Source organism: Paenibacillus sp. SAF-068 (assembly GCF_051967555.1).
Classification (GTDB): domain Bacteria; phylum Bacillota; class Bacilli; order Paenibacillales; family Paenibacillaceae; genus Paenibacillus.
The window spans coordinates 1,123,919-1,181,257 of record NZ_JBQCJX010000001.1; the positions used below are offsets into that span (position 1 = coordinate 1,123,919).

A 57,339-nucleotide genomic window follows, 5' to 3' on the forward strand; every position below is an offset into this window, starting at 1 on the left:
TCAATATCCGTGTAGAAACAAATGGTTCCGAAGGAGCACAGAATGTTCTGACGGCTGACGAGATCGCTCGTGCCAAAGGGGTTATCGTTGCCGCAGACAAAAATGTGGAGATGGCGCGTTTTGATGGCAAACCGGTACTGCAAAGACCGGTGAGCGATGGAATTCGTAAATCCGAAGAGCTGATTCGCAAGGCGGTTAACGGCGATGCACCGATTTATCGCAGTCAAGGCGGTAATACCAAGGAAGAGGGCGCAAGCGCGGGCAAGATCAGTGTAGGTAGCAAAATCTATAAAGATCTGATGAACGGTATCTCACATATGCTGCCATTTGTTGTAGGTGGCGGTATCCTGCTTGCGATCTCCTTCCTGTTCGAACAGATTGCTAGTCCGGATAATCCGATTGTACAATTGCTTCAAACCATCGGTGGCGGAACAGGTGCATTCCACTTCCTGATTCCGGTATTGGCCGGATTCATCGCGATGAGTATTGGTGATCGTCCAGCCCTGATGCCTGGTATGGTCGGTGGATTAATGGCGGTTAACTCAAACGCCGGTTTCCTTGGTGGTTTGGCAGCCGGTTTCCTGGCTGGTTATGTCGTTATTGGTCTTCGTAAAGCGTTCAAAGGATTGCCTAAAGCTATTGATGGTTTGAAGCCGATTCTGTTATATCCGGTATTCGGACTGCTGATCGTAGGCGCAATCAGTTACTATATCTTTGATCCAGTCTTCGGTTCCCTGAATACATGGCTTGTAGATGCGCTTGGTAATCTGGGAACAGGCAATAAAGTATTGCTCGGTTTGTTGCTTGGCGGTATGATGGCCATCGATATGGGTGGTCCGTTCAACAAAGCGGCGTATACGTTCGCGATTGGTGTATTCACATCCAGTGGTAACACGGACGGTGCATATATGGCAGCGGTTATGGCAGGCGGTATGGCGCCTCCTCTGGCGATTGCACTTGCAACAACGTTCTTCAAATCCAAATTTACAGAGCAAGAACGCAAATCAGGCCTGACGAACTATGTACTTGGATTCTCGTTCATTACGGAAGGTGCGATTCCGTTTGCAGCAGCTGATCCATTGCGTGTATTGACATCCTGTATCATCGGTTCTGCTGTAGCTGGCGGATTGACACAACTGTGGAGCATTAATGTACCAGCTCCGCACGGCGGGATTTTTGTTGCTGCACTGGCGAACCACGCATTATTGTTCCTGCTGGCCGTTGCCATTGGTGCTGTGATCTCTGGTCTGATCCTGGGATTGTGGAAGAAGGCACCAACGCTTGTGAAGTAATCAATATAAGAAACATCTCCTGGGTGAAATTTACTTGGGGGATGTTTTTTTATTTCATCTTTTCGTTAGGTCGTGGAAAGATGTTTCAGGATTGATGTAAAATGCTTATTTAGCATTCATATGAATATGTGGTAAAATAAAATATATTATGAAACATAGTTTTGTCTGATGAAACTTATGCAGGAGGAATTCGAATGTCTGATGTAATCAAAAGTCAGGTACAGAAGCAGTTTGCGAAAAATGCTGGGAAATACGTAACGAGTGCGGGGCATGCACAAGGTGAGGATCTTGCGTTGCTCGTGGCTTCATCTCAAGCCACTTTGGATATGAACGTGCTGGATATTGCTACTGGAGGAGGGCATGTCGCCAATGCTTTGGCTCCACTTGTTCAGCGGGTTATATCCCTGGATTTAACGGAAGAAATGCTTCAGGTCGCTGAACAATTTATCCAGAGGAATGGACACCGTAATGTGGAGTTTGTTGCAGGAGATGCAGAGAATCTGCCATTCGACGACGATTCCTTTGACCTTGTGACTTGTCGAATCGCTGCTCATCATTTTCCTAACGTTTCTTCGTTTGTTCATGAGGCACTACGAGTGCTGAAGATCGGTGGCAGGTTGTTATTGATTGACAACGTGGCACCTGAACGCGATGAGAATGACCAGTTTTACAATGAAGTAGAGAAGTGCCGAGATGCAAGCCATGTTCGAGCATGGCGAAAAACGGAATGGATTCAAATGCTGGAGTATGCAGGCTTCCGAATGGAAACGATGGTATCCTTCCAGAAGTGCTTTAACTTTGATGAATGGTGTAACCGTGCAGCGTTGCCTGAGCGGGAGAGAGAGGAGCTTGAAGCGAGTATGCTAAGTGCCCCTTCCGTCATCCGGAAATTTTTTAATTTTGAGGTATCGGAGCACGGGAAACTCGTCAGCTTCCAAGGAGAAAGTATGTATTTTCAAGCGATTAAACCGGCTCATGTCTGAATAGATAAACCAATTCATCTAGATAAAATCAAAACAAGCAGAGTACCTTGAACAGGTAGTTCTGCTTGTTTTATTTTGCACATTTTAGATCGACAAGATCGATCAGGGCTTGAGTATGACTTTGGTACATTCGTCTTCATGATCATTGAAAATGCGATACGCTTCGCTTGCATTCTCCAATGGAATACGGTGAGAGATGATCTCGGTTGGATCAAATTCACCAGCAGTGATTTTGCGGAATAATTCAGGCATATAATGTATAACAGGAGCTTGTCCCATTTTGAGGTTGATATTGCGTTCAAACAGATTGCCTAGTGGGAACATGTTGTAGGAAGAGCCATATACACCCGTAAGCTGGAGTGTACCGAATTTGCGGATCGCTTTCATGCCGATTTCGATCGCACTCAGTGAACCGCCATGAAGTTTCAGCTTCTGTCCGATTTCTTCCAACATGTTCTTTTTGCCATCCATCCCTACACAGTCGATAACAACGTCGGTCCCGCCTTGTGTAATCTCACGAATGTGCTCACCCATATCATCGTAATCTTCAAAGTTAAAGATTTCTGCATCGTTTAGGCGTTTGGCTTTTTCCAGTCGATAAGGCAGGCGATCCACAGCAATAACGCGTTTGGCACCTTTCATCCAGGCGAACTTCTGTGTCATCAGCCCAATGGGGCCGCTGCCGAGTACCGTGACTGTATCTCCCGGTTTAACTCCGGCATTCTCAACGCTCCAGTAAGCGGTTGGAAGAACATCGGACAGGAACAATAAAGCTTCATCTTCCAGTTCGCAGGATTCCGGAATTACAAATGGAGTGAAGTTCCCGTAGGGAACGCGCAATAATTCTGCCTGACCTCCAGGGTGATTTCCGTAGCGTTCGGTGAACCCAAAATAACCACCTGTATGAATATCCGGATTGCCATTGGAATTATCACACTGGCTCTCCATGTCATGATTACAATAGAAGCATTCACCACAAGCGATGTTAAAAGGCAGGACCACGCGGTCCCCCTTCTTCACACGTGTCACTTCCGGACCTACTTCTTCTACAATGCCCATCGGTTCATGACCGATAACGTAATCTTTGGCAGCAGGCAGAGCACCCTGATAGATATGCAAATCGGAACCACATATGGCTGTGGAAGTAATACGAACGATAATATCATCCTTCTGTTGCAGTACGGGATCTTCAACCTCTTTGACTTGAATATCCTTCATTCCCTGAAACGTAACGGCTCTCATCTTCATATTCCTCCTTATATAGTGGGATTCTCTTACAATTACCCCTTTTCAGCGCAAATGATAGAGATACATACTAAATTAGACCACAGGCCATTTTACTTTACGCAAGGCATCGAGCAACTCAGGCGGTGCATTCAGGTTGTCACGGACCAGATTCTGAGGGGTTAACGCCATCCACTGATTCAGCGATACATCCTCGAATCGATCACTTCGGAATATTTCCAAAAACCATAACGTATCTGTGCCGGTATTCTGTATATAATGACCCATTGCTACAGGAACATACCCGACATCTCCAGCCCGATAATCAAATGTACGAGCAATGCCATTACCGCCAAAGACGGTCATTCTTCCTTGTCCTGTCAGATAGTATTGCCATTCATCTGCATTGGGATGCCAGTGCAGTTCACGCATGGCGCCGGGTCGAATCTCAACGAGTGCGGCTGCAACGGTAGTTGAGATGGGGAAGTTGGTGGAATCGACAATCCGCACGCTTCCTCCAGGTGTAATGAGTGGTTCTTGGGCCAGTAATCGGTGTTTGAATGTGAGAGGAACGGTACCATATGGAGATTGAACTTCCTGGCTCTCGATGGAACCCGGTACAGTATCTTGAAAAATGTATACCTGTTCCTTCGGCATGGATTGAAAAGCGGATTCGGGCACGCCGAAATTGACAGACAATACCTCGGGTGGCGTATGGGCAAACCAATCGGATATGGATAACGTATTCAGATCGGAGAAGGACCCGTCATCAAACACAAGCAGAAATTCACAACCGTCCTCCAGTCCTTGAATGGAATGGGGCAGACCTTTTGGGAAAAACCAGAGATCGCCAGGCCCGACATCCGCAATAAAATTACGTCCGTTCTGATCTACCGAAGTGATTCTTGCCGTTCCCCAGATCATGTAGGCCCACTCGGATTGTTGATGCCAGTGCAATTCCCGTACACCTCCGGGTGTCAGGCTCATGTTCACACCAGCCAGTGTGGTGGCAACAGGGAGATCCCGTACGGTGATTTCACGTGACCAACCCCCATGGTTCAATTGCATATGGGTATCGGAAAAAGACATTCTCAGATTGGGCAATAACCCGTTATCGGTTGCTGGGGGTACCAGCATATCAGGGTTCTGTAGATCTCTCATTACATCTCGGGGCCCCAGATCAGGTCCGCCGGCGCCATCACTGCGAATGGGTTGCGGGATGATAACTGGCTTTTCGTTTGGCTGCTGTCCTTTGGTCATGATGTAATCCCTCCAGATTCAGTAACATGTCATACGCGATATTGTATCGTTATGTTTACACCTATGAATCAGGGCCTGGATAATATGTCTCTCATGATTAGACTGGGTGAGGTGCGGGCTTTCCAGACTATGTTGTACGAAAATGCTGCTCATAAATCTCGTTTACTCGATGGAGAACGGCGTGGCCTTGTTCTGTGAAACGAAGCACTGCCGGTTTATTTTTCACCAGAAATGTACCGGATTCATGTTTGGTGGATGATAAGGCCGCACTGTAGAGCAATGAAGCGCCATGGCTTGGATGGGGAAAGAACCACTTCATAATGGGTTTGATATAGAAGGGCAGACCGGATGTTTTGTTGCCCCGTAGCGTATTATTTCCACCGGGATCTACGCTTAGCAGTTGTATGCCATCCGCATTGGCAGATTTGGCAACCTCGCGTGTCCACAGAGATAAGCCGAGCTTTGAAATGGCATAGGGACCAAACAGTTTTTTGAATTCAGCTGGACGTTCCAAGATGTTCAGATCAAATTGCTTGACCATTTTGAACGCGGTGGTGGAAGTATTGACGACTGTCTTCATCTGTCCTTTGAGCAATAGCTCAACCAATTCCATGTAGATGATATAAGGGACTACCGTCTGAAGTTCGAAGTGCAGTTCATGCCCCTGATCAGAGAAACGAAGGTCGGAAGCGCTGCCCCCGGCATTATTAAACAAGACATCAATCGAATCGGTATCGGATCTGATCTGATCCAGTGCAGTTTTCAGACTGTCGTAATTGGTCAGATTAGCCTGAACCCAACGGAGTCGGCCAGAACGTAAGGCATGCTGAATTTCGGTATCCTCGGATGGGAAAGCCGAACGGTTGAGGCCGATTACCTGCCATCCTTCAACCAGTAACTTGCGTGTCAGTTCAAGACCAATTCCGGACGTTGAGCCTGTGATGAGAGCGGTGCGAAGCTGATTTTGATTATTCATATATACCTCCAGAAGAATGGGATTACAGACGAATCTGTATGCTGCGCCCATTCTACAACTTGGAGCTGACTCCAAGTCAAGGGGGAAGCTGTAACCGATCATGCTTGACTTGGAGTCAACTCCAAGTTGTAATATGGAGAGATATGAATACGGAGGAGGGCTATAGGATGAGCCAGAATGAAGTGTTCTCCATTAAAGAAACGTCAGAACAGGCGGGATTATCGGAAGATACGATTCGTTATTATGAGAAGATTGGACTGCTTCCCCGAGCTGAACGCAGAGCCAATCGCCATCGGGTATACCGTCCGGAGGATATTCATACGATGAAGTTGATCACATGCCTCAAAAAAACGGGAATGTCTCTGGAAGAAATGAAGCCGTACTTGCACATGTCCCTGGATTCGGATCTCGCAGATTTTCCGGAGGAGCGGGAAATGCTGGTTAATTATCGAAAGAAAGTTGAAGCACAGGTCGTTTCGTTGCAGCAGGTGATAGATTTCATCGACGAGAAGTTGCATAAACGAAGTATGTTTCCTGATGAATGTCCTGTTACCGGGGAGAACCAGATGTCTGTTTTTGAAAAAAAGAATGTATTCTCTTGATGGACCATTGATATTGAAAAGAGGAAATCTACAGTGACTCTACAACAATTAAAATATGTAATTGAAGTTGCCACACGTGGCTCCATGAATGAAGCGGCCAAACGCCTGTTTATCTCGCAACCCAGCCTGTCGAATGCCATCCGGGATCTGGAGCAGGAGTTGCGTATTACTATCTTTGAACGTACCAATAAGGGCATATCGCTGTCCAAAGAAGGCGTTGAGTTCCTAAGCTATGCACGTCAGGTGGTAGAACAAGCTGAACTGCTGGAGAATCGTTATCTGAACGCCAAGCCGTCCCCGCAGCATTTCTCCGTATCGACACAACATTATGCGTTTGCGGTGAATGCCTTTGTTCGTCTGGTACAGCAGTATGGTCAGGATGAATATGAGTTGGCCCTTCGAGAGACAAAGACCTACGAGATTATCCAGGATGTGAAAAGTCTGCGTAGTGAAATTGGCATCCTGTATTTGAATGAATTCAATGCCAAGGTAATTAACAAATTGTTAAAAGATGCGGGCCTGGTCTTCACAAGTTTATTCACAGCCAAGCCTCATATCTTCATCAGTGTGAAGAACCCGTTAGCCAAGCAAGAGTCGGTTGCGATTGAGCAACTGCAGGATTATCCGTACCTGTCATTTGACCAGGGAGAGTATAATTCCTTTCATTTTTCCGAAGAGATCCTGAGTACGTTATCTCACCCCAAAAGCATACAGGTCAACGACCGTGCAACATTGTTTAACCTGTTGATTGGTCTGAATGGTTATACGATCTCTACAGGCGTACTCAGCGCTGATCTGAACGGAAACGAGATTATTCCTGTACCTCTGGAATGTGAGGAAACGATCAATGTGGGCTGGATAAGTCACAAGAGTACTTCTCTCTCCAATCTGGGCGTTGCATATGTCCAGGCTCTGCATGAGGCCATAGGGTCTTAATCGTGTTGAAAGGTTCATCAGAAAACCGTTTCCGGTATGATCGGAAACGGTTTTTTCTTGTTCTGCCCCCATCACTCAAGTACAGGGTGGTATGTTGTCATCGCGTGTAATAGAATGAAGGTATATGTCGAATAGGTGTGTAAGCACGAAGGGAGAACGGTTAGTGAGAGTTCTGTATCGGAATAAAAGTGAACAGCATGAGCTGACGGTATATGATACCCAAAAGCTTTATGGAGAGAAGGGGCGATTTCGTGTATTAGAGTTCTCCAACGCAGCTGTGCAGGGTGCAATGGACCTGGATGACCCTACTCGTATGGTGTTGGAGTACCCAAGAGCTATGGTTCATCTAATGGAACAGAATGATCCTGAATTCGATAAGGTATTTGTGGTAGGACATGGGATTGGCACATTGCCAACCCACTTGTCTGATCGTCAGGTAAAGGTGGCTGAACTGGACGAAGAGGTTGCCAAGTTGAGCCGAACCCTATTTGGGTATAAGGGAAGCCCTGTACTTATTGGAGATGGTCGTGAATTATTGGGACAGGAACCTGCAGGGACATACGATTATATTATTGTGGATGCGTTTACGGCAACGGGTACACCTGAACAATTCATAACCAGTGATTTTTTTGTCATGGTCAAGGACAAGCTGGACTCGGGTGGAGCTGTGCTCCTTAATGTGTTTGGGCGTGCGGGCAACGATCGTCTTGTAAATGCCATCTACACAACCCTTCAGGAGCAGTTTGCTTATACACGTGCGTTCGCATTGCCAACAGATACAACGGATGAAGTTCAGAATCGTATTTTAATGGGCAGTCATCATCCGATCGAATTTCAGATTCGCGACATGGCGGGGTTTGTTGAACAGGAGCCGGAAGAAGGATATATCATCGTTGATCCAGATTGCCCTGAACAGTGATTTTTCCAGGGAAAGTAAAATGTCATTAAATCGTCAATCTTACGATGTTATTGTTAAGATTTGTGAAACTCTTTATTTGATCTTAACAACTTTCGTATAAGATAGGGAGAATATGCTTTTCATGAAAATCCGGGGGAAGTAAATAATGATTGGACAGATCAAAAGATCCACATTACGAAGAAAAATAAAAAACATCAAGAAAATCAGCCTTACTGCTTTGCTTGGCGGTCTGGTAACCATATCCGTCTTAATGACATTGACCATCATGGTCATCTCATCTTATACATCTCAGAAACAGTCACTCATTGATAACACTCTATCGCTGAACTATGCAAGCGCTGTGCAAATGAGCCAAGCCCTGGATTCGCTTTTTAATTCCATGCAGGAGAGCTTAAAATATGCAGCCAACTATTTCCCCGATATGGATTACTCCAACACCAATGAATTGAATTCCACAATGGATTTGGTTCGCAATAGCAGTAATTTCTTTAATTCTGTTGCTTTGGTGGATAAAGAGGGAGTAGTTCGGTCTACCTCACCTTACTCACAGGCTAGCGTAGGTCACCATGTTAGTTCCAATGCAGCAAAAGAAGCGGTTAAATTGAGGGCTTCATATATATCGGAAGCGTACCAGACACCCCGAACCAAACGCAGAATTGTATTTGTCAGTGAACCGATCTTTGATTCGGCAGGGACGTACCAAGGAACGCTCGGTGGAAATATCTTTTTGCAGGAAAATAATATATTGAGTCTTTCTTTTGGCAGTCAGCTCAAGACAAGCAACGGTTCCTACTTTTTTATTGTGGATAAAAAGGGCACTTTATTATTTCACCCAAACACCAACCGAATTGGTGAAAATGTCAGTAAAAATGAAGTAGTGCAGAAGCTGCTAGTAAACAAGAACGGTAAAGAACAATACAAAAACCTGGCAGGTGTGGATTCACTTGCAGGTTATTACAAAGTTCCATCAACAGACTGGGGCGTCGTAATTGTGTCTCCAACCCAAACGGTGTACGATCAGTTGAATCATCATATCCGTATGTTGTTGCTGTACACTTCAGTGCCTTTCCTGATCCTGACCCTTATTGTGGTTCGGGTTGCACGCAAGCTGGCCAGTCCTTTTGCCATGTTGGCTGATTTAGTGAATCAGGTTGATAAGGGACAAGTGGATCTGCCGGTCATGAAGCCTCACTGGAATAGAGAGGCAGACCTTCTCACAAGAGCCGTTGTTGGCGCACTTGCGAACTTTAGGAAACAGACAAACCAGCTTGTCTACGATGCCAGAACAGATGTTTTAACAGGTATGAACAATCGCAGAACTTTCGAAGAAGTCATTCAGGAGTGGATTCAGAATGAGGTACCATTCTCCATCATTGTTCTGGATATTGACCGCTTCAAATCCATTAATGATACATTCGGACATCATGCAGGGGATGAAGTACTGAAACACATTGCCAATATCATTCAATTGTCTGTTCGACCAGAAGATGTCTGCGCCCGGTTTGGTGGAGAGGAGTTTGTAGTGTTGTTAAGGAACTCCGAATCCATCGTGGCTTTTGAGACTGCTGAACGTATCCGAATAACGGTCGAAGAAAGCATATTGCCTATAGATCGTTCCGTTACCATCTCGGCTGGGATTGCTGAATATCCGAAGCACTCCACAACATCCACAGAACTGTTTCACTTGGCGGATAATGCATTGTATCAAGCGAAGGAAGAGGGACGTAATCGTACGGTTACGATCCAGACGGTTATCAAATAACAAAATAAGCTGATCCCTAGAAACAAGGGATCAGCTTATTTTGTTCTCTATACCTCTTGTGAGGATCTGGCCAGAACCTCATTGGTATACGTTTCTCCCCAATCTCTCATGCTGAAGATGATTGGCCGTAACGTTTCCCCAAATGGTGTGAGCGAATACTCCACTTTGGGTGGGATCTGGGGGTATATTTCACGATGAACAATTCCGCTGCCTTCCAACTCTCGAAGTTGCAGTGTGAGCATACGCTGGGTGATTTCAGGAAACAGTTTGCGAAGCTCATTGAATCTCAAAGGACCGGAGAATAAATGATATAGAATGGCGCCTTTCCATTTACCTCCGATCACACTAAGGGTAACTTCCACGGAACAACCGTATGGCGCGGGACATGGCTTGATTGCGTCTTTTTTCATGATAAGTACACCTCCACTTTACGGTGATTTTCTATAGTATCTATTTAGGTGGTTGCATTAGATAAAGTACGTATAGTTCATAAAAGAGCATATCACTTATCAAGCAGATTATAAACCCTAATCCCAGGCGCAGGCAGATGTAATGATATCTCATAAGAAAAAAGAGCCCAGCTTCGTCTTGCGAAACATGGAGGCTCCATAGGATGCGTGTATAAATGTTGAAATAGTGAGCGTATATACGCTACTTCAGTGACGATAGAATCGAGTCACACAAAGCCATCGTCGCAATATTATCCTTGGCGCTGGAAGATGGGGCTGTCTGATTCTGGCAACACGCAATGAAGTGCGCCATTTCACCAACGAACCCACGTAGATAAAGGTCGCGATAAGCTCCTGACATGGGAGAACCGGAAGGTGTGTATACGGTATCTTGCTCTTCGAGAGATTTCCAAGGAAGGCTGGTCGAGATTCGGGATTGATGAACAGTAAGTGTGTTGATCTCTTCAGCTGACGCAAATCCATTGTCGAAGGTGACGAGTACACTTTCACTCTCCCGTGACCACGCACTCATGCTGGTAAAATAAGCACTGCCAACGACGTTATTCTCAAATACGAGGGAAATGCTTTGATTAATGTGTTCCCCATCCGTTACGGTAGTGCCTGTGACTCGTATCGCTTCTCCAAATAGGAAACGCATCAGATCGACCATATGAATGGCAGCGAGCTTCATGAACTGTTCCCCATCCTTGCAAAATGGGGTACTGTCTACAGCGAATTTCACATGGAATGAATGCACTTTGCCTAGCGAACCACTCTCAATGAGTTCCTTCAGTTTCATGTACACCGGGGCATAACGTTTCATAAAACCGACCATCACAACGACGCCAGCCTGCTCGGCAGCTTCTGCTATAGTGGAGGCTTCCGCTGCGTTCCATCCGAGCGGTTTATCCACATATACGTTTTTGCCAGCACGAATGCATTCAAGAACAAGAGCGGTCTGATCTATAGGCTGGGCCACCACAACGACTCCATGACAAGGTTCCTGCTGTAACATGAGCTGAGCGTTGTCGTACGCTTTTCCGTTGCTGCCAAATCGCAGCAGAGCTGCTTCAGAGCGTTCCATACTGCGAGTGGCAATGGCCTGGATCTGCGCTCCGGCTTCAATAACAGAAGGATATATATTCGTAGTGGCATGAAACCCTGCACCGATAAAGCATAAATGGGTTGTTTTCAAAGTGGTTCTCTCCTTCGTTGTATCATTTGTATAATTGGTTCATTGGTTTAGGTATACGATAGGGTGTTTGGATTTAATAAAAAAGGACATATGTCCTGTTTCTGAATGTATGAAAAAAGAAGTTGCATTTTTATTTTGGAGCATGTATACTCTGAATTACGGTAAAACAAGGAATTGCTTCACCGGAACGCTTTTCATCGATGGATGAGGAGATACATATTATGCGGTCGTGGCGGAATTGGCAGACGCGCACGGTTCAGGTCCGTGTGGGCTAACCCCCCGTGGAGGTTCGAGTCCTCTCGACCGCATCTACCAAAGAAAGGTTCGTGAATTGCTCTAGGGCAATTCACGAACCTTTCTTTATTTTGTGCATGTTTATTGTAAATCCGTCCATTTGCTGCTGGCCTTCTAATGCTGCCGCTGGCGCAGGATGAATGCCATGATGATCCCGGCAATCGCGCCTGCTATTCCGAACAGTGTAACGCTGGCAATAACTTCAATTGACTGGAGACAAAACAAAAAAGCGATACCGCTGCCAAAGGTGGTCCCAGCGAGAAATCCGAGGGAAATTCCTAATTCTTTGGTTAATTTCATTGCTTCACCTACTTGGGAATGTGAGAATTGGATTTGCAAATATGGGGTACAGGAAGTAAAGTGTGATCAGGAAAATCTTCACATTTTATTTCCTTTTTTTATCTTGTGGTTTTACCCCGTTAATTATGCATCATATCTCATATGGGAGGGTAAGAGCGAATGAATATGAACGAACGAATTGCAGCATGGAATGAGGAAGCACAGCGGTGCGCTTGCGGTCATCAACACCGAGTGGTCGATATGCTTATTCATCTGGAAGCTGGAGCCATTCAGAGGTTGCCTGGTTACTTGTCTGAACAAGGTTACCATCAGGTGACGGTTGTTTATGATCGTCATACGTTTCGGGCGGCCGGATCTGATGTTCTGAACAGTATTCGAGATGCAGGGATGCATGTGGATGAGATCTCTCTACCGGAAAATCGCACGGGTGACATTATTGCGGATGAAGCAGCTATTGTGCAGGTCATGTTGGGTGTGAAACTGGAAAGTCAGGCTGTAATTGCGGTGGGCTCAGGTACCATTCATGATCTGGTGCGATTTGTATGTTCCAAAATGAACAAGCCCTTTCTGTCGATACCAACTGCGGCTTCAGTGGACGGGTTCACCTCTGCAGGTGCACCTTTAATTGTAAGCGGCGTCAAACAGACATTTCAGGCTGTTCCGCCTGAGGCCATCTTTGCGGATATGAATGTCCTGGAGCAAGCTCCCCAAGAGATGACAGCTGCTGGATTCGGAGATATGCTTGGCAAATATACTTCCCTTGCAGACTGGGTTGTTTCCCGTGAGCTGGGAGGAGAACCGTTCTGCCCAGTTGCTTATCGGATGACAGAGGAAGCGCTGTATTCCTGCATAGATCATGTACAAGCTATTGCGGAGGGGCGAGCAGAGGGAGTAGCTGTATTAATGGACGCCTTAATTGTTTCTGGCATCTCCATGTTGATCATTGACCATTCCCGTCCGGCATCCGGAGGTGAGCATCATCTGTCCCACATCTTGGAGATGGATCTGATGCAAGCGGGAGAAAGACCGGTTCTGCATGGCGCCAAAGTTGGTGTAGCTTGTGCATTGCTTACAGTGAAATATAAAGAACTTGCACAGACATCGGATGAAGCGGTGTTTACGATATATAATCATTTGCCGGAGGCTTCTCAGCTCATCGCATGGTTGGAGCAAGTAGGTGGACCTGTAACTACCGAACAACTTGGGGTAACCCCGGAGATGGTGGAGCATGCGTTCAAGACGGCGCATACGCTTCGTCCTCGGTATACCGGGCTGAAATACATTAATGAAGTGTTAAACACGAGGTAAGGGAGAATTTTATAAAATGTTTGTCTTCAAGATTGCGTAAACATAGCTTCTAGAGCGCTATAATGGCTTCCGTTGGGATTGGATTGCAGAGAACGGGGAATGGCCTGACGTTGTCGACAAAAGAGCCAGGAGGCTGCTTCAAGCTCGAGAGGGAAGAGGAACAGGTTTCATTTTAAAAAGGCTCTGGCCTCCTTTGAGGAGATCAGAGCCTTTTGGCTGTTCGCTTATTTAGTTGTTGCGACGATCTTTCAAGATGACATCTGCGAACAAAATAGTTTTCGGGATGCGGAAAAATTGCTCCGCTTGTTCCTGAAACGCAGCGGAAGGCAGTGTTCCCTGATGCAGCCATTTGCGGAAAGTGCCGGGATGAACCCCGATCCAGTGGCTGACATCTGTCACCGACAAATCATGGACCATACACAAGCCTGTCAAAATACGGTTACTAACCGGAGAGCGGGTCACCGTACGCTTCATGAAGCGAGACGACTCGGGTTGACATATGACAGGGCTATTACGCACAACTTCCTCATTAAAGAGGATGTGGCGGGGATAGCCAAGTAATTGGCATGTCTTGTCCAAATTGGTACTGCCGGGTATCCGTCCTTCATATACCCACGCACTGACACTGCGTGAAGAGATGGAGAGGTCTTCTGCAAGCTGGGACAATTTAATGTCATTGGCCATCAGCACGGCAAGAAGAACACGATTGCGGATTTGACAGCGTGTCGGTTTTCGGAATCGTTTAACACGGACGCCTTTTCCCAAGTATTTACGGTTGATCAGAGACCACGCCTGGATGGAATGTTGTTCTGGTTGATTAGGCATATTTCCTCCGATTTTTTTAACCAAATACTACAATAAACAACGGGGTACTTTCAAGTGCCGAGTTTACCTGTTTCAAATGCGTCAATGTGTCAATTCCTGATAAAGAGGGAACTACGAACTAGACCATACGCAATTCACATCCTAGTATATTCCTAGATTACAATGTTTCACTAAAAATGAGGGGGCAAAATGAGCAGTAATAAAGATAATATGGTTCTAATTACTCATTATTAGGTCTAAAGAACTTTTATGTGTTTTTTGTTGATATGATGCGGGTTATTTACCTGAATTCCCCAAAAAACATGGAATGTACTTCACCATATCCAGTAGAAGGTGTGCACAAATCTGAAAGATAAATCCGCAAGTTCAGCATGACATGTGACCTGTCAAATCTCTTACTTTTACATATATTGTAGGGTACTCAAGTGAAGGGAGAGGTGAGGGACGTGAATCTGTCTGTGAATACCTTTGCTGCCATCTCGGGAGCGATTGTTACGTTTGCTTTTGGTGGATGGGATCAATTGCTGAGCCTGCTTGCGGTCGCGATGGCTGTGGATTATATAACAGGTTTGGCAGCGGCGGTTAGAACAGGTACCGGGTTGAATAGCAACATTGGCTTCTGGGGGCTTGCTCGCAAAGGGCTCATGCTGACCGTTGTCTTGCTTGCTCACCGAATTGACCTGATCATGGGAACCGATATTATCAAGGGAGGGGCTATTTACTTCTACCTGGTCAATGAACTGATCTCGATCACTGAAAACTATGCAAGAATTGGTCTTCCATTGCCCGGCAAACTCAGACAGGCCATCGCAGTGTTGAAGAAACAGGAAGATCAGGAGGTTTTGCCTGATCGGAATTGGTCAATTCCGCAAACTCGGGATAGCCTTCAACAGCAGGCTGAAAGAGGACAAACTTCGCAGGATGAATCCGCGAAACAGGTGGATGATGGTTCCCGAGAGAAATCCGAATCGAAAAAAGCTGGTTCGGATTAGTTTTTCTTTTCAAGAGAACGTTTCCAAGTATCCTTTCGCAATAGAGAACGTTATGATATATTTTGGATACATGATAAATTATTCATTTCTACTATTATATTAAACGAGGTGCTTGCCCAAATGATAAAACATATTGTCCTGTTCAAAATGAAAGATCGCTCAGCAGAAAGTATTGAAGCTGCCGCCCAGGTGCTTCGCAATCTGGAAGGAAAAATTGATGTTCTGATTTCGCTTGAAATCGGGATTGATGTTCTTCGCTCGGAGAGATCATTCGATATTTCACTCACGGCGGAGTTTGCTTCACTGGAGGATCTTCAGGCGTATCAGGTGCACCCGCTTCATCAGGAAGTTATCAAGTACATGAATGAAGTCAGAGAACAGTCGATTGCAGTGGACTACGAAATCTGATCTGTATTCAAACTACGTTGAGATAAAGGGGACTCTGCATGAGCGATTTAAGAGACGTTATGGAATTTCTATATATTTTTGTTGTGTTTCTAATCGCTTGTCCTGTGATGATATTCTGGCTTAAGCGAAGAGGGAAACGGAACCGATAACTCACTGGACGGGAAGTGAACCGAATGTATTATGTGAACAGAGAACAGATCGCGCGCCGGCTTGCAGCTGTACCGGAAGTAGCTGAAGGGCTTCGACGGGCATCACAGGCTTGGGATGGCAGTCTCATGCTGGGGATGGTACAGGAGCGATGTCTTCATCTGGCAATTGAGATTGTTACCGATGTGGGAAGTTATCTGATTGACGGCTTCATTATGAGAGATGCGAGCAGCTATGATGATATTATTCAGATTAATTATGAAGAAAAGGTTTTTGACCATTCGACCTATGAGATCTTGCGTCAGCTTGTCACGTTACGCAAACCATTGGTGCAGGATTATTACAGTTGGGAACGGTCTGAGCTCCATCCGCTTAGCGTAGAATTGCCGAGCATACTTGAACATTTTACTACACAGGTTAGCGCCTATGTGGAAACCGAACTTGGTCCTTTCAATGCGGAACAGGCTGAGGGACAGCGTAAGGAATGAGGGAAATCGCATGACAAATGAATCAAATGAATTCAATGAAGTAAATACTGAAAGTAAAGAACCGAATGAAACACCTTCCGGATTCCATCCGGTATATATGGTTGAACTCTTGTTCAGGGAACGTCCCGAGATTGATCGCTTGCGTGTGAAGGAAGCGATGATTCGTCATACCGGACAAGTCCGACTGGATGTGAAACAAGAGAGCGGAGAGCAAGCACATGAGATGCTGGTGTTCTATCATCTGGACCATAAGGTATCCTTTCAGGAAGGGGATATCCCTGCACAGACCTGCATGCTTCCTGTGAATGAAGTTGCAGATCGTGCTCGGTTTGGCGGGGCTGTGCAACAAGCATGGCATTGGCCTGAAGTGGGACAAGTTGTAGAAGCTTCGCGGTACTCCATTCGGATACATGATATGTTTACGGCTGCCATGCCTCGTAAACAGCGCCTGGGCCTGTTTCAGAAGACTGTACTGGCAATCATGGAGAGTGTGACCTGTGATGCACTGTATTGGTATGGCAGTGATAAGCTGGTTGAACCGGAAGCATATACGCAAGCTCAGGAACGTGAGGAACATCTGTATGCAGCTATGAACGTTCGCATGTACCAGGCTGGAGGTACGGAAGAACAGCGTGGATTGGTCATGGATACCGTTGGTTTGTCTGCGTTGGGGGTACCCGATGTACAGTGTCACTTTGTTGGTCTTGATCCCGATACGGTAGCTCAGACCTTACTGGGTGCAGCGTATTACATATTTGATCAGGGGGATGTTCTGCAAGATGGACAGACACTAGGTTCGTCAGGTGGACGTCGCTGGCGTTGTGAACATCAGGCGGCATTGATTGCACCTGGACGATATGTCATTGATTTGGACCCGGGGGATGAGCATGCAGCGGCTGATCTTGAGCCGGCTCGTCAGAATTGAGTTTAAGCCAAGACACTTGGCATCCTTTCAAGAGAGCGCTCAGATTATTTTTAACATTTGGAGTGTCAAGTCAAGCCTGTGCTGCTTATAATGCATCAACAGAGTAGGCATTCGCCCGGATGGCTGAGCGACAGAACGTTGCTTCTGATCCGGTACTTAAACCATAGTTAAGGGAGAGATGTAACGTGAAGGATTCTAACAAAAGCTTGTTGTGGGGAGCTCTTATTGGCTCCGTTGTAGGTTCTGTAACGGCATTGTTGCTGGCGCCGAAATCAGGACGTGAACTTCGTCAGGATATTACAGAAGGTGCTCGTCAGGTATCGGAGAAAGGTCAGGAACTGGCCGGTATCGTGGGAGAACAAAGTTCACAGATTGTATCCAAAGTTAAAGAAACGGCGGATGTCGTGATTCAGGACATTCAATCCTGGCGCAACTGTGCTGAAGGCAAAGAAATTCGCATTTCGGCAGCTATTGTTGATAACGATAGTGATAAAGCAGTTGATAAATCAGGAATTGACATCGTAGCAAAGCTTCCTGCGGATGAGTCCAAGGACGACAACTAAGCAAAGCTTGAGATGAGCAGGCTTTCCTCTTTTGGAGGAGAGCCTGCTTTGTTGCGTGTCCAGTCAAAGATGACGTAGCGCGGATTTAATTTGAACCCCGGGATGAAATCGGGTAAGATGTAGGTACCTTTTTGCCGGAATGTTCATACGGTAGGAAGAAAGCTCTGGGAAATAAACGTGTTGAGAACCAATTCAATGAAGAAGGAAGCGGTGTGTTCGTGCAGCAAGCAATCGCTATATTAGACTCCGGTGTGGGGGGATTGACCGTCGCCAAGGAAGTGATGCGTCAGCTCCCGCGGGAAAAGATCATTTATTTTGGGGATACTGCCCGGACACCGTACGGACCCCGTTCGTCCGAACAAGTAAAACAATTTACGGAACAAATCGTTGATTTCTTGATCCAATTCGATCCGAAGGTTATCGTTATCGCCTGTAACACAGCAACAGCAGCAGCGTTGGAGTATATCCGATCCAAGGTAAATATGCCTGTCATTGGTGTTATACATCCGGGTGCGCGGGCAGCAATCACAGCGACACGTACAGGACGTATTGGTGTGATTGGTACCACGGGAACCATAAGTAGTGGGGCTTATACATCGGCACTCAAGCAGTTGTCCCCCTATATTGATGTGGTCAGTCAGGCTTGTCCGGCGCTGGTGCCGTTGGTGGAACAAGGTGAATTTCGTTCCGAGCACACGACACATACGGTGGAACAATCATTGGGCGAGATCAAACAACAGCCAATAGATTGTCTTATTCTGGGTTGTACGCATTATCCCTTTCTCATGGACACGATTCAGGAGGTTATGGGACAGGAAGTGAAGTTAATCAGTTCGGCAGATGAAACGGCCCGTGAAATTAGTACGATTTTGTATGATAAACGAAAGCTGGCCAGTGGGGATGAGACCCCGGTGCATCAATTTTTCTGCACTGGCGACCCACGCATGTTCCAGAATATCACCCGTCGATGGTTGGGGGAACAGATCTCCAAGACCCCTGTTGTCTGGCAGGTTACGCAATTATCATAGTTATACTCCAATTATCCAAGAAAAAGACTCTTAATTCATGTATTTTGTTGTGAACGATCCCGGAACTGTGAAGTTTCGGGATTTTTCGTCGTGATTTTGGATCAACAGCTGATGAATATGATTCATGTCACATGACGGACAAACTGACCTGCATACATATGTTACATACACGAAGTTGGTGAGATACCGGACAGGAGACCTGTCTTTTCCTGTGGAAAGGAGAGCAACATGGAACTGCAATGGATTATCGTTCAGCGGGGAGATACGTTGCCGCGAATTGCGTCAGCATACCATATGACAAGGGAGTTACTTGCTGCACTGAACCCGGAAGCTGCCTCCCAGCCTTACCTTTTGGCAGGTCAGATGCTGCGTATTGTGCCCGGGACAGGTCGCAGATACGCTGTGCCGCCTGGAGAAAGTGTAGGAGAGATTGCAGGGAGATTTGGTCTGGACGAAGAGGACTTGCGCCAGGCCAATCCTGAAATTACCAGCGTAACCGACTGGGTTGGTCGCTGTATTCATATTCCGGCTACGAATGGAAAAACTATTGTGAAGATTCAGGGAGAGTATGGATATCGAGAATTAATCAAGGATATAGACAAACTGGAGCATCAATACCCGTTTATCGAAACGGGGTCCATTGGAACAAGTGTTATGGGGAAGTCGCTGCCTTATTTACGTATCGGGCATGGGTCGAGACATATCCATGTTAACGCTTCTGTTCATGCCAATGAGTGGCTGACATCAGCAGTTCTGATGAAGTTTATCGAAGAGTATGCCGAAGCGTATAGTACACATGGGACATGGCATCAATACCAGACAGAACGCTGGATGCAAGAGACGTCACTCTGGGCAGTGCCGATGGTTAATCCGGACGGTGTCGAACTGGTTCAGGAAGGTGTGGTCAATCAGCACTCACATGCACAGCAGTTGTTAGGCTGGAATGCGGGCAGAGCAAATTTCACCCATTGGAAGGCGAACATCAGAGGAGTTGATCTGAATGATCAATTTCCCGCCCATTGGGATGAAGAGGCAGCGAGAAGAGGTGTGACCTCACCTGGGCCTAGAGATTATGCAGGAACGGCTCCATTGACAGAACCGGAGGCACAGGCGCTTGCGCGATGGACGCAGCAACACACATTCGATGCGGTTGTGTCCCTGCATAGTCAGGGACAGGAAATCTATTGGAACTATCGTGATCTGGAACCCAGAGAGAGTGCACCGCTATCGCGTAGACTCGCCAAAGCCTCCGGTTACAAAGCGGTGAAGCTTGGTGGAAGTGATGCCGGATACAAAGACTGGTTTATCCAAGCGTTTGGTAAACCCGGCTTCACGGTGGAAGTGGGTTTGGGTGTTAATCCGCTTCCCGTAGAACAGTTTGATGATATCTGTATTGAGGTCGGCATGCTGCTGGCTGAACTGTTAACCAATGGGTAATGTGGTTAAGACTTGGTTGTGAAGCTGTGAAACTTAACAGTAGATCATTCGTATAACAGGAACGGAGCTGCGCGCGACGTTCCGTTTTTATTTTTTTGTATTTTTTATATTTTTTATATTTTTAATCGCAATATGCATTGTTCGTTCTGGATGGTTTTCGAACGGGTAATGAAGGATGCGCCCTTTTCGGCGACATAAATGATTATACGGAGGGATTCGAATGAAGTGGAGAAGACTGCTGTCGTTCAAACGATGGACACAAGTTTTCAAAAGGCTCCCCCGGCTGCTCCGGGCTCCGCAGATTCCTTTGGGAGAGAAGCTGTTGTTTATTATTCCGGCCCTATTGTATTGGGTTCTTCCGGACGTGATGCCGTTTATGCCCATTGATGATATCGGGGTTACTTTGATTCTGATGAACTGGTTTGTAAGCCGCGCAGAACGTAAATATCCCGTGCTTCAGGATGGGGCACCTTCTTAATTTGCAGCCCAGTGGATCATTTTAACAGTGAATTCGCATCAATGTTATTGCGAAGAGCGGTAACTTTCTTTACAATAGATGCTGTAGTTTAAGAATGCTGAAATTGTTGAAACCTGCAATTACAATATAGGAGATGAAGAGAATGAACTGCAAAATTACGCGTAATGCTGCTAAAGTATTGAAGCTTGAATTGGACAAGCCGGAGAACGAAGGAAAAAAACTGCGCGTTGTTATCACACATGCACATGGTGACCATGCTCACTACGGACTTGATCTCGACACGCCAAAAGAAAATGATACGGTTGTATCTACCGATAAAGAGATTGATGTCATCCTTGCGAATGATCAGCCTATGTTGAACGGTGTTAAAATTGACTATCTCTACTTCCCGGAAGAGGGATTCGTTATTACGAATCCGTCCCAAGGCAATCACGGCGACCACTAAGGGCGCGAAGAAGGGGAACCCATGGCTAACGATATCCGCGTATGCGAAAAGTGTAATCATGTCCGACTGAAATCGATTGTGCCCAAGTTGCAAAAAATGGCTCCAGACACGGAGATCAAGATTGGGTGCAAATCCTATTGCGGTCCTTGCGCGAAACGTGCATTTGTCTTTATTAACGGTCGGTATATCAGTGCTCCGACAGAAGAAGAAGTGCTCGTCAAAGTCGCAAAGTTCGTCAAGTAAAGGATATAAGGGTTTTACAAGGTGGATGGGGAAACTGCCCACACACCGGAAAGGAGAGGCGACGCGCCTCTCCTTTTTGGCGTTTGAATCGTAGGGAGAGAAATTTGTTACTCCATAGCGCCTTTGATCATTTCAGTAATCTGGAAGGAATCTTCTCGAACTTCAATGGCAATCACGGTAGTATCCTTTTTCAGAAAATGTACATGTCCCAGTCGTTCTTCCTCCAATTCCACCCAACCTGCATCCGCTAACTTCTGAAAATAATCCATTGGGGGGTATAGTCCTTGTTCGCCGCCAATATGTTTCAGCTCATACTTAACGCCTTTTTTGAGGGTGGGGTGATCGGAATAAGCAATGTTTTCGATAAGCTTTGCATTGGATGGAACTGGGATATCAGCGTTAATGGAAGATCCAGTGTATCCTTCTATCTCGTATGTTGCAGGAGCGCAGCCTTGTATCCAAATGAGCAGGGGCAACAGGCAGAGTATCAGTACTATTTTCTTCATATGAATTCCTCCCGTTCGGCATGATTACCTAATAAACGTAGCCAAATCGATTAAAGTTACGATATAAACACAAAAGAAGAATAAGGAAGGCTTGTGTTATCCATCCTATAGGGGTAACAGGAACATGATAATCCCAAGGAGGAATACTCATGCCGAAGCGTTATGATTCCAGTTTGCAAGCCGATACCACCGTATCTCAGGCGCAAAATGCGGTGAACAAGCTTCATTATGCTGTATCTCAGGCCATGTCTCATCCGACGGCACAAACAATTGTACAGGCGGAACGTCGTCTGGCACATACGGAGCAGGCGATGCGTCAAGCAGAGCTTTCACTCGGAGGACAAGGTGTTGAGTTGGCAGAAGAGATGTTCATCGAGGAGAAGAGAAGATTGAATTCAATCCAGAGTCAGCACGGTCAAGGGAATTTATAACGTTCCTGTCACAACAGAACCCGCAGAGACGCAATGCTTTGCGGGTTTTTCTTGTCTTTTTGTAATGACTCCCAATGCATGGGTCTGGTTCGACAACGTGTCGAATGGTCGCTTAAAATTCTGTGAGAAGGTTAATAGAACAAGAGCAGGCAAAATTCCATACGGGAGGTACAGAATGACAAAACATATTACAGATTGTACGATTCTGAACAACGGAGTAACGATGCCATGGCTAGGATTTGGAACATATAAAGCAAAAGGTAAGGAAGTACAACAGGCGGTTGAGACCGCTTTGGAGGTTGGATATCGCAGTATTGATACCGCGTCCATCTATGGCAATGAGGAAGAAGTGGGACAAGCTATTGCAAGCAGTGGTGTTGCCCGTAATGAACTGTTTGTAACGACCAAGCTCTGGAATGAGGATCAGGGATTTGATTCAACGTTGAGAGCATTTGAAGCTAGTCAGAAGGCACTGGGACTGAATGTGATTGATCTTTACTTAATTCACTGGCCTGGCAGAGACCAGTATAAGGAGACGTGGAGAGCATTCGAACGTCTATATAGCGAAGGAAGCATCCGCGCAATTGGTGTGAGTAATTTCCAAGTACACCATTTGCAAGATATCATAGATGAAGGCGGCACGGTGCCAGCAGTGAACCAGGTTGAATTGCATCCGGGTCTGATTCAACAAGAACTTCAGGATTTCTGCGGGGCGCAGGGAATTCAGCTGGAGGCTTGGAGCCCGATTATGAAAGGTAAGCTGAACCAAGAGTCGACCCTCAAAGCGCTGGCCCAGAAATATGGGAAAACGCCGGCACAGATTATTCTGCGTTGGGACATTCAGAATCAGATTGTGACGATTCCGAAGTCGGTTACTCCGGAGCGTATTCGTGAGAATGCGGACATCTTTGACTTTGAATTAACACCGGATGAATTGAAACAGATTGATGCGCTGGATTCGGATAAACGCACGGGCCCGCATCCGGATCAACTGTTTTGGGATTAAGTGGGTGGCGCTAATTGAATACAGTGTTTGACGAACTACTTGTGTTTGTTCCGGTTACGGAATCGTTCTTCCGATCGCTGTTGTCTCCAAATTTTTTTGATTCCTCTTTTCAGAGGATAAAATTCGGAGACAGCTTATGCTTCCGATGTAGCTTTCTTGCAGAAAGCTTTCAGGCGAACGCTTCGCTTCTTCAGAATCGATTCCGTCTCCTCCACAGTAACTGTTCATCAAACACGAAAATATACAATGAGCTAAGTTGTGCATAGTATAAACAAAAGCAGCGGGATCAGGGAAATATACCCTAGATCCTGCTGCTTTTTCGTGTGAATTGGTTTAATTTTTTTTCGGAACTGCGCAGCCGTCATCTGTGCAGACACCGTTGCCGTCAGCTTCGGTTGTGTTGGACTCTACCATGGTGAACGGGGAACGTTCGTCCCAAGCTTTCTGAATGGCATCCAGGAATACCTCGTCCGGCTGAGCGCCAGATACAGCGAACTTGCGGTCGAATACGAAGAACGGTACACCACGGATGCCCAGTTGCTCTCCTTCCGCTTGGTCAGCGCGGACATTGTCCGTGAATTGATCACTGGACAGCACTGCCGTAGCTGCATCTCGATCCAAGCCGACATCCTCTGCTAACTGAGCCAACACTTCAGGGTCTCCTGAGTGTTTGCCTTCGATGAATACTGCTTGGAAAATCCGCTCACTCAGTTCAAGCGCTTTGCCTTGTGTATCTGCCCAATGTGTCAATCGGTGAGCGGAGAAAGAGTTGGTAGGGATCATGGCATCAATATTGTATTCCAGTCCCGCTGTGCGAGCATTGGCATTCATCTGAGCATTCATGCCTTGGGCCTGCTCCACACTAATGTTATATTTGGATGCCAAATATTCCGTATTGGTTTTGCCTGGGTTCAATGCAGCATTCGGATCAAGCTCGAAGCTTTTGAATTGCAGCTTCACTTCATCACGATGTGGAAACTGTTGCAATACATTCTCCAGGCGACGTTTACCGATATAACAGAATGGGCACAGGAAATCAGACCATATCTCAATATTCATTATGTTAAAACCTCCATTATTCTTTAGTTGAAACTACTATAGTTACAATTATAAAGCCACTTTCTATAATTCGCAAGAAGATTACGATTTATCCCGATATGCCTTGGACCAATGATAAGGCTGGATCTCATCGAGTCTCTTGAAGACCAGTTGACCATCAGGGTCGTATACAGCAGCTTTAACTTCTTCACCCCAGTAAAATAATCGTTCCTGGCATACGCCACAAGGTGTAAGGACCTTGAATTCAGAATGCTCGTCATCACGAGCGATACAGAGGGAGTGGGTGACACGTTCGTTCAATTTGTGGGCTTCCAGATAAGCCCCTGTTTCCATACACAGATGCGTGGCATCATTGATAACCTCTGGCGCTACGCTAATCAGCAGGGAACCAGCTTCGGTATAGACGGCGCCCGCACCGCCCCATCCCTGAGGATAACGTTGCTTCACAAAGGCGGCGGCTGCATCGAACAATTGTTGTTCAATATGGAGTGGTTCAGTGTGTGATGTCATGTAATGAAAGTTCTCCTTTTTAAAATCCAATTTACTTCATCTTATGTTTGTTTTAGCTTGTCATTAGGATATTGCTTATTTCGATGTTACTGTTGAACTGTCTTCCTCTCGAAAGCGCTGAATCAGATCATAGGTAATTACGTTATCCGAGACATGCAATCGCTTGGCTGCTTCATCGTGACCAGATCGGCAGGCGTTAATATCTGTTTGGTCACGTGTGGACAGGTCATAACAAGCACCGCTCTCATAGATATAATCATCCGATGGGATATAGAATACAGAACCATCGGAGAATGCTCCATTACGCAGCACAACCGTACGTGCAGAGCCGTTATACACATCGTTGCCCATATGATAATAGGGCTGGTCGGACACGCCGAGCAGATGCAAGACGGATGGGGTGATATCCAGTTGTCCCGAAGGTTCGTCGATAGTTCCGGCAGCTGCTCCGTCTGGTAGATGCACGAGCAGAGGAACCTCATTCATAATCTGTGCCATATCCAGTTCGTTCAGCGAGCGTCCCAGGAACTGCTCATATTGGGATTGTTCCTTGATCGAGTTGTCGTGGTCCCCGTAAAACATAAAAATGGTATTTTCCCATAATCCCCGATTTTTCAGATCTTCCACCATCTTGCCTAGCGAGGAATCCACGTAATGAACGGATTGCAGATAGTTACCAAACATTGTTCCCTGGAACTCGCCTACATCGAGCTGCTGTTTCTCTTTAGGCAGGGCATATGGGTGATGACTGCTGAGTGTTATGAGGAACGAATAGAACGGCTCGGTAACCTCACTGCTCATTTTCTCAACGGATTGACGGAAGAATGATTCATCAGACAGGGACCAGCCAAGCGGGTCGTCCTGTGCAAAATCATTTTTGCTATAAAACTTGTCGTACTTCATGTTCTGATACATCGTATACCGATTCCAGAAACCACTCTCATAAGCGTGAAATACGTTGGTGCTATACCCGTTATCCTTCAGAATGGAAGGAAGGGAATCATACGTATGGTCTGCATATCGTACAAAGGCTGAACCTACCGGCAGTGGATGCAGGGAAATGTTTGCTCCAAAATCGGCATCTGACGTTCTGCCCTGACCTGTCTGGTGGTAAAAGTGACTATAATACTGACTTTCCTTCATCAGTTCATTAAAATGGGGTGTGATCTCCTGACCGCCAATGCTCTGGCCAATCATGAAGTTCATAAAAGCCTCACCCTGCACAATGATGACGTTGCTGTCTTTATATTTGCCAAACAAGTCATCATTCTGTGGAGGATCTTGCTGCCTTTCAGCGAAGAACGCTTTTGCTTGCTCAACATCAGCGGGTTCAGCTTCTGGCCCGGAGCCGATGTGATCTTTGGCATAGTTGTACAGGTCATAACCGTGAAAAGCGAGAAGTCCGGTCACATTGTACATGGATACATTCCACCAATTGTTATCGAACAGGCCTTTGGCCCATGTTTTGCTGTAAAAATAAATCGGGCCAACAGCGAGAACCATTCCCAGCACAAAAGCGATGCTGCCAGCCGTGAGACGACGGCGTAACCGTGCCTTGCCATCGTGATAAGAATAACCCCCGTAACCATGAACAGACGTGCTGGTGTACTTCGAACGGTAACGTCTGCTGAGCAGTACGATCGCTGTGAACGGAATGACGATAAGCCAATCGGCAAAGAACCAGAGATCGCTTGTGTAGATCAGTGTAGCGATGCTGTCACCCAATGCGTCAACTTGTCTGGCCTGCATCAATACCGGAATGGTCAAGAAATCCTGGAAATAGCGATAATACACCATATCGGCGTAGATTAGTGCGGTGAGCAACAGGTTAAGCACGGCGAGTGACACGATCATGCCTCTACGTGGCAACCACCAGGTCCAGAAGGACAGAAGCAGTAATGATCCAATCGCAATGACTTTATCCAGCAGTCCCATTGTAATGTTATAGGCATGAAGATTGTGATGGAGCCACATGAGTTTGAGCAGCATAAGCACAAGAAAAATAAGATATAAGGTTAGTGGATGATTTAGAAGCCCGCGTGGCGTGGAGCTGCGCGTAGGCCGAGTGAAAACCATATGTATGTCCCCCTTGCTTTCGTTGTTTTGTTATCGGAGTGTAAAATAGGGCTCCATTCATTATAGCGTGGCCTCAAGGGTTTTCAACTATGCCTCGGGGAGAATCAATTCCTGCGGAAGCGAAGGTCGACAACGGTGAATTCATATGAACAGAATAGCGCACAAAAAAAGTGCCCAAGCCATGGAAGGCGGGAGCACTCAGTATTGCAATGCTTATGAAGGTTCTGGTGTTTTATTCCGTGGAGGCAGTGGGCCCAAATACTGATAGTACTGGGTTTCGATTCGTCCGTTAAACAACTTGCGACGCTTGTCTGCCTTATGACCGAAATACTCCTCGAAAGATTTGGTTGATGTGATTGCGAAAAAGGACCATGTTGGCATGTCGAGATAACTGCGCCCTAATGAGCGGAGCAACTTCTGCACTTCTTTTTCTTCACTCAAGCGTTCGCCATATGGGGGATTGGTGATGATAACACCATAATCACCCTGTGGTCTTGCGCGATGAGCTGGAAGGACACTGACTTCAATTTCGTTGGCGAAGCCGGCACTCTTGATCGCTGCCATAGCAACTTCAATTGCTTCAGGATCGATGTCGCTGCCTGAAATCTGTAACGGGACATCGTCTCGCACAGCATCGAATGCTTCTTCGCGCGCCTGTTCCCACAATTCTTCAGGAATGACAGCCCAGTCCTCGGAATTAAAGGTCCGACGGAGTCCTGGTGCAATGTTCCAGCCGATCATAGCCGCTTCGATCAGCATTGTACCTGATCCGCAGCATGGATCGTAGAACGGACGGGAAACATTCCAGCGACTGAGCTGAATAAGAGCTGCAGCAAGGGTTTCTTTGAGTGGGGCTTCGGTTACGAGTTTACGATAACCCCGTTTATGCAGACCTGGTCCGGTTGTATCCAGCGTAAGCAGGGCACGATCGTTCAGCAAAATGACTTCAATCACATAACGAGACCCATCTTCAGGGAACCACTCTGTATCGTAGGTCAGCTTCAGTTTCTCTACGATTGCTTTCTTCACAATCCCTTGTGATGCAGGCACACTGCTAAGTTGGGACTTTTGAGAGCGGCCTTCTACAGGGAATTCACCATCGGCGGGAATCCACTCTTCCCAAGGCAGTGCTTTGGTGCCTTCAAACAATTCATCGAAAGTTGTGGCAGGGAATTCACCCATTTTGACCAATACGCGATCCGAGCTTCTCAGCCACAGATTACAACGGCAAATATCAATATAATCTCCTGTAAAGAAAACCCGGCCGTTGTCGATCGTAACATCTTCATACCCCAGTTGTTTCAGTTCCCGGGCAACAACAGCCTCGAGTCCCATCGCCGAGGTTGCAATCAATTGCAATTGAGCCATGTGATTCATTTCAACTCCATTTCAAGCTGGAGAAGGAAGTTCCTTCTCTCTGCTGTATAGTGACGGTGCGGCCTTGCCGCTTTCCGTGAAAAAACTTACAATGAGAAATGCGGTGAACGTATGCACTCCTCTTTCGAGGTGATGTGTCAGTCAACCGCCTGTGTTGATAACAAACATTTATTATAGAACATTGGCATCCATATGGAAAGCAGTCCAAGTGTCCAAGGAGGATTTAGTGGTGAATCTGACCCCTGATGAATATGTGAATCAATTATTTCAAGAAGATGAACTTTTGCTGAAAGTGAAAGAGGCCATCCGTTCGAACGGCATGCCCGAAGTTTCCGTTGCTGCGGCGTACGGGCGCCTGCTCACGTTTCTAGCCAAGACATCCAAAGCGGAAGCCGCGCTCGAAATTGGCGTGCTGGGCGGTTACAGCGGGATCTGTATCGCACGCGGTTTGCGTGAGAATGGAACCCTGACTTCGCTGGAATTGAAAGAGGAATATGCGGCAATGGCGCGTGGTCATCTGGAAGAAGGCGGTTTTGGCGATAAGGTAGAGTATCGCATTGGTCCGGCTGCAGACAGCCTGAAGCAATTGGAACAGGAGGGTCGCACGTTCGATTTCTTCTTTATTGACGCAGATAAGGAGAATTATCCGGTATATCTTGACTATGCCATTAAGCTGGCACGGCCAGGGGCTGTCATTGTAGGAGATAATTGTTTTCTGCGTGGCCGTACGCTGAATCCGGACAAGCAGGGACCGGCTGTGCTTGCTGTTCGTCGCTTCAATGAACAGATGGCGAGTGACCCGCGCCTGGTGACGACCATGTTGCCTGACTATGATGGGCTCGTACTTGCCTGGGTGAAGTGAAAGTAAGATTTTCCTAAAGACAAAACTCCGATGAAACACGATCTCACGCTTCTATGTTTGTGAGGAGATCGTGATCGGGGTTTTTAGCCGTTTTTAGTATTGCCCGTGTACATTCTGCTTATTGCAATGCTGGTTTTCTTGATTTTTTTGAACATACAAAGAAAGAGATGACAACATTTTGAAGGACAGAAAATGTGTCGTCTCTTTCTTTGTATTTTAACAATATCGTTGCAGTAGTTCTATTTATACTTCAGGTGTTCCGTAGGTTTCAAACCACTTTTTGATGGTGTCAAAATCATCACTGAAGGACAAACCCAGCATTAATAATACACGAGCTTGTTGCGGACTCAGGTTGTCGCCTGCAATGATCCCTTTACCGCCGCCGTAGACACTTCCTGAGCCCGTTCGAGTGGTGGTCACAAAGACAACACCTTCTTCGATGGCTTTGGTGCGAGCTTGTCCCATCGCTCTGGAGATGCCGCCAGCTCCGGTACCGGAAGTCACGATGCCTTTGGCACCGCTGTTCACGAATCCTTCAATGGCTCCGCCTCCAGCTTCCTGATAAGAGATCGCTATTTCAACTTTGGCCAGATCAGCCTTTGTGATCTTACTTAGATCAAATACGGGCTTTGCTGTGCCTTCAGGTTTCAACGCACGTGCAGGAGCGCGGTAAATTCGAATATTTTCTTCATCAATATATCCTACAGCGCCGAGCATTGGGGTTTCAAATGTATCTGTCCGATAATCATTCGTCTTAGTTACGCCACGAGCCAGCTGGATCGTGTCATTCAACATGAGTACTGTCCCGAATGACGTGGTGCGACCACTGCCTGCAAGCTTGATTGCGTTGTACAGATTGGCTTGAGCGTCAGAACCGATGACAGTCCATGGACGCATGGAGCCTGTGATCACGACTGGCTTGTCACTCTGAACCGTCATATCGAGGAAATAGGCGATTTCCTCCATTGTATCTGTACCCGTTGTAACGACAACACTGTCATACATTGCAAGAGCTTTGTCTACCGTCTGCGACAAGTCATAAAGGTCGGCCATGCTATAGGAACCTGAACCTGAGTTTCCGAATTGGAGTGTGCTAACATCAGCAATCTTCAGTTTATCCGGTAAGGCATCTACCATCTCTCCAATGGGAAGCGTACCTGCCTTATAATTCTGGAAGCTGGTGGCGTCCTCGGATTGTCCGGCAATCGTTCCGCCAGTCCCGATTACCAATACATTAGGAAGTGCGGATTGTTTGGAAGAGTCGGGTATTGCAGGAATGGATGTATTGCGAGCTGGAGTGGTGGTTGCTGTCTGAACAGCGCCTGTTGTGCCTTTTACCTCTGTAGCTGCGTGTGCAGCATAGGTACCAATGGGGGACAGCGAGATGGTTAATGCTGTTAAAGCTGCGGTGCTCCATACGGCCCAGGGACGAAGATTGGATGTTTTACTCATGAATAGCACTCTCCTTCAAGTAAGTGTGATGTTAAGTTTGTTAAGAAGAATATGTATATCATTTCAAAATGATTGTATTTTACGTCAGGAAATATGACAACAAAAGAAAATGGTAGAGTAATCGGTTACATTTGTAGAATACGAGAGTAAAATAATTATTTACAAGGTTAAATGAAAGAATATAAATTCCAATAAGGATAGGATATAGCTGCTTTTAGTATTTTTATAAAAAATAAATCCTTTTTGTGTCAGTTAATATTACATAATGAGTCTTTTGTCCTGATGAAACAAAGTGTTTCAATAAAAGATTGTCGAATTGGTACTCATATCAGAAGTAGGCAATGGAATGAGAGGGTGATAGCAGCACATATTAGGTAATGGGGCTCAATTACGGTCTAAAGATTGGTTTCGTTATAGAGTTATGTTTATAATAGGGATGATCAACATATGTAAATAAATATATAATATTGATTGGAGGAGAAACGATGAAACAGGCACCGAGAAAGTATGCGAATTACATTCCGATTCGGGAACTGGAGACTTTGGAAGAGAGGTTATCTCCCTTCAAGGTGTATGCAGAACTTCGTGATAACACTCCAGTCCGATATGATGAGCATCGAGAATGTTGGGACGTTTTTGGTTATGAAGATGTGAAGTACGTTCTGAAAAATCCGAAACTGTTCTCTTCGGCACGTGATCGTGGCAATACGAGCATGCTGACAACAGACCCTCCCAAACACAAACAGCTGCGTGATCTGGTGAACCAGGCGTTTACGCCCAAGGCCATCGAAGCGTTGGCTCCGCGTATTCAGGAAATCACAGATGAGTTAATTGCTCCACACCTGTCAGAAGGACATATGGAACTTATTGATGACCTTGCAACCCCATTGCCTGTCATTGTGATTGCGGAATTGATCGGAGTCCCTGCGGCGGATCGACAAAAGTTTAAAGACTGGTCTGATGTATTGGTGAAAGGCGCACGTGATGATAGTGAGCAGGCTTTTCAGGAGTTATTGGAAGAGAAAAAAAGAAATATGCAGGAATTGCATATCTATTTCACTGGCATTATGGAAGAACGTCGGTTGCAGCCGAAGGATGATCTGATCTCTTTACTGCTTGCTGCAGAGATTGATGGTCAGAAATTGACTGCAGATGAAGTGGTAGGTTTCTGTATTCTCTTGCTTGCTGCCGGTAATGAAACAACAACCAACCTGATTACCAATGCGGTTCGTATATTGTCTGAACAACCCGAGCTACAACAGGAGTTGCGCGAACATCCTGAACGGATTACTTCTGCAATCGAAGAGACACTTCGTTATTATCCGCCCATTGTTGCTATTGGGCGGGTCGCAAAGGAAACTGTAGAGTTGAATGGTCAGACGATTCAAGCTGGAGAGCAGGTGATTTCTTGGGTAGGAGCAGCCAATCGGGATGGTGCCCAATTCGAACAACCGGAAGATTTCATCTCTGATCGCAAGCCAAACAGGCATATGGGATTTGGATTTGGCATTCATTTTTGTCTGGGAGCACCGCTCGCTCGTTTGGAGGCAAGGGTCGTTCTTCATACACTGCTTCAACACATGGAGCGCATTCAGCTTGTGCCGGGAACAGACTTGCAACCGATACAAAGTGCTTTTGTGTTTGGGGTGAAGCACTACCCGATACAATTCAATCTTATAAATAAATAAATAAATAATGAATGGCACATGAATGACAAAAGCCGCTCTCAGGCCAATTAGGCGCTGGAAGCGGCTTTTTAGATGGAAAGGTGATATGGACTCGTAAAGTGTTGGATAGGGAATCAGGATTCCCGAACTGAAGCAGGTTTGTTGTACAATTTGAATCTAACCCAGACCATATTAAGCAGGAGCAGTCCGCCAGAGACGATAAACAGACCTTCGATCCCAATGAATCCTGCCATAAAACCTCCAATGATCGCTCCAAGCATGTTGCCTAATGCAAGGGTGCTCGTATTAAAACTGAATGCACGGCTAATCATGCTATCTGCTGTATAGGAACGGATCAGGGCATTAACGCTTGGAAGCAGGCCACCCATGAATACCCCCATCATGAATCGAACAAGAATGAGCTGCCACACGGTCTGAACAAAGGCCTGCGGGATAAGCATGAGTCCTGTTCCTATGAGGGAGAACGTCAGCACCTTGTGAGGACCAATTCGGTCACTCAGCTTCCCGAGAATTGGAGACATGGCCATGTTGGATAGTCCCGTAACTGCACCGACAAGTCCTGCCCAGAAGGCCACATTTACATCCGAGGCATGCAATTTTTGCACATACAGCGGCAAGAGTGACATGGGGCTAATCATCGCAAACTGCAACAGAAACGTCACAGCAAACAGTGCGGGCAGTTGAGGCGATTTGTTCAATTCCTTCAGACCGGACAGGACGGATTGTGCCGGCAGTTTGGCTGCTTCTTGACGGTCGAATTTCTCTCTCACCAGGAACATGGCGAGCATGGAAGCGACAAAGATCAGTCCGCCTGTAATGTAGAAAATGGGACGGAAGCCTACAGCATCCGCTAGCAAACCGCCAATAAGCGGACCCAGTATTGTGCCGGCAACCTGTCCGGACTGACTGATTCCCATGGCGAAACCCATGCGGTCTTTCGGCGTGGTACCCGATATCAGCGCAACAGCTGCAGGATTGAAACCGGAGATTGTACCGTTAAGCAGACGCAATAAAAGAAGCTGCCAGGGATTCTGCGCCAGACCCATAAGGGCAATTACGATGGCCATTCCGAAGCCCGAGCGCAGCAGCATTACCTTTCGACCATATTTATCGGATAACTTGCCCCACAGCGGTTGAAACAAAAATGAGGTGAGGAAATTGGCTGCAAAAATAAATCCCGCCCAAATGCCAATTTCATGTTCGCCAACAACGCCAAGATCCCTTGCAAGATATAGAGACAAAAATGGGGTAATCATGGTCATGCCCGAATTGACCAAAAATTGTCCGAACCAAAGCACAATGAGGTTAACTTTCCACGTTTTCAAAGTGCTTTCACTTCCTTTCAAAGATATTTCTGTAATTCTCTAAAAAAATCGATTCTTTCATTATAACACAATTGGCATATGGGGGATGGGTGTAAGGAATGTCATAGTATTGTCACGTAGAACGCATCCGCATATGGTTGTTACAGCTGTTTAAAAAGGGCATAATGGTAATTATGAGTCCAAAAACTATTGGAGGCTTCTTACATGAGCTATAATGATCGACTGATTCGGGCAAGTTTCAAGCAACAGGTAGACCGTGTTCCGGTATGGTACATGCGTCAAGCTGGACGTTACGACCCTGAATATCGCAAAATCAAAGAAAAGTACTCCTTGTTAGAAATCTGCAAACAACCCGAGCTGGCGGCTGAAGTTACACTCATGCCGGTACGCAAACTTGGTGTAGATGCGGCTATTTTGTATTCCGATATTATGAATCCGGTTGCCTCATTGGGCATTGATTTTGACATTGTAAAAAATATTGGACCGGTAATCGATAATCCTATTCGTTCAGCTGCAGATGTGGATCGGCTGCGCCCCATCGATGTAGAAGGGGATCTGTCACATATTCTGGAGACCATTCGAATTCTGGATAAGGAACTTGACGTACCTCTGATTACGTTTGCGGGTGCGCCTTTCACGATTGCGAGTTATCTGATCGAAGGCCGACCTTCGAAAGGTTATATCCGCACCAAAACGATGATGTACAGCGAGCCTGAAGTGTGGCACAAGCTGATGCAGAAGCTTGGTGATATGGTCATTACATATGTCCGTGCGCATATTGCGAATGGCGGTAAGGCATTCCAGTTGTTTGACAGCTGGGTTGGAGCGCTTTCTCCCAAAGACTTCAGAACATATGTGTTGCCTACGATTACCCGTATCTTTACCGAATTATCGGATTTGAATGTACCGAAGATTTATTTCCCTGGTGTTGCATCCGGCGAGCTGTTGCCAGCGCTGCATAATCTGCAAGCCGATGTGATTGGACTGGACTGGAGAGTATCCATCTCGGAAGGGCGTCAACGTCTTGGCGGCAAATTTGCTGTACAGGGTAACCTGGACCCATATGTGCTGACTGCCCCGATGGAACTGATCAAGGAGCAAGCCAAAGTGATTATTGACGAAGGAATCAAGGAGCCGGGATATATTTTCAATCTGGGACACGGACTATTCCCAGAAGCATCTCTTGATAAGCTCAGAGAACTGACGGCTTATATTCATGAATATTCTGCTGAAGCAATGAAGACTGGGGTGACGGTAACCAATGACTAATACTGTAGGTGTACTGGTGATGTCGTATGGCACACCAGAAGATATGGAGAGTGTTGAAGCGTATTACACACATATCCGCAGAGGGCGTCCACCTGAACCGGAACAATTGAAGGAACTGAAGGACCGTTATGAAGCCATTGTTGGCGGTGTTTTCCCACTTCGGGAGAACACGGACAATCAGGTCAAGGCCCTTCAGGAGACGTTAAACCGTGATGAGCGTGGCGCTAATGTGGAATTCCGTTGTTATCAGGGACTAAAGCATGCCTATCCGTTTATTGAGGATGGTGTGGAACAGATGGCGAAGGATGGAATTGAGAGAGCAATTGGGATTGTGCTGGCTCCTCATTTCTCCACGATGAGTGTAGGCAGTTATATCAAACGTGCGCGTGAAAAAGCAGAAGAACTGGGCGTTCATATGTCCTTTATTGAGAGTTATCATCTGCATCCGAAGTTAATTCAGGCGTTGTCCACACGTGTCAGTGCCAAGTTGGATGCGTTTGAGGAAGCTGGGGCAAAACGTGGGGATGTAAAGGTGTTGTTCAGTGCTCACAGCCTGCCGGCACGTATTGTGGAGATGGGTGATCCGTACCCGCAACAATTGCTGGAAACTTCCGAAGTGATTGCTTCACGTGTAGGAATAACCAACTGGCAATTTACGTGGCAAAGTGCCGGACGAACAGCTGAGCCTTGGCTCGGACCGGATATTCTGGATACGTTACAGGAACTTTCGCGTGAACAGGTAGAGGATGTGCTTGTTGCACCAATCGGGTTTGTCTCGGATCATCTCGAAGTGCTCTATGATCTCGATATTGAGGCCAAATCGATTGCCAAAGAGATCGATATGCGCCTGATGCGTATTGATTCTCTCAATAGCGATCCTCTATACATGGAGACGTTAAGCGACGTTATTATAAGCCAATGGCAGCAAGGGTCGGATGAGTAATGGGTGATAAGAAACGCCGTGTTGTTGTCGTCGGCGGTGGCCTCACCGGCCTCAGCGCGGCATTTTATATCCGCAAGCATTACCGGGAAGCGGGCGTTGAACCTGTGATCACTGTGGTCGAGAAAAGCTCGTCCATGGGAGGCATGATTGAGACACTGCACCGGGATGGATTTGTAATTGAAAAAGGACCGGATTCTTTCCTGGCTCGCAAAACAGCCATGATTGACCTGGCTAAAGAATTGGAGATTGATCATGAACTGGTCAGTCAGAATCCGGAGTCGAAGAAAACGTATATCATGCAACGGGGCAAGCTTCATCCTATGCCAGCAGGACTTGTTCTCGGTATCCCTACAGAATTAAGACCGTTCCTGAGAAGTGGGCTGGTCTCTCCGGCAGGCAAACTGCGGGCGTTGATGGATTTTGTCATCCCGCCGCGTCGTACAACAGAGGATGAATCGCTCGGTTATATGATTGAACGCCGTCTTGGAACAGAAGTGCTGGAGAACTTGACAGAACCACTACTCGCGGGAATCTATGCAGGTGATATGCGGCGTTTGAGCCTTCAGGCCACCTTCCCGCAGTTCGGAGAAGTAGAGCGCGATTATGGCAGCTTGATTCGGGGAATGATGACAGGTCGCAAACCGACTGAGACGCATACTGGAACGAAGCGAAGTGCCTTTTTGAATTTCCGCCAGGGACTGCAGAGCCTTGTTCATGCACTCGTCCATGAGTTGCAGGATGTGGATCAACGTTTGAACACCGCGGTGAAATCACTGCAACGTCTTGATGGAGCACAGACCAGATACCATGTTGAGCTGGAGAATGGTGAAATGCTTGAAGCGGATGATGTAGTGGTTACAGTGCCGACGTATGTTGCATCGGATCTGTTGAAACCTCACGTAGACACGGCGGCACTGGATGCGATTAACTATGTATCTGTAGCTAATGTCGTGCTCGCTTTTGAGAAAAAAGAGGTAGAGCACGTATTTGACGGGTCGGGTTTCCTTGTTCCGCGGAAAGAAGGTCGAAATATCACGGCTTGCACGTGGACATCGACGAAATGGCTGCATACCAGCCCGGATGATAAAGTACTGCTCCGCTGTTATGTGGGTCGCTCCGGTGACGAACAGAACGTTGAGCTTCCGGATGACGCCCTGACGGATCTGGTTCTCAAGGATCTGAGAGAGACGATGGGTATCGAAGCAGTGCCGATCTTCTCCGAGATTACAAGGCTTCGTAAATCCATGCCGCAGTATCCGGTAGGGCACCTCCAACATATTGCCGCCCTTCGTGAGGAGCTTGGCAGCAAGTTGCCGGGTGTGTACATTGCAGGTGCAGGTTATGAGGGCGTAGGCTTGCCGGATTGCATCAGACAAGCGAAGGAAATGTCTATTCTCGCAACGCAAGAGCTTGCAGCAGACTAAGTACAGCAAGAGAGCTGTCTCGAACGTAGAATTATCTACTGGAGAGATGGCTTTTTTACATGGAGGTCTGAAAGTTATCCGAGTTAATACCCTTTCAATCGATACAGTTCCAAGGAATGATGGAAATCCAGAATATGCCTGATATAATGGTATGTATGGCTGTGAAGAAGAAGAGGAGTTGCTTATGTATCCCCCTAGATCAGATCGAAGTGTAGAGAGAAAAAAAAGAAAGCGCACCCGCGATAGAATTATCTGGACCATTAATATGGTATTGATCATGACCATTGGTCTGGTGGGCATTTTTTATGTCATTAACACACGTCAGCAACAGGCAGACCCCCCGGTAAAACAAGAAATTGTTGATCAGGATCAGCCTTCCATTGGAGACGATGCCAAAGGCGGGGATCAAGTAAGTGCTCCAGACTCGGAGTCCGATGAGACTCCCGAAGAAGAACCCGAAGCGACGGATGAAGAAACCACAGCGGACCCAGATAAGACATCCGGAGTAGCGAAACCTGATACTTCAGGCAATACCAATAGCGGGAAAGCCGAATCCGGAACGAAAAAACCTGCCACAGATTCGACACCGTCCGGTACTAAGGGAAATGCAGGTGTGGATACCGAATCAGGGGCGTCGAAACCTTCCAATTCAGCGAAGGATGTCACCATTAACTTTGTGGGCGATATTCAATTTTCGGGCAAAGTTGCTGAACTGCTGGATAAGAACGGTTATGATTATCCCTTTGCCAAACTCGGCAGATTATTCAAGGATGACGATCTTACCATCGGCAACCTGGAGACACCGATAACCCTGGGTGGTACGGGTGCAGCTGACAAAACATATGTATACAAATCTTCGCCCAAAGCATTGGCGGCAATGGCCTCTGCGGGTTTTGATGCTGTCAATTTGGCTAACAATCATATTCTGGATCAGGGAGTAGAGGGTCTGGTAGATACGTTAACCTATCTAAAGGAATATGGTATAGCTCACACCGGGGCTGGCATGAACAGAGATGAAGCGTATGCACCAGCGTATCTGGAACGCAAAGGCATGAAGATTGCATTGCTCGGGTTCTCCCGCGTTGTACCGGAAACGAGTTGGAAGGCGGAAGGCAATCGGGCTGGCGTGGCTGAAGCCTATGATTCTACAGGAGCAGTCAAAGCGATTCAGGAAGCCCGTAAGAAGGCTGATCTGGTGATCGTGATTGCACACTGGGGAGAGGAACGTGTAAGTACTCCGAACAGTGACCAGACTCGATTAGCTCATGAATTTGTCGATGCTGGCGCAGATCTGGTCATAGGTGGTCATCCTCATGTGTTGCAAGGAATGGAGTACTATAAGGGAAAGTGGATTGCATACAGTACGGGAAATTTCATTTTCTCCAGATCAACCACAGAAGAGACATGGAAAACGGCGGTATTTCAGGCTCGCTGCAGTCGCGATGCCGATTGCAGTATGAAAGTTATCCCTTATGAAGCGGCGCTTGGTCAGGCCATCCCAATGATCGATGAGGCGAACAAACTGTTGCTTGAACAGATGGCAAAGCTTTCTCCAGGCATTCGTTATGATGGGAATGGAGTTGCTTCGCCTAATTAATAACCTTTTTGAGGAGGGAATCGAATGAACAACCTATGTGTAGCGCACCGTGGATTTTCTTCTATTGCACCTGAGAATACCATGGCTGCATTTCTGATGGCCATGGAGCGGCCTGAAGTTCAATGGATGGAGCTGGATGTGCAGTTGTCGCGTGATGGTGTGCCAGTGATCATTCATGATTTTACAGTGGATCGCACGACGAATGGCAAGGGTTTGGTTCGGGAAACCGATTGGGCTGATCTGCAGCGTCTGGATGCCGGAGCATGGAAAAACAAGTCTTACAAAGGTGAACGGATTCCGGCGCTTAGTGAATTATTAGATCGCTCGTGCGGCAGAGTACGTCTGAACATTGAATTGAAAACGCAGGGTGATATGTATCCGGGTCTGCCTGCAGCGGTTATACATGAAGTGAGAAAAAGACATATGCAAAATGATGTGGTGATCACCTCATTTGAACCAGCCGCTCTGATCGAAGTGAAGAAACTTGCACCGGAGTTCCAGACGGGGCTGATTATCGATGCACGACCAGGGGATCTGTTAACCGCTCTGCGGCAGATGAATTGTACATTTCTCTCGATTGGATACACCAATGTAGACAAATCCTTAATGAACGAGATGCGGAGTGCAGGCATTCGGGTGATGGCTTGGACAGTAGATGACAAGACCATTATGAAGAAACTGGCCGCAGTTGATCCAGAACTCATGTTATGTACGAACCGTCCTGACGTATGGGAGCTGGCATTTCAGGAGACGAGCAGCCGATTCTTCAGACCGTAATTACCCTAAATGCACTATTGAATCCAATAAAGGTGGTAATATACCCATGTTGACGAACATTCGCAACGTATACTGTGTAGGACGAAATTATAAACTTCATGCGGAAGAATTGGGCAACGCGGTTCCGGATGAACCAATGATCTTTATGAAACCTTCTCATGCAGTCGTGCCCCTGAATGGTGAAAAGCTTGAATTGCCTGCTACCAAGGGTGAAGTTCACTATGAAGCTGAATTGGTCGTTCAGATCGGCCGGAGTTATGAGCTGGGTATGGCGGTAGATGAGCTGGTGAATGCGTATGCGTTTGGTATTGATTTTACGTTACGTGACGTACAGTCCGTGATTAAGAAAAAGGGCCATCCGTGGACAGCCGCCAAAGGATTCAGAAATTCGGCTCCGGTTACTGCATTTCAGGCGTTCCCGGGGGCGGCAGCACTGCTGGAGAAAGACTTTACGTTGACTAAAAACGGTGAGGAAGTCCAGCGTGGTAATATTCGTAACATGTTCTTCAGTTTACAGGATATTGTCGATTATGTAGGTCACCATTATGGCCTGGGGCCGGGAGATATCATTTTTACAGGAACACCGGAAGGTGTTGGACCAACACAAGCAGGAGATGTGCTCGAACTGGCATGGGACGGCGAATCCTTGGGTACATGCACGATTGGGGCAGCGCAATAAGGATTACACATCATACCTGCTTGATAAGAATAGGGTACAAGAAAGGGGCGTGCATACGCTCCTTTTTGTTATGTTATTCATGGCAATTTCATATTTTTATCGTACAGGTAGGTTGTTAATTACGTCAGATTATAAGCTGTATTTGCGCTCTGCGTGACCAACGCCTCCAGTTCAGCGTGTTGTGCAGCGTGTTGCTCCGAACGGATACTTCCACTTGCGAGTCGCTTATCCAACTGCTCTCTGAGTTGTTTTACTTGTATAGCAATCACTTTATCCAAGTCCCCGTTGTTTTCTTCCGTAATTGTTCTCAGTGATTTTCCGTTGTACAGCTCCTGATACAGATGCTCTTCTGAAGGCTGATTCAGAGCGCTGAGCAGCTCGTCACTGCTTCCCTCACGAGTATCCAGGTCAACGATGGACCATTTTGCAGTAGGTATCGGGGAGATGGCGGACTGGCCCCATGCTGTTCCAGCGAAGGACATGGTGACAATCATTGTGCCTATAATAATGACTCTTTTCATGTTCATATGGATAATCCTCATTTCTGCGTAGTTGAGTACGAACTGAATCGTAACTTGTCATAGATGTATTTGTTGATGTATCGATCTGAGAATAGTGTAAACGGAAAACCTGAAGTGAAACTTAAAACAGGATAAATAAACTCAAATACAATTCTCACTTGACAGGTTGGGTTAGTTGGTTATATGATGATGTCAATTATTTTAATGCTCATTAAATGAACAGTGAACTAATTTCAATTAAAAAATAAATCGAGCTGATTGGACCGCCAAAGGCTCCCGGGACTACTCCACTATGGAATGTCCACGGGGGCCTTTTTTCGTGTGCTATTGAGGTTTTAGACGATCAAGGAGGTTATGAGATGAGTGATGGAGACTGGGAAGCGTTGGAGCGGACAGACTGGTTGTTCCGCAAAATGGTCAGACGATTTGTCAAAGAGCGGGATCGCATCTCTGTAGAAGGCATCAGCCTGCCAGGTATGCTTATCCTGCACAAGATCATTCGTGAAGGGGAACAGCGGCTTGGCGATTTGGCAGAACAATTGGACTTTACATCCGGTGCCATTACAGCCCTGACCGATAAGTTGGAGAAAAAAGGACTCACCATTCGCAGACGAAAGGAAGATGATCGTCGGACGGTTTTACTGGACATCACATCCAGCGGCCGGGAGATGTATGCGAGAAACAGCAATATCGGTGCCCGATGTATCACGCTTCTGTTTGAGGGTTTTACGACGGAGGAACTGGAGCAGCAAAGTCAATTCTACGAGCGGGTGGTAGCGAATCTGGAGGGGTTCTCGGACACGGTGCTGGATTTGGCGGAGAATAACGGGATACAGAAAGATGATCGGTCCTCCACAAGTGACCTTGAGCAGAAGCAGCGGGACAATACAGGGAAGAGTAACTATCTCAGTTATTGAGGTTGGGTCAAGTTAACGACATTTGATATACCACATACATTCTAAGGGAGAGATGATCAATGGGACACTCAACAATATATCCAACTGGAGCGACGCTGTACAATCCGGATAAGGCTTGGGGCGGTTATACCGTCTATCAGGCAGGTGAGGAAGGCGTAGTGTTGATCGATATGAACGGCAAGGAGGTTCACCTGTGGAAAGGCTTGTTGGGATTCCCGGCCAAAATATTGCCAGGCGGCTACGTGCTGGGCAGCACAGGTCGTAGAGATCCGAAGTTCGGTATTCAGGATAATGTCGATCTGGTCCAGGTGGATTGGGACGGCAACATTGTATGGAAATACAACAGCTACGAACACATCGAAGATCCGGGGTATGAGCCACTATGGTATGCCCGCCAGCATCACGATTATCAGCGTGAGGGCAATCCGGTAGGTTACTATGCACCTGGGCTTGCGCCGAAGACGAAGAGTGGAAAAACACTTATTCTGGCTCACAAAAATGTGAGTAACCCGCACATTTCCGATAAGCCATTGCTTGATGATGCCATTATTGAAGTGGACTGGGAGGGGAAGGTACTCTGGGAGTGGTTGCCTAACGAGCATTTTGAAGAATTAGGTTTTGATGAAGCTGCTCGAAATGTGCTGTTCCGTGATCCGAATACACGCTCTTTCGGTCATCTGGGTGGTGGTGTCGGTGACTGGTTACATATTAATTCTGCTTCTTATGTTGGACCCAATCGCTTCTATGAAGACGGAGACGAACGGTTCCACCCCGACAATATTATCTGGGATGCAAGAGAGGCCAATATAATCGCTATTACAGACAGACAGAGCGGAAAAATCGTATGGAGACTGGGCCCTGATTATACTTCTCCTGAAGCGAAACATATCGGCACAATTATCGGGCAGCATCATGCACACATCATTCCTCAGGGTCTGCCTGGAGAAGGGAACCTGCTCGTATTCGACAATGGCGGCTGGGCGGGTTACGGCCTTCCGAATCCGGCTTCTCCATTTGGATTAAAGCATGCAATTCGGGATCACTCGCGGGTGCTGGAGATTAACCCGGTTACGCTGGAGATTGTCTGGCAGTATACCTCGGCAGAAGCAGGTTTCTCGGTTCCGACGGATTCTTATAAATTTTATAGTCCATATATCAGTTCCGCCCAGCGTTTACCTAACGGCAATACCCTGATAACCGAAGGTTCCAATGGCAGATTATTCGAAGTGACAGCGGAGCATGAATTGGTGTGGGAATATGTCTCTCCATACAACGATCGGCGGAATACCAATATGGTTTATCGCTCGTATCGAGTTCCTTATCAGTGGGTTCCGCAGTTGGAGAAGCCGCAGGAGATTGCCATCGAAGCGATTGATGTCTCCACCTACAGGGTGCCGGGAGCAGCACCCAAAGGTTCTGCATCCATCGTGAGTGTGGAGACGACTCTTCCATTTGTGGAAGGTGCAGCCTGTGTGGCAACGTCGGATGAAGGTAAATCGGGCGGTTAGGCGTCAAGAATCATGACTAGATCGAATGGGGTGTATATTGTGAGAAAATCATCCATAATTACCGGCGTATTGATATTATTCCTGGCTACGGCACTCTTATTATCCGGATGCAGTTCAAACGCAGCCGGATCCAAAGACGCTACTGGCAAAAATGCCGATAATGTAAAAATTCGGATTGCAGATACAAGTACCAACCCAACGTTCAGGGTAGCCATTGCCAAAGGTTTCTTTGAGAAACGGGGCATTGATGCCGAGAGTATTACGTTTGGCTCACCAGCTGAAGGTGTAAATGCACTATTTATCAAACAGGTGGATATTGCGTATGGGGCAGATTTCCCGGTATTGAATGCATTGGCTAAAGGAGAATATTCCGTCATTGCTTCCGCAGGCCAGGCAACGGATGAAGCGGCGGCAGCCTGGAAGCTATATGCAAGAGAGGATATTCAGAGTGGAGCGGATTTGAAAGGTAAGAAAGTGAGCTTCATTCGAGGTACATTTATTCCGTATCTATGGGATGAATATTTGAAAGATCAGGGATTGGCGCTGAGTGATGTGACGCAAATTGGTCAAGGGGCTTTTGATGAGTCCTACATTGCACTGAAACAGGGAGACCTTGATGCCACTTGGGTCATAGGTTCCGCGTTAACCGATAAATTCGATGCACTCGAAGGGGTACATCAGCTGACGGATATGTCCCAGACCCCTATACGTCTTGGTATGGGATTGGTATCGAGTAATGAATTCATCCAGGCCAACCCCGATAGGATAAAGGATTTTCTTGAGGCGCTAGATGAGGCGTCTACGTATGCCCAAGCGCATCCAGAAGAAGTTGCGGATCTGATGTATCAAGAGACCAAACAGCCTAAAGATGCCACGTTGAAAGACCTTCCGATCAATCCGTGGGAAGTTGGATTTACGCAGGCCGCTTATGATAGTTTGGCAGGTCAGAAGCAATATATGGTGGACACCGGAATCATTGAACAGGATTTTGATCTCGACACTAAACTCAATCTGACCTCTCTCCAGCAGGCTCTACCGGAAAAAGTGACATATAGCAAATAATTCATTCAAATGGGAGGTGTTCGTGATGTCCTTACCTGCAACTCAGCATACCATTCATATTGAACAGCTTCGGAAAACGTATCATGCCCCGACCAATGGGGATGTGCACTATATCATCAAGGATGTCGATCTGGTTATCAGGGGAGGAGAGTTCTTTGTCCTGCTGGGTCCCAGCGGATGCGGGAAGTCAACGCTGCTGAACATGATTGCGGGATTCATCTCCAAGTCGGGTGGACAGCTCAAGGTGGATAACAAGGAGATTGACAGACCGGGCAGGGATCGGGCGATGGTATTCCAGCAGGCGGATTCTTCTCTCTTTCCATGGTTAACCGTGAGGGAGAATGTTGAATTCGGGCTTAGAATGTCCAAGGTGCCTAAGGCAGAACGGCGTGAGATCTCTGATCGTTACATTAAGCTTGTTGGGTTGAGTGCTCATGAAGGGAAGTTTCCGAAAGAGCTCTCGGGTGGCATGAAGCAGCGGGTTCAGTTGGCTCGGGTGCTTGCGAATGACTCGTCGATCTTGCTGATGGATGAGCCATTCGGTGCACTGGACGCGATGACGAGGCGAACCATGCAGAAGGAACTGGTGAATATTTGGAAAGAAACCCATAAGACCGTTATCTTTGTCACTCACGATATTCAGGAGGCCCTATTGCTTGGTGAGCGCATAGGCATTATGTCCGTAGGGCCGTCATCGAATATAACAGATATTTACCACGACACCTTACCTTACCCGAGGAACATCGCCTCATCTGAGTTCAACACCCTGTATGACCGAATTCAAGGCCACTTTGAAGAATAACTGAGGTGATATGTGAGATGAAATGGTTGGAAAAAAAATCGGTGTCCATCCCGCTCCTATGGGTAACGGTCATCCTGATCTGGCAGCTTGGTGCCCTCATCTATGGGCCTGACGTAATCCCTGGCCCCTGGGATACAATCCTGGGAGCACGTGAACTGATTGCTGACGGTACGCTGATGCAATATATCGGAATCAGCTTCACTCGTGTACTGGCGGGCTGGGTACTCGGAAGCATCATTGCAATTCCGGTAGGGCTGATTATTGGCAAAGTGCATATCATCCGGCTGTTCGCCGAGCCCTTCCTTAACTTTATACGTTTTATCCCGCCGATCGCATTTATTACCTTATTTCTGGTGTGGTTCGGAATTGGAGAGCAATCCAAGATCGCACTCATCATGTATGCAACTTTCTTCATTGTTGTGCTAAACACCTTAACAGGTGTACTCTCCGTTGAAGAAGACAAAATCCGGTCGGCCCGCAGTATGGGAGCCAATGAACGGCAGATTCTGCTGCATGTGATTGTTCCGGCGACAACCCCGTATATTTTCACAGGTGTGCGCCTGGCAATGGGAACCTCTTATATGGCCATAATTGGTGCGGAGATGATTGCTGCAAATGAAGGAGTGGGTTACCTGATCTGGAATTCAAGGCTCTTTTTCCGGACGGACTGGATCTTTGTCGGACTGATTTCCCTGGGTTTTATGGGATTCCTGACGGATCGATTGTTCAACTGGTTTGGTCGCAGGGTACTCTACCGATATGGGGTCGTTGGCGGAGGGAAACGAGTCTGAATAAAAACATAGAAACCCCGAATTACACACGTTACTTGAAAAGAAGAGTTATCTTGTTGTAACGTTCGAGCAATACCTGTTTTGGCACTTCTACACGAGGCCAGAACGGGTTTTTTGTGTGCTTGCCTCAGGAGTTTCGGCATTGGCATCAAACCGTGGTATAATTGAATTTCAAAAATACAATTAACGTCATGCGGGCTGTACATATGCTGCATGCAGGAGACATTATGGATTGGATTATTGGCGCCGTATGCGCTTCTATGGTGGCAGGTGCTGCCTATGCGAAAAAGTCGCTAACCCTGTCTGGCTGCCTGGCAGCCATCTTGATGGGAACGATATATTACGGAGCAGGTAACCTGTTCTGGTTTGGCACGTTATTGTTGTTCTTCATTACTTCAACATTGCTCTCCAGATTTCGCAAAGATCGGAAGCAGGAGCTGGAGAAATCCTATGCCAAGTCAGGAAATCGGGATGCCGGGCAAGTGATGGCTAATGGTGGGATGGGCATGTTCCTATGTCTGGGATATTGGATATTTCCACATCCGGCATGGGTATATGCTTTCATTGGTGTGATGGCTACTGTTACATCGGATACATGGGCAACCGAACTCGGAAGTCTCAGTCGCAAGCCGCCGCGATCTGTTCTCACATGGAGGGTACTTACTCCTGGTGCTTCAGGAGGTGTCTCATTTCTTGGCACCGTGGCTGCAGCCGCAGGCGGGGCTCTGATTGGTGCGGGAGCATTTTTGTTTTCATGGATCGCCGGGATCGAAGGGCTTAGTCTGTTTAGTTGGACTGTTATTGGTCTTGTAGGCGGGTTGGCGGGTGCTTTTGCCGATTCCTATCTGGGCGCAACGGTGCAGAAGATGTATCGTTGCACTGTGTGTGGCCGTGAAGTTGAGGTACATGAACATTGCGGGCATCCAACGGTTCGGGCACGTGGGTGGGCATGGATGAGTAATGACCTGGTTAACGTGCTTAGTTCGGTTATCGGAGGATGCGTTGCGATAGGTTTAGGTAACATTTTGGCGTTGTAGGGGGGAGTACATTTGAGCACGGTACATGGAGACAAATCGGAGGCTATTTTGGATGCGGCCTATGGTATTTTTGGCTCAAAAGGTTTTTATGAGACCAAGATGTCTGATATTGCAGACGAGGCCGGCATCGCAAAAGGCACCATTTATTTATATTTCAAAAGCAAGGAACAATTATTTGTTGCCGTGTCCAAGCGGGACTGTAACAGCTTTATCAGTCGTCTTGAATATGCTTTGAACTCGCATGAGAACACAGGAGATAAACTTGGAGCAATTGCCAAGACTCATCTTACGTATTATTACGAGCGCCGCAATCATACCAAACTCTTTTTTATGGCACCCAATAATGATCCGGATCTAATGCAATTCATGAAAGAATTCATGAATCAATATATGAGCATGGTGTGTGAGGTGCTGGAGAGTGCAAGTGTACCTGAGCCGGTCCTGTTGGCCAAATCGTACATTGGGATTCTGGATCGTCTGAAGATGGATATTATGCTTAATCCAGAGTTCAACGAAGAGGATCTGAACAAGCGAATTGCCTTTTCCGCAGCGTTGTTTCTGGACGGGTGTCGATCCTTTTTGAAAACGTAAGTGCTTGTGTGTGGATACGGGGAATATGGAATACTATTTTACAGAGAAGTGGGTACACGCAATGAACATAATGACGGTAGAACAAATTACAAAAAGTTACGGCGAAAAAATATTGTTCAAGGACGCTTCATTTGGTATGGCTGATCAGGACAAAATTGGCGTCGTTGGGGTAAATGGCACCGGTAAATCCACGTTTTTGCGTGTGATTTCCGGAATGGAACCTGCTGATGCGGGCCAGATCTCGATCGGTAATGATGTACGCATTCAGTTCCTGGCGCAGAATCCGGACTTCAATCCGGATAATACGGTATTGCAACAAGTATTCGAAGGTGACAGCATGGAAATGAAAACCGTGCGTGACTATACGGAAACGATGGAATTATTGGAACTGAATTCGTCCGATCCAGCCTTGCAAGAGCGATTATTACGTTTGAATCAGCAAATGGAGCAGCTTCAGCTCTGGCAGATGGAGAGTGAAGCGAAGAGTATTTTGTCCAAACTGGGTATTCGTCAATTCGATGCACTGATGGGTACATTGTCTGGTGGACAACGTAAAAGGGTAGCACTCGCTGCTGCTCTGATTCACCCATGCGAACTGCTCATTCTGGATGAGCCGACGAACCATATTGATAATGATTCGGTCGTATGGCTAGAGCAGTACTTGCAGAAGCGCCGCGGCGCACTGCTTATGATTACACATGATCGGTATTTCCTGGATCGTGTGGCGAATGTCATGCTTGAATTGGATCATGGTCGTTTATTCCGATATGAAGCCAACTATACACGCTTTCTGGAATTGAAAGCAGAGCGCGAAGAACGGGAAGCCTCTTCCGAACAGAAACGCAAGAACCTGCTTCGGACGGAACTCGCATGGATTCGTCGCGGTGCCAAGGCACGGACGACGAAACAAAAAGCGAGAATTGATCGCTTTGAACAACTCAAAGATCAACAAGGAGTCCAGCGTTCGGGTTCATTGGAAGTGTCGGTAGGTTCCACTCGTTTGGGCAAAAAGATACTGGAGATTGAACACCTTTTCAAATCTGTCGGTGGTCGCAAACTGATCGAGGATCTGAGTTATATTGCCGTACCCGGAGATCGGGTAGGGATTGTCGGACCGAATGGCAGTGGTAAGTCCACGTTGTTACAGATGATATCTGGCAAGTTGGAACCCGATGCAGGCGTGGTTGATGTAGGTCCGACGGTCAATCTGGGCTATTTCACACAGGAACATCAGGAGATGGATGAATCTCTGCGTGTCATAGAATACATCAAGGAAGTGGCCGAGAATGTGAAAACGGCCGATGGCTCTCTGATTACAGCATCCCAGATGCTGGAGCGGTTCCTGTTTACCCCGGCATCCCAGTGGACCCCTATCTCGCGTCTGTCTGGTGGAGAGAAGCGTCGCCTGTATCTGCTGCGTGTTCTGATGGCTGCGCCGAATGTATTGCTGCTGGATGAGCCAACGAATGATCTGGACATCCAGACACTCGCTGTATTGGAAGACTATCTGGATGATTTTCCGGGTGTTGTGTTTGTGGTATCCCATGATCGCTATTTCCTTGATCGTACTGTGGATAAAGTGCTCTCTTTTGAGGGCAACGGTGCTGTACGTGTACATGTCGGCGCTTACAGTGAGTATGCGGAATGGATGCTGAAAAATGCACCTGGAGCTACGCAAGAGAGTGACACAGGAACAGCGAAGATGAAGCAGTCATCGGAGAAAACGACTTCTAGTGTGTCAGCGGCTAAACCGAAGTTGAAATTCAGCTTCAAGGAGCAACGGGAATACGATCAGATTGATGAAAATATTGAGAAGGCTGAAGCCAATCTTGTCCGGATTAACAAAGAGATGGAAGAGTCGTTTAGTGATTCTGCCCGTCTGCAGGAGTTGATGACGGAGCAGGTTGAGGCTGAGCGTCATCTGGACGAATTGATGGAACGCTGGACCATCCTGAATGAACTTGCAGAGCAGATTGAACAGAGCAAGTCTTGATTTATAATTAAACATCGCCCTTTCTTCTATATGTGACTTTATGTCGCATAGGTGGAGAGGGCGATTTTTTTGTCTGCGAATTTGCGATTTAATATGAAACGTTCTTCATATTCATTACGTTGTATAAGTAAAGAATTCCATAGAAGGGGGAGAACACCACATTTATGTATAAAGAAATGAATAAACAGTTGGCAGTGCTCAAGGAAAAGGGGAGAATTTACGAGAAATGGGTCAAACGTCTGGAGAAGCTTCAAACGGAAGAAACCGAATGGGAAGCAAAGGTAAAGCGTCGTCAGGCGCATCTCCAGAAGGAGCAGAACGATGTGGATCGACTGAACAGGATGACATTGTCAGCATTTTTCTATCAACTGATTGGCAAGAAGACGGAGCGGCTGGAAAAGGAAGAGCTGGAACTGATGGAAAGCAAGGCTGCATACGACACCGCTTGTCGCATGTTACAAGACGTACAGGAGCAGCGAATTCATGTGGAGCAGGAGTTGGAGGGCCAGCGGCAGTATCAGTACTGGCAAAGCGACTATAACGCGTTATTGGGGAAGAAGGAAGGTCGTCTGCTGGACCAGGATGCGGAATTGCAGGACCTGGCTGAGAATCGGGAGCATCTGGCTAGTGAACTTAAGGAATTGGATGAAGCTTTCCGGGAAGGCGAATATCTGATCTATGCCCTTGAACGTGCGGAGAAGGCATTAGCTTCGGCAGGCAATTGGGGTGTATATGACATGATGGGTGGCGGAGTAATCTCCACACATATCAAGCGGGGACGAATGGATGATGCTCAGGTCGCCATTATGGATGCAGGTAAGCGTCTGCGACGTTTTCAGAAGGAATTGGAGGATGTAGAGATGGCAGTTCATGCGGATCTGCATCTGGGAGGCCTGCTTTCGTTCGCAGACTATTTCTTCGATAGCCTCTTCGTGGACTGGATGGTTCAGGACAAAATCCGCAAAGCCGAACGTCAGGTGAAAGATGGACTAAGCGCGGTTCGTAAGACCATGCATGTGCTGAGGGATGAAATGCGTGACCATCAGGCAGCGTTTGAGAACTTGGATCACAAGTATCATGAATATGTAGAACAGGCAGATTAAAAGACACGGAAACTTAATAGATATGAGAGCAAAAGACACCTCCAAATCGCGCCGAAGAGCTGTGCTTGGAGGTGTCCTTTTGTTATGGAAAGTATATGGATGTCACCATGATGATTTGTTAAAAGTGTGTTACTTGGTCGTAATGTAAGCAGCGAGCAATCGAGCCGTATTCAGGACAGCATCCTTATGTGTACGCTCCATGGAATGAGAGGCGTGAACCCCCGGACCGATCAGTGCTGCTCGGATATTGTTTCCTCCACGTAATGCTGCACTGCCATCTGAACCATACTGGGGATAGATATCCACGACGTAATCCAGCCCACCTTGTTTCGCCAGTTCAATGAGACGACTGGTCATATCATAGTCATACGGGCCAGAAGAATCTTTGGCGCATATGGATACATCCGTTTCTTTACAGCTCAGGTCATCGCCCATGGCACCCATGTCTACTGCAATCAATTCACTGATTTCCGCAGGGATATACGATGCGCCATGTCCGACTTCTTCGTAGTTAGAGATGAGCAGCGAAACATTATGTAATGGTTTCCAGCTTTCGCGATATGCAGACTCAAGGATGCCGAACAAGGCAGCTACGCTGGCTTTGTCGTCCAGATGACGTGATTTAATATAACCGCTTGGGGTAATGACTGCACGCGCATCAAAGGAGATGAAGTCACCGACAGCGACCCCGAGTTTCAACACATCTTCCTTGGAGGAGACGACTTCATCGATTCTCACTTCCATATGGCTCTCGGTCCGTTCAAAGGTACGTGCATCTGGATAAACATGTACAGACGGATGAAGGGAGAGAATGGTTCCGGTGTATGTCTTTCCGTCCCGAGTATGAATGCTGCAGTACTCATTCTCGATACTCTGCATGGAAAATCCGCCGACAGAAGTCAGTTTCAATGTCCCGTAAGATGTAATGGAGCGTACCATGGCCCCTAGCGTATCCACATGAGCACTCAAAGCAATCGTCTTGGACGAATCCTGCCCGGGTAATGTAAGTACTGCACCACCCTTGTTATTCAGCTCACAAGCGATGCCCAGTGATTCTGCTTCCTTGCGAATCATCTCGATAATATGATGGGTGTAACCGCTTGGACTTGGAGTGTCCAGTAATTTTTTCAGAAAAGATAGAACGTAAGATTCATCAATTGTAAAACTCATTGTGTAAATTCCTCCTTGGTACGTGGGTATGGTCTGAAACGAAATACAGCCTGTCTGGGGGAGTGAATGTGATATGACCATTCCTGACTCGCCAGCAGGCTGATGCTGTTGGTTACAATGTCCCCGTAGGGTTTCCTTTGCGCTGACTCTGGATCGAATCGTTCTCCAATAGGCTGTCCGGTTCAGTTGAATCAAGCGAATCTACCGATTTGAAAGAGTCGAACGAAGCATTGCTTGTTGCTGAACTTTCCAAGTCAGCTACTCGCAATTTCAATTGCTTGTTCTCGCGTTGCAGTCGATATTGGCGATAGATGCCATATGAACCTACAATAATTCCACCGATCAGGGTGCAACCGAGAATCAGCAAAATCAGCGGGATTTGAACGGTGTTAAATAACAGGTTCACTTGTACGGAATCTACATTAATAACCGCAAAGATTCCTGTGAACAGTGCAAAAACAAGACCTGCTATGAGCGCCCATTGCATTTTCATGGTGTTGCCTCCTTGTTGAACAATTGAGAACTAGTATGCATTACCCATATTCGGATATGTTGCATCTTGCATTGATTATAAAATCCCCTGCCCAAACGGGCAAGGGATGCAGGTCATATGGAAGGATAACCTTATTTGGTTAGTTGCTCCATCTGTTCAATCAATTCCTTGAATACACTCATGGCTTCACGAATTGGCTGAGGTGTAGACATATCCACACCTGCTTTTTTCAGAATGTTAATGGAGTAATCACTGCCACCGCTCTTCAGGAAACCGAGATAACGGTCAACAGCTGGTTGGCCCTCTTCCAGGATTTGCTTGGAGAAGCTGGTCGCTGCGGAGAAGCCGGTAGCATATTTGTATACGTAGAAACTGTTATAGAAGTGGGGAATACGAGCCCATTCCATCTCAATATCTTTGTCAACAACCATGTCTTTGCCGTGATATTTCACGTTCAGATCATAATAGATCTCGGATAACAATTGTGGTGTTAATGCGTCACCTTGTTCTGCGCGCTCATGAATGATTTTCTCGAATTCAGCAAACATGGTCTGGCGGAATACCGTTGTACGGAATTGGTCGGCATAATAGGTCAACAGGTACAATTTTTCCTTTGGATCTGTTGATTTGTTAAGCAGGTAATCCATCAGCAATGCTTCGTTGGTTGTGGATGCAACCTCGGCCAGGAAGATGGTGTACTGGGCATCACGATACGGAAGTGTTGTATCCGAGTAATGGGAATGCAGAGCGTGACCCATTTCATGTGCGAGTGTGAACATGCTGTTCAGGTTATCTTTGTGATTCAACAGAACATAAGGGTGAGTGCCGTAAGCGCCCCATGCATAAGCACCTGAACGTTTATTTTCATTCTCATAGATATCGATCCAGCGATTATCATAACCAGTCTGCAATGCATCCCCATAGTCCTTGCCAAGTGGTTTCAGACCGTCTTTGACCGTTTGTTTCGCTTCCTCATAGGTAATATCCATTTTGTACTCGTCTACGAGTGGAGCGAACAAGTCGTACATGTGCAATTGATCCACACCCAGCAACTTTTTACGCAGGTCCATATAACGATGCAATAACGGAAGGCTCTCGTGAATCGTGTCTACCAGATTCGTATACACATCCGTTGGGATGTTGTCTCCGTATAAGGACATTTCCATCACGGAAGGGTACTTTCGCACATTGGCATAGAACATGTTCTTGGTTACATTTGCATTTAAGGCAGCTGCAATCGTGTTCTTCTGTTTGGCATAGGTTTCGTATACCGCCTTGAAGGCACGTTCGCGAACTTCACGATTGGGATTCTCAAGGAACTGAATGTAGCTGCCGTGTGTCAGCTCGACTTCGTTACCCTGTTCGTCCTTGATTCTTGGGAACTTGAGATCGGCGTTATTCAGCATGCTGAAGATGGTCTGTGGTGCTTGTGAAAGGTTGCCTACCTGTGCAAGCAAAGCCTCTTCTGCTTGGCTAAGAACGTGAGCTTTTTCCCGTTTCATCTCTTCCAGTGTAAATGTATATGCGGAGAGTTTTTCGTTTGCAATAAAAGCGTCCAACTGATCATCCGGAAGGGAAAGAATCTCCGGTGTGACAAAAGAAAGTGCTTCACCCACCCGTACGCTTAATTTCTGGGCTTTTTGGGACAGGTTTTGATATGTAGGATTAGCTGTGTCTTCATCTTGATGCATGCGTGCGTATACAAAGAGACGTTCTATTTTGAGGCTGATTTCATCTTCGAATTCGAAGCAAGATTTGAGTACATCAGGTTCACCCAGTTTGCCTTGGAATTCGGAGGCCTTCTTGGTCAAAGACGATACTTCTTCATATTCCTGATCCCAGGCTTTCTGATCGGCAAATAAATCCTCCAGTTTCCAGCTATGCTCAGCCGGCACCTCGGAACGTTTCAATAATTGACTCATGGTAATCCTCCTTTGATGATCTGATGAATGTGTGGACGAAGCCGCCTTCGTCACGCTCGCCTGTGCGGGAAGAGACGAAGGAATCAGGCTAAGTACCAGTATTACAGCTAGCGATTTCTGATATTTCAACGGCCTTCCTCCTTACCATACGAATAATCTCGTATAGTATGACCTAAGGCACGTTAAAATATTTGAATATCAAGGTTCCTTGTGATTAGGTTCCCATGTTATAGAGAAAATAAACGATTAAGAAAAAGGCGAAACAAATGAGCAGGGTAGCAATAAGCGCCATTCCCCGTCTCAGTCGATCCGGGATGGAATTGCGCCCGAGAATAAGCACAATACCGAGGGAAAAGGCAAGGATGATGAAAATGACGACATTGCTTGAATCAAGCTGCATGGGTTAGACCCCTTTGAAGGCAGCCATCAATTGACGCCATTCATCCTCACGGTTCTCAAAATCTGCTTTTGGGAAACGACGTTCAGCCCAGTGCATTAAGGCAGGACGGCTAAGGAAAGTATGGCATTCTTCGCCCCACTCTTCCGAAATTTCTCGCAGTACGAGATATTTGCCCTGAACTTCTACGGTCATCATATTCCACTTGTCTGTTTTGTATATTTCATGTTTTTTTATCATAGGTAGTCTCCAAACTAACGGTTTTGGTAAAATGATACCGTACCCTACGATTCAAAGCAAATTTTTTCGGCATTTATGGAAAGATAAATTGCAAAATGGAAGCCCATACAGTATAATAAGGGTATTCGCCATAGATGGCGATATTTTTAGGAGGTTTTTCATTTGAAAGGTACAGTTAAATGGTTTAACGCAGAAAAAGGCTATGGCTTTATTTCAGTTGAAGGCGGCGAGGACGTATTCGTACATTTCTCCGCAATTCAAGGAGACGGCTTCAAAACATTGGAAGAAGGTCAAGCGGTAGAATTCGAAATCACTGATGGAAACCGTGGTCCTCAAGCAGCTAACGTAAACAAACTGTAAGAATTTTTCCGGTTAACGGACTTCTTATACATGATAAATTTATAGCTGAATATTAAGAATCCAAGCACAGTCCCCTGAGGGAGGCTGTGCTTTTTTTGATTCTAAATTTTTGGTATGAATAACGGTCGAACGTGGTGTAGATTCACTGTTATTCAAGACACTCGATTGGTCATGCTGGACCATAACTTCAATCCAAAACCGATCAGTGCAGCCAGAGAGAACGCCATAGCGGTGAGATAGAAAGTTTGTCTGCCTGCATGTTCCAGTAACAGTCCGCCCAACGTTCCACTAAGCAGTCCTGAAGCACTGGACCAGACAATGGTGAACAAGGCCATACCCGTAGCCCTGTAGCCGTCAGGAACCAGGCGAATGATATAGCGGACTGCCGTAACGTAGAAAATACCGAAGGTAACACTATGCATCGTCTGAATCGCAACGACAGCCGCAGGGGTATCGGATATGGACATGAGAAGTAAACGAATGGTATACATTAGTGCTGCAAAAGCAATTAGCGGCAATTCCTTATAACGGTTTCCATATTTGCTGAGCAGCAGGAATATGGGGATTTCACTTACAGAAGAGATCAGCAAAGACCAACCGATCAACCCTTCACTGGCACCCAGCTCTTTCAGCGTAATGGTAAGGAAAGCTTCGTTCATCCGATGTCCCATGGCAAGCAAAAATACACAGCCAAAAAAGGTGAGTACATCTCTGCGTTTTAAAATAGCCCATAGCCCCGATAGATCCATCTTGCTACTAGTTCCCGAAGGTTGATCCTTCAATTGAAAACTGATTAATAGTGTAGTGGCAGCAAGAGCAACGCATACCCAGATCGTCCATGCTGGACCAAAAGATCCAAGGAAATACCCGATACTTAATGCGAAGAAGGCATATCCGATCGATCCGAAGACGCGAATGGAAGTGAAATTACGACCGTACTTGCTGGCTGTTGTAATAGCCATCGTATCCGAGAGCGGATAGACCGGATAATAGAAAAAGTAAAACAGGGTGACGAGTACAAATACCTGCCCGAACGTTGTTGCATTGGCGAGCATGATTCCTGTGATCAATTGACCACCAAGTAGAATAATCATCACTTTGCGTACCGTTTGGTATCGGTCGCTGGCCATGCTCCAGAACATATTAGAGAACACAGAGATGAGGGGGCCAATCCCGTAGAGATAACCAATCTCAGCCCGACTGAAGCCCAGATGACTGAAGTAAAGCTGAAAGTAGGATACCACCAGAACGGTGGAACCGAAGATGGTGAACATGAGAGCCCGCAGCCAGTTCTGATCCGGGCGGGCATTGTGACTTAATTTCATGATGAGAGACTCCAATCCTGTTAACAGTTCAATGATTTTATTACCCTTTCAGGGTTGTTGATTTACCAGTAGGTGGCGCGGACATCGTAGGTTCTTTCTGGGTGCGCCGGATGACAAGCCAGACAATGACAAGTTCGGCGAGCAGGCCAAGGGATTGGGCTACAGCGCCAATCATGCCGTTCCACGCAGGGAAAATACTAACAAGAATAAGCAGCACGATCACCGTGCAGATTGCATTCGCTGTTTGAGAACGAAACATCGTTTTCGTCTGACCGCGAAGCAGAATGAGGCCGTTGCTGAAATCCAGAAAAGGAAAGATCAGCGGGAATAAGACGAACGCACGCAGTGTCCACAGACTTTGTTTCAACAGTTCTCCCTGAACGCTCATGACATTTTCCAGTACCCATGGTCCCAAGGGAGTATAGGCAATCGACACCATTATCGCAAACGGAATAAATCCGGTAACAAGTGCAAATTTCCGTACAAGTTTGGCATCCACGAGGTAGAAATTCAACACGATCTGATGGATGTATGTAAAGAAGCTTAGCATCAACTGCATCAGACTGCTTGCTATGGCAAAGGAAGAAATGGCCAGTGCGATTCCGGTCGTTTTGCCAAGAACAATATTAATGACCGGTCCTATGAAT

58 protein-coding genes, 1 tRNA gene and 1 pseudogene (2 of these 60 only partly in view) are annotated in these 57,339 nt (G+C 46.7%); 38 read left to right on the forward strand and 22 right to left on the reverse strand.

The window, feature by feature from the left end:
• Positions 1-1,292, forward strand: partial view of a PTS fructose transporter subunit IIABC gene (locus ACTHPG_RS04985; RefSeq protein ID WP_440388025.1) — the 3' portion only. The gene continues 676 nt to the left of window position 1, outside the view; the window shows 1,292 of its 1,968 coding nt (coding positions 677-1,968); the start codon falls outside the window, past its left edge; the stop codon is at positions 1,290-1,292.
• Between the two features lie 194 nt (positions 1,293-1,486).
• Entirely contained in the window at positions 1,487-2,275 is a 789-nt protein-coding gene (locus tag ACTHPG_RS04990; protein ID WP_440388026.1) for a class I SAM-dependent methyltransferase, read from the forward strand.
• Positions 2,276-2,377: 102 nt separating this feature from the next.
• On the opposite strand, the gene ACTHPG_RS04995 is transcribed toward ACTHPG_RS04990, so the two are convergent.
• The 3 genes from ACTHPG_RS04995 to ACTHPG_RS05005 form a co-directional block, all read right to left on the reverse strand.
• Positions 2,378-3,517, reverse strand: coding sequence for a zinc-dependent alcohol dehydrogenase (locus tag ACTHPG_RS04995; protein WP_440388027.1), 1,140 nt, complete (start codon positions 3,515-3,517; stop codon positions 2,378-2,380).
• 78 nt (positions 3,518-3,595) lie between these two features.
• Positions 3,596-4,759, reverse strand: a complete 1,164-nt coding sequence (locus ACTHPG_RS05000; RefSeq protein ID WP_440388029.1) for an oxalate decarboxylase family bicupin — start codon at positions 4,757-4,759, stop codon at positions 3,596-3,598.
• Between the two features lie 127 nt (positions 4,760-4,886).
• Positions 4,887-5,735 (reverse strand): SDR family NAD(P)-dependent oxidoreductase, encoded by an 849-nt coding sequence (locus ACTHPG_RS05005; RefSeq protein WP_440388031.1) that lies wholly within the window; start codon positions 5,733-5,735, stop codon positions 4,887-4,889.
• A 167-nt stretch (positions 5,736-5,902) separates the two neighbouring features.
• Here ACTHPG_RS05005 and ACTHPG_RS05010 point away from each other — a divergent pair, with 167 nt between their 5' ends.
• The 4 genes from ACTHPG_RS05010 (at position 5,903) to ACTHPG_RS05025 (ending at position 9,954) form a co-directional block, all read left to right on the forward strand.
• Positions 5,903-6,337 carry a MerR family transcriptional regulator gene (locus ACTHPG_RS05010; RefSeq protein WP_440388033.1) on the forward strand — a complete coding sequence of 145 codons (435 nt, stop codon included), beginning with the start codon at positions 5,903-5,905 and terminating at the stop codon, positions 6,335-6,337.
• Positions 6,338-6,370: 33 nt separating this feature from the next.
• Positions 6,371-7,273, forward strand: coding sequence for a LysR family transcriptional regulator (locus ACTHPG_RS05015; protein ID WP_315936509.1), 903 nt, complete (start codon positions 6,371-6,373; stop codon positions 7,271-7,273).
• A gap of 163 nt (positions 7,274-7,436) precedes the next feature.
• A complete protein-coding gene (locus ACTHPG_RS05020) occupies positions 7,437-8,192 on the forward strand; it encodes a spermidine synthase (RefSeq protein WP_440388035.1) in 756 nt (251 codons plus the stop codon).
• Positions 8,193-8,337: 145 nt separating this feature from the next.
• Complete coding sequence (locus ACTHPG_RS05025) at positions 8,338-9,954, forward strand: sensor domain-containing diguanylate cyclase (protein WP_440388036.1); 1,617 nt, start codon at positions 8,338-8,340, stop codon at positions 9,952-9,954.
• A 47-nt stretch (positions 9,955-10,001) separates the two neighbouring features.
• Here the strand turns inward: ACTHPG_RS05025 and ACTHPG_RS05030 are convergent, their stop codons facing one another.
• Together ACTHPG_RS05030 and ACTHPG_RS05035 are read right to left on the reverse strand one after the other, a co-directional pair.
• Positions 10,002-10,364 (reverse strand): winged helix-turn-helix transcriptional regulator, encoded by a 363-nt coding sequence (locus tag ACTHPG_RS05030; protein ID WP_440388037.1) that lies wholly within the window; start codon positions 10,362-10,364, stop codon positions 10,002-10,004.
• A 241-nt stretch (positions 10,365-10,605) separates the two neighbouring features.
• The gene (locus ACTHPG_RS05035; RefSeq protein WP_440388039.1) at positions 10,606-11,598 is read right to left on the reverse strand and encodes a Gfo/Idh/MocA family protein; all 993 of its coding nucleotides are present in this window, start codon (positions 11,596-11,598) and stop codon (positions 10,606-10,608) included.
• Positions 11,599-11,821: 223 nt separating this feature from the next.
• On the opposite strand from ACTHPG_RS05035, the gene ACTHPG_RS05040 reads away from it, so the two are divergent.
• Positions 11,822-11,906, forward strand: a tRNA-Leu gene (locus ACTHPG_RS05040).
• 100 nt (positions 11,907-12,006) lie between these two features.
• Here ACTHPG_RS05040 and ACTHPG_RS05045 read toward each other — a convergent pair.
• On the reverse strand, positions 12,007-12,192 hold the full coding sequence (locus ACTHPG_RS05045; protein WP_440388041.1) for a hypothetical protein: 186 nt from the start codon (positions 12,190-12,192) through the stop codon (positions 12,007-12,009).
• Positions 12,193-12,351: 159 nt separating this feature from the next.
• On the opposite strand from ACTHPG_RS05045, the gene ACTHPG_RS05050 reads away from it, so the two are divergent.
• Positions 12,352-13,500: a sn-glycerol-1-phosphate dehydrogenase gene (locus ACTHPG_RS05050; RefSeq protein WP_440388042.1), complete on the forward strand. Its 1,149-nt coding sequence runs from the start codon at positions 12,352-12,354 to the stop codon at positions 13,498-13,500.
• A 228-nt stretch (positions 13,501-13,728) separates the two neighbouring features.
• Here the strand turns inward: ACTHPG_RS05050 and ACTHPG_RS05055 are convergent, their stop codons facing one another.
• Entirely contained in the window at positions 13,729-14,325 is a 597-nt protein-coding gene (locus tag ACTHPG_RS05055) for a helix-turn-helix domain-containing protein (RefSeq protein WP_017689431.1), read from the reverse strand.
• A gap of 446 nt (positions 14,326-14,771) precedes the next feature.
• On the opposite strand from ACTHPG_RS05055, the pseudogene ACTHPG_RS05060 reads away from it, so the two are divergent.
• The 10 genes and pseudogenes from ACTHPG_RS05060 to ACTHPG_RS05105 all read left to right on the forward strand — a co-directional run.
• Positions 14,772-15,155, forward strand: a pseudogene (locus tag ACTHPG_RS05060) (phage holin family protein); the annotation flags it as partial.
• 282 nt (positions 15,156-15,437) lie between these two features.
• A complete protein-coding gene (locus tag ACTHPG_RS05065) occupies positions 15,438-15,725 on the forward strand; it encodes a Dabb family protein (protein ID WP_278295891.1) in 288 nt (95 codons plus the stop codon).
• A gap of 173 nt (positions 15,726-15,898) precedes the next feature.
• Positions 15,899-16,360 (forward strand): DUF86 domain-containing protein, encoded by a 462-nt coding sequence (locus ACTHPG_RS05070; protein WP_440388043.1) that lies wholly within the window; start codon positions 15,899-15,901, stop codon positions 16,358-16,360.
• A gap of 10 nt (positions 16,361-16,370) precedes the next feature.
• The gene (locus tag ACTHPG_RS05075; RefSeq protein WP_440388044.1) at positions 16,371-17,285 is read left to right on the forward strand and encodes a DUF4261 domain-containing protein; all 915 of its coding nucleotides are present in this window, start codon (positions 16,371-16,373) and stop codon (positions 17,283-17,285) included.
• A gap of 185 nt (positions 17,286-17,470) precedes the next feature.
• Positions 17,471-17,848: a YtxH domain-containing protein gene (locus ACTHPG_RS05080; protein ID WP_440388045.1), complete on the forward strand. Its 378-nt coding sequence runs from the start codon at positions 17,471-17,473 to the stop codon at positions 17,846-17,848.
• A 218-nt stretch (positions 17,849-18,066) separates the two neighbouring features.
• A complete protein-coding gene (gene racE / locus ACTHPG_RS05085) occupies positions 18,067-18,876 on the forward strand; it encodes a glutamate racemase (RefSeq protein WP_421897268.1) in 810 nt (269 codons plus the stop codon).
• Positions 18,877-19,104: 228 nt separating this feature from the next.
• Complete coding sequence (locus ACTHPG_RS05090; protein WP_440388046.1) at positions 19,105-20,313, forward strand: M14 family zinc carboxypeptidase; 1,209 nt, start codon at positions 19,105-19,107, stop codon at positions 20,311-20,313.
• A 220-nt stretch (positions 20,314-20,533) separates the two neighbouring features.
• Positions 20,534-20,791, forward strand: a complete 258-nt coding sequence (locus tag ACTHPG_RS05095) for a hypothetical protein (RefSeq protein ID WP_440388047.1) — start codon at positions 20,534-20,536, stop codon at positions 20,789-20,791.
• A 142-nt stretch (positions 20,792-20,933) separates the two neighbouring features.
• Complete coding sequence (locus ACTHPG_RS05100) at positions 20,934-21,236, forward strand: iron-sulfur cluster assembly accessory protein (protein WP_440388048.1); 303 nt, start codon at positions 20,934-20,936, stop codon at positions 21,234-21,236.
• Between the two features lie 21 nt (positions 21,237-21,257).
• A complete protein-coding gene (locus ACTHPG_RS05105) occupies positions 21,258-21,479 on the forward strand; it encodes a DUF1450 domain-containing protein (protein WP_091032287.1) in 222 nt (73 codons plus the stop codon).
• A 107-nt stretch (positions 21,480-21,586) separates the two neighbouring features.
• Here the strand turns inward: ACTHPG_RS05105 and ACTHPG_RS05110 are convergent, their stop codons facing one another.
• A complete protein-coding gene (locus ACTHPG_RS05110) occupies positions 21,587-21,985 on the reverse strand; it encodes a hypothetical protein (RefSeq protein ID WP_440388049.1) in 399 nt (132 codons plus the stop codon).
• Positions 21,986-22,134: 149 nt separating this feature from the next.
• Between ACTHPG_RS05110 and ACTHPG_RS05115 the strand changes: the two genes are divergently transcribed.
• Both ACTHPG_RS05115 and ACTHPG_RS05120 read left to right on the forward strand, forming a co-directional pair.
• Entirely contained in the window at positions 22,135-22,416 is a 282-nt protein-coding gene (locus ACTHPG_RS05115; protein ID WP_076209046.1) for a hypothetical protein, read from the forward strand.
• A gap of 175 nt (positions 22,417-22,591) precedes the next feature.
• Positions 22,592-23,422, forward strand: coding sequence for an aldo/keto reductase (locus tag ACTHPG_RS05120; RefSeq protein WP_076249922.1), 831 nt, complete (start codon positions 22,592-22,594; stop codon positions 23,420-23,422).
• 333 nt (positions 23,423-23,755) lie between these two features.
• Here the strand turns inward: ACTHPG_RS05120 and ACTHPG_RS05125 are convergent, their stop codons facing one another.
• The 4 genes from ACTHPG_RS05125 to ACTHPG_RS05140 all read right to left on the reverse strand — a co-directional run bounded on the left by ACTHPG_RS05125 (position 23,756) and on the right by ACTHPG_RS05140 (position 28,435).
• Complete coding sequence (locus ACTHPG_RS05125) at positions 23,756-24,481, reverse strand: DsbA family oxidoreductase (RefSeq protein WP_440388050.1); 726 nt, start codon at positions 24,479-24,481, stop codon at positions 23,756-23,758.
• 81 nt (positions 24,482-24,562) lie between these two features.
• Entirely contained in the window at positions 24,563-24,991 is a 429-nt protein-coding gene (locus ACTHPG_RS05130) for a cytidine deaminase (RefSeq protein ID WP_440388051.1), read from the reverse strand.
• 75 nt (positions 24,992-25,066) lie between these two features.
• Complete coding sequence (locus tag ACTHPG_RS05135; protein ID WP_440388052.1) at positions 25,067-27,067, reverse strand: LTA synthase family protein; 2,001 nt, start codon at positions 27,065-27,067, stop codon at positions 25,067-25,069.
• 213 nt (positions 27,068-27,280) lie between these two features.
• On the reverse strand, positions 27,281-28,435 hold the full coding sequence (locus ACTHPG_RS05140; RefSeq protein WP_440390132.1) for a THUMP domain-containing class I SAM-dependent RNA methyltransferase: 1,155 nt from the start codon (positions 28,433-28,435) through the stop codon (positions 27,281-27,283).
• 238 nt (positions 28,436-28,673) lie between these two features.
• On the opposite strand from ACTHPG_RS05140, the gene ACTHPG_RS05145 reads away from it, so the two are divergent.
• A complete protein-coding gene (locus tag ACTHPG_RS05145) occupies positions 28,674-29,306 on the forward strand; it encodes an O-methyltransferase (RefSeq protein WP_440388053.1) in 633 nt (210 codons plus the stop codon).
• A gap of 243 nt (positions 29,307-29,549) precedes the next feature.
• Here ACTHPG_RS05145 and ACTHPG_RS05150 read toward each other — a convergent pair whose 3' ends face one another.
• Complete coding sequence (locus ACTHPG_RS05150; RefSeq protein WP_440388054.1) at positions 29,550-30,758, reverse strand: asparaginase; 1,209 nt, start codon at positions 30,756-30,758, stop codon at positions 29,550-29,552.
• A gap of 485 nt (positions 30,759-31,243) precedes the next feature.
• Between ACTHPG_RS05150 and ACTHPG_RS05155 the strand changes: the two genes are divergently transcribed.
• The gene (locus ACTHPG_RS05155; RefSeq protein ID WP_440388055.1) at positions 31,244-32,446 is read left to right on the forward strand and encodes a cytochrome P450; all 1,203 of its coding nucleotides are present in this window, start codon (positions 31,244-31,246) and stop codon (positions 32,444-32,446) included.
• 113 nt (positions 32,447-32,559) lie between these two features.
• On the opposite strand, the gene ACTHPG_RS05160 is transcribed toward ACTHPG_RS05155, so the two are convergent.
• Positions 32,560-33,771: an MFS transporter gene (locus tag ACTHPG_RS05160; RefSeq protein ID WP_440388056.1), complete on the reverse strand. Its 1,212-nt coding sequence runs from the start codon at positions 33,769-33,771 to the stop codon at positions 32,560-32,562.
• A 204-nt stretch (positions 33,772-33,975) separates the two neighbouring features.
• Between ACTHPG_RS05160 and hemE the strand changes: the two genes are divergently transcribed.
• The 6 genes from hemE (at position 33,976) to ACTHPG_RS05190 (ending at position 40,460) form a co-directional block, all read left to right on the forward strand.
• Positions 33,976-35,040, forward strand: coding sequence for a uroporphyrinogen decarboxylase (hemE, locus tag ACTHPG_RS05165; protein WP_440388057.1), 1,065 nt, complete (start codon positions 33,976-33,978; stop codon positions 35,038-35,040).
• Complete coding sequence (gene hemH, locus ACTHPG_RS05170) at positions 35,033-35,983, forward strand: ferrochelatase (RefSeq protein WP_440388058.1); 951 nt, start codon at positions 35,033-35,035, stop codon at positions 35,981-35,983. Before hemE ends, hemH begins: the two co-directional genes overlap by 8 nt.
• Positions 35,983-37,407 carry a protoporphyrinogen oxidase gene (gene hemY, locus ACTHPG_RS05175; protein WP_440388059.1) on the forward strand — a complete coding sequence of 475 codons (1,425 nt, stop codon included), beginning with the start codon at positions 35,983-35,985 and terminating at the stop codon, positions 37,405-37,407. The genes hemH and hemY overlap by 1 nt, the downstream gene beginning before the upstream one ends.
• A 184-nt stretch (positions 37,408-37,591) precedes the next feature.
• Complete coding sequence (locus tag ACTHPG_RS05180; RefSeq protein ID WP_440388060.1) at positions 37,592-39,004, forward strand: CapA family protein; 1,413 nt, start codon at positions 37,592-37,594, stop codon at positions 39,002-39,004.
• Positions 39,005-39,028: 24 nt separating this feature from the next.
• Positions 39,029-39,781 carry a glycerophosphodiester phosphodiesterase gene (locus ACTHPG_RS05185; RefSeq protein ID WP_440388061.1) on the forward strand — a complete coding sequence of 251 codons (753 nt, stop codon included), beginning with the start codon at positions 39,029-39,031 and terminating at the stop codon, positions 39,779-39,781.
• Between the two features lie 46 nt (positions 39,782-39,827).
• Positions 39,828-40,460 carry a fumarylacetoacetate hydrolase family protein gene (locus ACTHPG_RS05190; protein WP_440388063.1) on the forward strand — a complete coding sequence of 211 codons (633 nt, stop codon included), beginning with the start codon at positions 39,828-39,830 and terminating at the stop codon, positions 40,458-40,460.
• Between the two features lie 119 nt (positions 40,461-40,579).
• On the opposite strand, the gene ACTHPG_RS05195 is transcribed toward ACTHPG_RS05190, so the two are convergent.
• Positions 40,580-40,987 carry a hypothetical protein gene (locus ACTHPG_RS05195; protein ID WP_440388064.1) on the reverse strand — a complete coding sequence of 136 codons (408 nt, stop codon included), beginning with the start codon at positions 40,985-40,987 and terminating at the stop codon, positions 40,580-40,582.
• Positions 40,988-41,340: 353 nt separating this feature from the next.
• Between ACTHPG_RS05195 and ACTHPG_RS05200 the strand changes: the two genes are divergently transcribed.
• The 9 genes from ACTHPG_RS05200 (at position 41,341) to ACTHPG_RS05240 (ending at position 50,785) form a co-directional block, all read left to right on the forward strand.
• A complete protein-coding gene (locus ACTHPG_RS05200) occupies positions 41,341-41,898 on the forward strand; it encodes a MarR family winged helix-turn-helix transcriptional regulator (protein WP_440388065.1) in 558 nt (185 codons plus the stop codon).
• 59 nt (positions 41,899-41,957) lie between these two features.
• Complete coding sequence (locus ACTHPG_RS05205; RefSeq protein ID WP_440388066.1) at positions 41,958-43,406, forward strand: aryl-sulfate sulfotransferase; 1,449 nt, start codon at positions 41,958-41,960, stop codon at positions 43,404-43,406.
• Positions 43,407-43,418: 12 nt separating this feature from the next.
• Positions 43,419-44,468 (forward strand): ABC transporter substrate-binding protein, encoded by a 1,050-nt coding sequence (locus ACTHPG_RS05210; protein WP_440388067.1) that lies wholly within the window; start codon positions 43,419-43,421, stop codon positions 44,466-44,468.
• Positions 44,469-44,493: 25 nt separating this feature from the next.
• The gene (locus ACTHPG_RS05215; RefSeq protein WP_440388068.1) at positions 44,494-45,270 is read left to right on the forward strand and encodes an ABC transporter ATP-binding protein; all 777 of its coding nucleotides are present in this window, start codon (positions 44,494-44,496) and stop codon (positions 45,268-45,270) included.
• Between the two features lie 17 nt (positions 45,271-45,287).
• Positions 45,288-46,061, forward strand: a complete 774-nt coding sequence (locus ACTHPG_RS05220; RefSeq protein ID WP_440388069.1) for an ABC transporter permease — start codon at positions 45,288-45,290, stop codon at positions 46,059-46,061.
• Positions 46,062-46,288: 227 nt separating this feature from the next.
• Positions 46,289-47,098 carry a DUF92 domain-containing protein gene (locus ACTHPG_RS05225; protein ID WP_440388070.1) on the forward strand — a complete coding sequence of 270 codons (810 nt, stop codon included), beginning with the start codon at positions 46,289-46,291 and terminating at the stop codon, positions 47,096-47,098.
• 12 nt (positions 47,099-47,110) lie between these two features.
• Positions 47,111-47,689: a TetR/AcrR family transcriptional regulator gene (locus ACTHPG_RS05230; protein WP_440388072.1), complete on the forward strand. Its 579-nt coding sequence runs from the start codon at positions 47,111-47,113 to the stop codon at positions 47,687-47,689.
• Between the two features lie 61 nt (positions 47,690-47,750).
• Positions 47,751-49,682, forward strand: coding sequence for an ABC-F family ATP-binding cassette domain-containing protein (locus ACTHPG_RS05235; protein WP_440388074.1), 1,932 nt, complete (start codon positions 47,751-47,753; stop codon positions 49,680-49,682).
• Positions 49,683-49,846: 164 nt separating this feature from the next.
• Complete coding sequence (locus ACTHPG_RS05240) at positions 49,847-50,785, forward strand: hypothetical protein (protein ID WP_440388075.1); 939 nt, start codon at positions 49,847-49,849, stop codon at positions 50,783-50,785.
• 129 nt (positions 50,786-50,914) lie between these two features.
• On the opposite strand, the gene ACTHPG_RS05245 is transcribed toward ACTHPG_RS05240, so the two are convergent.
• The 5 genes from ACTHPG_RS05245 to ACTHPG_RS05265 all read right to left on the reverse strand — a co-directional run bounded on the left by ACTHPG_RS05245 (position 50,915) and on the right by ACTHPG_RS05265 (position 55,007).
• Positions 50,915-51,955 (reverse strand): M42 family metallopeptidase, encoded by a 1,041-nt coding sequence (locus tag ACTHPG_RS05245; protein WP_440388076.1) that lies wholly within the window; start codon positions 51,953-51,955, stop codon positions 50,915-50,917.
• A 112-nt stretch (positions 51,956-52,067) separates the two neighbouring features.
• Complete coding sequence (locus tag ACTHPG_RS05250) at positions 52,068-52,448, reverse strand: LapA family protein (protein WP_440388077.1); 381 nt, start codon at positions 52,446-52,448, stop codon at positions 52,068-52,070.
• A gap of 131 nt (positions 52,449-52,579) precedes the next feature.
• Complete coding sequence (gene pepF, locus ACTHPG_RS05255; protein WP_440390133.1) at positions 52,580-54,370, reverse strand: oligoendopeptidase F; 1,791 nt, start codon at positions 54,368-54,370, stop codon at positions 52,580-52,582.
• Positions 54,371-54,584: 214 nt separating this feature from the next.
• A complete protein-coding gene (locus tag ACTHPG_RS05260; protein WP_047842378.1) occupies positions 54,585-54,770 on the reverse strand; it encodes a hypothetical protein in 186 nt (61 codons plus the stop codon).
• Positions 54,771-54,773: 3 nt separating this feature from the next.
• Positions 54,774-55,007, reverse strand: a complete 234-nt coding sequence (locus ACTHPG_RS05265; RefSeq protein WP_017689395.1) for a hypothetical protein — start codon at positions 55,005-55,007, stop codon at positions 54,774-54,776.
• Between the two features lie 162 nt (positions 55,008-55,169).
• Here ACTHPG_RS05265 and ACTHPG_RS05270 point away from each other — a divergent pair, with 162 nt between their 5' ends.
• Entirely contained in the window at positions 55,170-55,367 is a 198-nt protein-coding gene (locus tag ACTHPG_RS05270; RefSeq protein ID WP_017689394.1) for a cold shock domain-containing protein, read from the forward strand.
• A gap of 152 nt (positions 55,368-55,519) precedes the next feature.
• Here ACTHPG_RS05270 and ACTHPG_RS05275 read toward each other — a convergent pair whose 3' ends face one another.
• Together ACTHPG_RS05275 and ACTHPG_RS05280 are read right to left on the reverse strand one after the other, a co-directional pair.
• Complete coding sequence (locus tag ACTHPG_RS05275; protein ID WP_440388078.1) at positions 55,520-56,692, reverse strand: MFS transporter; 1,173 nt, start codon at positions 56,690-56,692, stop codon at positions 55,520-55,522.
• Positions 56,693-56,732: 40 nt separating this feature from the next.
• A protein-coding gene (locus tag ACTHPG_RS05280; protein ID WP_440388079.1) for a multi antimicrobial extrusion protein MatE crosses the window boundary here: on the reverse strand, positions 56,733-57,339 show its 3' portion. 734 nt of this gene lie beyond the right edge of the window; 607 of the gene's 1,341 nt are visible here — the last part of the coding sequence; its start codon lies off the right edge, out of view; the stop codon is at positions 56,733-56,735.

What these genes read in the sequence shown, in the direction of transcription:
- ACTHPG_RS04990 (WP_440388026.1), top strand. Translation starts at nt 1,487, where the DNA reads ATGTCTGATGTAATCAAAAGTCAGGTACAGAAGCAGTTTGCGAAAAAT.
- ACTHPG_RS04995 (WP_440388027.1), bottom strand. Translation starts at nt 3,517, where the DNA reads ATGAGAGCCGTTACGTTTCAGGGAATGAAGGATATTCAAGTCAAAGAG.
- ACTHPG_RS05000 (WP_440388029.1), bottom strand. Translation starts at nt 4,759, where the DNA reads ATGACCAAAGGACAGCAGCCAAACGAAAAGCCAGTTATCATCCCGCAA.
- ACTHPG_RS05005 (WP_440388031.1), bottom strand. Translation starts at nt 5,735, where the DNA reads ATGAATAATCAAAATCAGCTTCGCACCGCTCTCATCACAGGCTCAACG.
- ACTHPG_RS05010 (WP_440388033.1), top strand. Translation starts at nt 5,903, where the DNA reads ATGAGCCAGAATGAAGTGTTCTCCATTAAAGAAACGTCAGAACAGGCG.
- ACTHPG_RS05025 (WP_440388036.1), top strand. Translation starts at nt 8,338, where the DNA reads ATGATTGGACAGATCAAAAGATCCACATTACGAAGAAAAATAAAAAAC.
- ACTHPG_RS05030 (WP_440388037.1), bottom strand. Translation starts at nt 10,364, where the DNA reads ATGAAAAAAGACGCAATCAAGCCATGTCCCGCGCCATACGGTTGTTCC.
- ACTHPG_RS05045 (WP_440388041.1), bottom strand. Translation starts at nt 12,192, where the DNA reads ATGAAATTAACCAAAGAATTAGGAATTTCCCTCGGATTTCTCGCTGGG.
- ACTHPG_RS05050 (WP_440388042.1), top strand. Translation starts at nt 12,352, where the DNA reads ATGAATATGAACGAACGAATTGCAGCATGGAATGAGGAAGCACAGCGG.
- ACTHPG_RS05055 (WP_017689431.1), bottom strand. Translation starts at nt 14,325, where the DNA reads ATGCCTAATCAACCAGAACAACATTCCATCCAGGCGTGGTCTCTGATC.
- ACTHPG_RS05065 (WP_278295891.1), top strand. Translation starts at nt 15,438, where the DNA reads ATGATAAAACATATTGTCCTGTTCAAAATGAAAGATCGCTCAGCAGAA.
- ACTHPG_RS05070 (WP_440388043.1), top strand. Translation starts at nt 15,899, where the DNA reads ATGTATTATGTGAACAGAGAACAGATCGCGCGCCGGCTTGCAGCTGTA.
- ACTHPG_RS05075 (WP_440388044.1), top strand. Translation starts at nt 16,371, where the DNA reads ATGACAAATGAATCAAATGAATTCAATGAAGTAAATACTGAAAGTAAA.
- ACTHPG_RS05090 (WP_440388046.1), top strand. Translation starts at nt 19,105, where the DNA reads ATGGAACTGCAATGGATTATCGTTCAGCGGGGAGATACGTTGCCGCGA.
- ACTHPG_RS05095 (WP_440388047.1), top strand. Translation starts at nt 20,534, where the DNA reads ATGAAGTGGAGAAGACTGCTGTCGTTCAAACGATGGACACAAGTTTTC.
- ACTHPG_RS05100 (WP_440388048.1), top strand. Translation starts at nt 20,934, where the DNA reads ATGAACTGCAAAATTACGCGTAATGCTGCTAAAGTATTGAAGCTTGAA.
- ACTHPG_RS05105 (WP_091032287.1), top strand. Translation starts at nt 21,258, where the DNA reads ATGGCTAACGATATCCGCGTATGCGAAAAGTGTAATCATGTCCGACTG.
- ACTHPG_RS05110 (WP_440388049.1), bottom strand. Translation starts at nt 21,985, where the DNA reads ATGAAGAAAATAGTACTGATACTCTGCCTGTTGCCCCTGCTCATTTGG.
- ACTHPG_RS05115 (WP_076209046.1), top strand. Translation starts at nt 22,135, where the DNA reads ATGCCGAAGCGTTATGATTCCAGTTTGCAAGCCGATACCACCGTATCT.
- ACTHPG_RS05120 (WP_076249922.1), top strand. Translation starts at nt 22,592, where the DNA reads ATGACAAAACATATTACAGATTGTACGATTCTGAACAACGGAGTAACG.
- ACTHPG_RS05125 (WP_440388050.1), bottom strand. Translation starts at nt 24,481, where the DNA reads ATGAATATTGAGATATGGTCTGATTTCCTGTGCCCATTCTGTTATATC.
- ACTHPG_RS05130 (WP_440388051.1), bottom strand. Translation starts at nt 24,991, where the DNA reads ATGACATCACACACTGAACCACTCCATATTGAACAACAATTGTTCGAT.
- ACTHPG_RS05135 (WP_440388052.1), bottom strand. Translation starts at nt 27,067, where the DNA reads ATGGTTTTCACTCGGCCTACGCGCAGCTCCACGCCACGCGGGCTTCTA.
- ACTHPG_RS05140 (WP_440390132.1), bottom strand. Translation starts at nt 28,435, where the DNA reads ATGGCTCAATTGCAATTGATTGCAACCTCGGCGATGGGACTCGAGGCT.
- ACTHPG_RS05150 (WP_440388054.1), bottom strand. Translation starts at nt 30,758, where the DNA reads ATGAGTAAAACATCCAATCTTCGTCCCTGGGCCGTATGGAGCACCGCA.
- ACTHPG_RS05155 (WP_440388055.1), top strand. Translation starts at nt 31,244, where the DNA reads ATGAAACAGGCACCGAGAAAGTATGCGAATTACATTCCGATTCGGGAA.
- hemE (WP_440388057.1), top strand. Translation starts at nt 33,976, where the DNA reads ATGAGCTATAATGATCGACTGATTCGGGCAAGTTTCAAGCAACAGGTA.
- hemH (WP_440388058.1), top strand. Translation starts at nt 35,033, where the DNA reads ATGACTAATACTGTAGGTGTACTGGTGATGTCGTATGGCACACCAGAA.
- hemY (WP_440388059.1), top strand. Translation starts at nt 35,983, where the DNA reads ATGGGTGATAAGAAACGCCGTGTTGTTGTCGTCGGCGGTGGCCTCACC.
- ACTHPG_RS05180 (WP_440388060.1), top strand. Translation starts at nt 37,592, where the DNA reads ATGTATCCCCCTAGATCAGATCGAAGTGTAGAGAGAAAAAAAAGAAAG.
- ACTHPG_RS05185 (WP_440388061.1), top strand. Translation starts at nt 39,029, where the DNA reads ATGAACAACCTATGTGTAGCGCACCGTGGATTTTCTTCTATTGCACCT.
- ACTHPG_RS05190 (WP_440388063.1), top strand. Translation starts at nt 39,828, where the DNA reads ATGTTGACGAACATTCGCAACGTATACTGTGTAGGACGAAATTATAAA.
- ACTHPG_RS05195 (WP_440388064.1), bottom strand. Translation starts at nt 40,987, where the DNA reads ATGAACATGAAAAGAGTCATTATTATAGGCACAATGATTGTCACCATG.
- ACTHPG_RS05200 (WP_440388065.1), top strand. Translation starts at nt 41,341, where the DNA reads ATGAGTGATGGAGACTGGGAAGCGTTGGAGCGGACAGACTGGTTGTTC.
- ACTHPG_RS05205 (WP_440388066.1), top strand. Translation starts at nt 41,958, where the DNA reads ATGGGACACTCAACAATATATCCAACTGGAGCGACGCTGTACAATCCG.
- ACTHPG_RS05210 (WP_440388067.1), top strand. Translation starts at nt 43,419, where the DNA reads ATGACTAGATCGAATGGGGTGTATATTGTGAGAAAATCATCCATAATT.
- ACTHPG_RS05215 (WP_440388068.1), top strand. Translation starts at nt 44,494, where the DNA reads ATGTCCTTACCTGCAACTCAGCATACCATTCATATTGAACAGCTTCGG.
- ACTHPG_RS05220 (WP_440388069.1), top strand. Translation starts at nt 45,288, where the DNA reads ATGAAATGGTTGGAAAAAAAATCGGTGTCCATCCCGCTCCTATGGGTA.
- ACTHPG_RS05225 (WP_440388070.1), top strand. Translation starts at nt 46,289, where the DNA reads ATGGATTGGATTATTGGCGCCGTATGCGCTTCTATGGTGGCAGGTGCT.
- ACTHPG_RS05235 (WP_440388074.1), top strand. Translation starts at nt 47,751, where the DNA reads ATGAACATAATGACGGTAGAACAAATTACAAAAAGTTACGGCGAAAAA.
- ACTHPG_RS05240 (WP_440388075.1), top strand. Translation starts at nt 49,847, where the DNA reads ATGTATAAAGAAATGAATAAACAGTTGGCAGTGCTCAAGGAAAAGGGG.
- ACTHPG_RS05245 (WP_440388076.1), bottom strand. Translation starts at nt 51,955, where the DNA reads ATGAGTTTTACAATTGATGAATCTTACGTTCTATCTTTTCTGAAAAAA.
- ACTHPG_RS05250 (WP_440388077.1), bottom strand. Translation starts at nt 52,448, where the DNA reads ATGAAAATGCAATGGGCGCTCATAGCAGGTCTTGTTTTTGCACTGTTC.
- pepF (WP_440390133.1), bottom strand. Translation starts at nt 54,370, where the DNA reads ATGAGTCAATTATTGAAACGTTCCGAGGTGCCGGCTGAGCATAGCTGG.
- ACTHPG_RS05260 (WP_047842378.1), bottom strand. Translation starts at nt 54,770, where the DNA reads ATGCAGCTTGATTCAAGCAATGTCGTCATTTTCATCATCCTTGCCTTT.
- ACTHPG_RS05265 (WP_017689395.1), bottom strand. Translation starts at nt 55,007, where the DNA reads ATGATAAAAAAACATGAAATATACAAAACAGACAAGTGGAATATGATG.
- ACTHPG_RS05275 (WP_440388078.1), bottom strand. Translation starts at nt 56,692, where the DNA reads ATGAAATTAAGTCACAATGCCCGCCCGGATCAGAACTGGCTGCGGGCT.